The sequence below is a fragment of the Leptobacterium meishanense genome (assembly GCF_037645805.1).
In the GTDB taxonomy this organism is placed as follows: Bacteria; Bacteroidota; Bacteroidia; order Flavobacteriales; family Flavobacteriaceae; genus Leptobacterium_A; species Leptobacterium_A meishanense.
This window is the reverse complement of the sequence record NZ_JBBEXE010000002.1, coordinates 228534-285615: the sequence shown is the minus strand read 5'-3', so window position 1 is coordinate 285615 and position 57082 is coordinate 228534. Positions and strand designations below refer to the sequence as shown.

General features: G+C 36.1%; 62 protein-coding genes, 1 tRNA gene and 1 other RNA gene (2 of these 64 only partly in view). 35 read left to right on the top strand and 29 right to left on the bottom strand.

Features of this window, described 5'->3' with window-relative positions; all coding sequences use genetic code 11:
- Positions 1-387, top strand: partial view of a YqgE/AlgH family protein gene (locus tag WBG21_RS03495; protein ID WP_340074852.1) — the 3' portion only. The gene continues 174 nt to the left of window position 1, outside the view; 387 of the gene's 561 nt are visible here — the last part of the coding sequence; the start codon falls outside the window, past its left edge; it ends in the stop codon at positions 385-387.
- On the opposite strand, the gene WBG21_RS03490 is transcribed toward WBG21_RS03495, so the two are convergent.
- On the bottom strand, positions 384-1229 hold the full coding sequence (locus tag WBG21_RS03490) for an aminotransferase class IV (protein ID WP_340074850.1): 846 nt from the start codon (positions 1227-1229) through the stop codon (positions 384-386). The two genes, WBG21_RS03495 and WBG21_RS03490, sit on opposite strands and share 4 nt — an antisense overlap.
- 53 nt (positions 1230-1282) lie before the next feature.
- Positions 1283-1669, bottom strand: a complete 387-nt coding sequence (locus tag WBG21_RS03485; RefSeq protein WP_340074848.1) for an START-like domain-containing protein — start codon at positions 1667-1669, stop codon at positions 1283-1285.
- A 141-nt stretch (positions 1670-1810) separates the two neighbouring features.
- Here WBG21_RS03485 and WBG21_RS03480 point away from each other — a divergent pair.
- Positions 1811-1884: transfer RNA gene (locus WBG21_RS03480), tRNA-Met, on the top strand.
- 95 nt (positions 1885-1979) lie between these two features.
- On the opposite strand, the gene WBG21_RS03475 is transcribed toward WBG21_RS03480, so the two are convergent.
- From WBG21_RS03475 to sucC, 3 genes are all read right to left on the bottom strand, one after another.
- Positions 1980-2417 carry an Hsp20/alpha crystallin family protein gene (locus WBG21_RS03475; RefSeq protein WP_340074846.1) on the bottom strand — a complete coding sequence of 146 codons (438 nt, stop codon included), beginning with the start codon at positions 2415-2417 and terminating at the stop codon, positions 1980-1982.
- A gap of 200 nt (positions 2418-2617) precedes the next feature.
- Positions 2618-2758, bottom strand: coding sequence for a hypothetical protein (locus WBG21_RS03470; RefSeq protein ID WP_340074844.1), 141 nt, complete (start codon positions 2756-2758; stop codon positions 2618-2620).
- Between the two features lie 141 nt (positions 2759-2899).
- A complete protein-coding gene (sucC, locus tag WBG21_RS03465; RefSeq protein WP_340074842.1) occupies positions 2900-4093 on the bottom strand; it encodes an ADP-forming succinate--CoA ligase subunit beta in 1194 nt (397 codons plus the stop codon).
- 171 nt (positions 4094-4264) lie between these two features.
- Here sucC and lysA point away from each other — a divergent pair, with 171 nt between their 5' ends.
- Both lysA and WBG21_RS03455 read left to right on the top strand, forming a co-directional pair.
- Positions 4265-5500 carry a diaminopimelate decarboxylase gene (lysA, locus tag WBG21_RS03460; protein ID WP_340074840.1) on the top strand — a complete coding sequence of 412 codons (1236 nt, stop codon included), beginning with the start codon at positions 4265-4267 and terminating at the stop codon, positions 5498-5500.
- Positions 5501-5555: 55 nt separating this feature from the next.
- Positions 5556-6074, top strand: coding sequence for a thioredoxin family protein (locus WBG21_RS03455; protein ID WP_340074838.1), 519 nt, complete (start codon positions 5556-5558; stop codon positions 6072-6074).
- A 32-nt stretch (positions 6075-6106) separates the two neighbouring features.
- Here the strand turns inward: WBG21_RS03455 and WBG21_RS03450 are convergent, their stop codons facing one another.
- A complete protein-coding gene (locus WBG21_RS03450; protein ID WP_340074836.1) occupies positions 6107-6430 on the bottom strand; it encodes a hypothetical protein in 324 nt (107 codons plus the stop codon).
- Positions 6431-6522: 92 nt separating this feature from the next.
- Between WBG21_RS03450 and WBG21_RS03445 the strand changes: the two genes are divergently transcribed.
- Complete coding sequence (locus WBG21_RS03445) at positions 6523-6903, top strand: helix-turn-helix domain-containing protein (protein WP_340074834.1); 381 nt, start codon at positions 6523-6525, stop codon at positions 6901-6903.
- Here the strand turns inward: WBG21_RS03445 and WBG21_RS03440 are convergent.
- The 4 genes from WBG21_RS03440 to WBG21_RS03425 all read right to left on the bottom strand — a co-directional run bounded on the left by WBG21_RS03440 (position 6900) and on the right by WBG21_RS03425 (position 9180).
- Positions 6900-7109, bottom strand: a complete 210-nt coding sequence (locus WBG21_RS03440) for a hypothetical protein (RefSeq protein ID WP_340074832.1) — start codon at positions 7107-7109, stop codon at positions 6900-6902. The genes WBG21_RS03445 and WBG21_RS03440 overlap by 4 nt on opposite strands.
- A 31-nt stretch (positions 7110-7140) precedes the next feature.
- Positions 7141-7782 (bottom strand): hypothetical protein, encoded by a 642-nt coding sequence (locus WBG21_RS03435; RefSeq protein ID WP_340074830.1) that lies wholly within the window; start codon positions 7780-7782, stop codon positions 7141-7143.
- Entirely contained in the window at positions 7742-7891 is a 150-nt protein-coding gene (locus tag WBG21_RS03430) for a hypothetical protein (RefSeq protein ID WP_340074828.1), read from the bottom strand. The genes WBG21_RS03435 and WBG21_RS03430 overlap by 41 nt, the downstream gene beginning before the upstream one ends.
- A gap of 512 nt (positions 7892-8403) precedes the next feature.
- Positions 8404-9180, bottom strand: a complete 777-nt coding sequence (locus WBG21_RS03425; protein ID WP_340074826.1) for a S1/P1 nuclease — start codon at positions 9178-9180, stop codon at positions 8404-8406.
- A 158-nt stretch (positions 9181-9338) separates the two neighbouring features.
- On the opposite strand from WBG21_RS03425, the gene WBG21_RS03420 reads away from it, so the two are divergent.
- The 4 genes from WBG21_RS03420 to WBG21_RS03405 all read left to right on the top strand — a co-directional run bounded on the left by WBG21_RS03420 (position 9339) and on the right by WBG21_RS03405 (position 14420).
- Positions 9339-11228, top strand: coding sequence for a M61 family metallopeptidase (locus WBG21_RS03420; RefSeq protein ID WP_340074824.1), 1890 nt, complete (start codon positions 9339-9341; stop codon positions 11226-11228).
- 36 nt (positions 11229-11264) lie between these two features.
- A complete protein-coding gene (locus WBG21_RS03415) occupies positions 11265-12527 on the top strand; it encodes a DUF819 family protein (RefSeq protein WP_413789391.1) in 1263 nt (420 codons plus the stop codon).
- Positions 12528-12573: 46 nt separating this feature from the next.
- A complete protein-coding gene (locus WBG21_RS03410; protein WP_340074822.1) occupies positions 12574-13281 on the top strand; it encodes a DUF4369 domain-containing protein in 708 nt (235 codons plus the stop codon).
- A gap of 197 nt (positions 13282-13478) precedes the next feature.
- On the top strand, positions 13479-14420 hold the full coding sequence (locus WBG21_RS03405) for a gliding motility protein GldB-related protein (RefSeq protein ID WP_340074821.1): 942 nt from the start codon (positions 13479-13481) through the stop codon (positions 14418-14420).
- Between the two features lie 40 nt (positions 14421-14460).
- Here the strand turns inward: WBG21_RS03405 and rny are convergent, their stop codons facing one another.
- The 4 genes from rny to WBG21_RS03385 all read right to left on the bottom strand — a co-directional run bounded on the left by rny (position 14461) and on the right by WBG21_RS03385 (position 16835).
- Positions 14461-16026 carry a ribonuclease Y gene (rny, locus tag WBG21_RS03400; protein ID WP_340074819.1) on the bottom strand — a complete coding sequence of 522 codons (1566 nt, stop codon included), beginning with the start codon at positions 16024-16026 and terminating at the stop codon, positions 14461-14463.
- Between the two features lie 49 nt (positions 16027-16075).
- A non-coding RNA gene (ssrS, locus tag WBG21_RS03395) (6S RNA) lies at positions 16076-16183 on the bottom strand.
- A 54-nt stretch (positions 16184-16237) separates the two neighbouring features.
- Positions 16238-16531 (bottom strand): cell division protein ZapA, encoded by a 294-nt coding sequence (locus WBG21_RS03390; protein WP_340074817.1) that lies wholly within the window; start codon positions 16529-16531, stop codon positions 16238-16240.
- A gap of 13 nt (positions 16532-16544) precedes the next feature.
- Positions 16545-16835 (bottom strand): hypothetical protein, encoded by a 291-nt coding sequence (locus WBG21_RS03385; RefSeq protein WP_340074815.1) that lies wholly within the window; start codon positions 16833-16835, stop codon positions 16545-16547.
- 144 nt (positions 16836-16979) lie between these two features.
- Here WBG21_RS03385 and WBG21_RS03380 point away from each other — a divergent pair, with 144 nt between their 5' ends.
- From WBG21_RS03380 to WBG21_RS03370, 3 genes are all read left to right on the top strand, one after another.
- Positions 16980-18671, top strand: coding sequence for a M23 family metallopeptidase (locus WBG21_RS03380; RefSeq protein ID WP_340074813.1), 1692 nt, complete (start codon positions 16980-16982; stop codon positions 18669-18671).
- A 63-nt stretch (positions 18672-18734) separates the two neighbouring features.
- Complete coding sequence (locus WBG21_RS03375; RefSeq protein WP_340074811.1) at positions 18735-21149, top strand: TonB-dependent receptor; 2415 nt, start codon at positions 18735-18737, stop codon at positions 21147-21149.
- 1 nt (position 21150) lies between these two features.
- A complete protein-coding gene (locus WBG21_RS03370; protein ID WP_340074809.1) occupies positions 21151-21801 on the top strand; it encodes a hypothetical protein in 651 nt (216 codons plus the stop codon).
- On the opposite strand, the gene WBG21_RS03365 is transcribed toward WBG21_RS03370, so the two are convergent.
- Positions 21798-22946, bottom strand: a complete 1149-nt coding sequence (locus tag WBG21_RS03365) for a cysteine desulfurase family protein (RefSeq protein WP_340074807.1) — start codon at positions 22944-22946, stop codon at positions 21798-21800. The genes WBG21_RS03370 and WBG21_RS03365 overlap by 4 nt on opposite strands.
- Before the next feature lie 78 nt (positions 22947-23024).
- Between WBG21_RS03365 and WBG21_RS03360 the strand changes: the two genes are divergently transcribed.
- Positions 23025-23537: a hypothetical protein gene (locus WBG21_RS03360; protein ID WP_340074805.1), complete on the top strand. Its 513-nt coding sequence runs from the start codon at positions 23025-23027 to the stop codon at positions 23535-23537.
- On the opposite strand, the gene WBG21_RS03355 is transcribed toward WBG21_RS03360, so the two are convergent.
- Positions 23534-24085, bottom strand: coding sequence for a Smr/MutS family protein (locus tag WBG21_RS03355; RefSeq protein WP_340074803.1), 552 nt, complete (start codon positions 24083-24085; stop codon positions 23534-23536). The genes WBG21_RS03360 and WBG21_RS03355 overlap by 4 nt on opposite strands.
- A gap of 5 nt (positions 24086-24090) precedes the next feature.
- Positions 24091-24315 carry a hypothetical protein gene (locus WBG21_RS03350; RefSeq protein ID WP_340074801.1) on the bottom strand — a complete coding sequence of 75 codons (225 nt, stop codon included), beginning with the start codon at positions 24313-24315 and terminating at the stop codon, positions 24091-24093.
- A 98-nt stretch (positions 24316-24413) separates the two neighbouring features.
- Between WBG21_RS03350 and WBG21_RS03345 the strand changes: the two genes are divergently transcribed.
- Genes WBG21_RS03345 through WBG21_RS03330 form a run of 4 tightly spaced genes read left to right on the top strand, consistent with a single transcriptional unit; the run spans position 24414 to position 25712 of the window.
- Positions 24414-24683, top strand: a complete 270-nt coding sequence (locus WBG21_RS03345) for a DUF2752 domain-containing protein (RefSeq protein WP_340075109.1) — start codon at positions 24414-24416, stop codon at positions 24681-24683.
- A gap of 9 nt (positions 24684-24692) precedes the next feature.
- Positions 24693-25013 (top strand): CCC motif membrane protein, encoded by a 321-nt coding sequence (locus WBG21_RS03340; protein ID WP_340074799.1) that lies wholly within the window; start codon positions 24693-24695, stop codon positions 25011-25013.
- Positions 25014-25045: 32 nt separating this feature from the next.
- Positions 25046-25318: a CD225/dispanin family protein gene (locus WBG21_RS03335; RefSeq protein WP_340074797.1), complete on the top strand. Its 273-nt coding sequence runs from the start codon at positions 25046-25048 to the stop codon at positions 25316-25318.
- Positions 25311-25712, top strand: coding sequence for a DUF2752 domain-containing protein (locus WBG21_RS03330; protein WP_340074795.1), 402 nt, complete (start codon positions 25311-25313; stop codon positions 25710-25712). The genes WBG21_RS03335 and WBG21_RS03330 overlap by 8 nt, the downstream gene beginning before the upstream one ends.
- A 57-nt stretch (positions 25713-25769) precedes the next feature.
- Here WBG21_RS03330 and rocD read toward each other — a convergent pair whose 3' ends face one another.
- Entirely contained in the window at positions 25770-27050 is a 1281-nt protein-coding gene (gene rocD, locus WBG21_RS03325) for an ornithine--oxo-acid transaminase (protein ID WP_340074793.1), read from the bottom strand.
- Positions 27051-27212: 162 nt separating this feature from the next.
- Here rocD and rlmD point away from each other — a divergent pair, with 162 nt between their 5' ends.
- From rlmD to WBG21_RS03305, 4 genes are read left to right on the top strand one after another with little or no spacing between them, the layout of a single operon-like run.
- The gene (gene rlmD / locus WBG21_RS03320) at positions 27213-28625 is read left to right on the top strand and encodes a 23S rRNA (uracil(1939)-C(5))-methyltransferase RlmD (RefSeq protein WP_340074791.1); all 1413 of its coding nucleotides are present in this window, start codon (positions 27213-27215) and stop codon (positions 28623-28625) included.
- 2 nt (positions 28626-28627) lie between these two features.
- Entirely contained in the window at positions 28628-29140 is a 513-nt protein-coding gene (locus tag WBG21_RS03315; RefSeq protein ID WP_340074789.1) for a DUF6452 family protein, read from the top strand.
- A gap of 7 nt (positions 29141-29147) precedes the next feature.
- Positions 29148-29828: a DUF6048 family protein gene (locus WBG21_RS03310; RefSeq protein WP_340074787.1), complete on the top strand. Its 681-nt coding sequence runs from the start codon at positions 29148-29150 to the stop codon at positions 29826-29828.
- Positions 29829-29848: 20 nt separating this feature from the next.
- Positions 29849-30082 (top strand): hypothetical protein, encoded by a 234-nt coding sequence (locus tag WBG21_RS03305; protein ID WP_340074785.1) that lies wholly within the window; start codon positions 29849-29851, stop codon positions 30080-30082.
- A gap of 4 nt (positions 30083-30086) precedes the next feature.
- On the opposite strand, the gene WBG21_RS03300 is transcribed toward WBG21_RS03305, so the two are convergent.
- Positions 30087-31250, bottom strand: a complete 1164-nt coding sequence (locus WBG21_RS03300; RefSeq protein WP_340074783.1) for a THUMP domain-containing class I SAM-dependent RNA methyltransferase — start codon at positions 31248-31250, stop codon at positions 30087-30089.
- A gap of 57 nt (positions 31251-31307) precedes the next feature.
- Between WBG21_RS03300 and WBG21_RS03295 the strand changes: the two genes are divergently transcribed.
- Positions 31308-32039: a class I SAM-dependent methyltransferase gene (locus WBG21_RS03295; RefSeq protein ID WP_340074781.1), complete on the top strand. Its 732-nt coding sequence runs from the start codon at positions 31308-31310 to the stop codon at positions 32037-32039.
- Complete coding sequence (locus WBG21_RS03290; protein WP_340074779.1) at positions 32039-32707, top strand: ZIP family metal transporter; 669 nt, start codon at positions 32039-32041, stop codon at positions 32705-32707. The genes WBG21_RS03295 and WBG21_RS03290 overlap by 1 nt, the downstream gene beginning before the upstream one ends.
- Positions 32708-32778: 71 nt before the next feature.
- On the opposite strand, the gene WBG21_RS03285 is transcribed toward WBG21_RS03290, so the two are convergent.
- The gene (locus tag WBG21_RS03285; protein ID WP_340074777.1) at positions 32779-34158 is read right to left on the bottom strand and encodes a hypothetical protein; all 1380 of its coding nucleotides are present in this window, start codon (positions 34156-34158) and stop codon (positions 32779-32781) included.
- 73 nt (positions 34159-34231) lie between these two features.
- On the opposite strand from WBG21_RS03285, the gene thrS reads away from it, so the two are divergent.
- The 4 genes from thrS (at position 34232) to rplT (ending at position 37478) form a co-directional block, all read left to right on the top strand.
- Positions 34232-36178: a threonine--tRNA ligase gene (gene thrS / locus WBG21_RS03280; protein WP_340074775.1), complete on the top strand. Its 1947-nt coding sequence runs from the start codon at positions 34232-34234 to the stop codon at positions 36176-36178.
- Between the two features lie 102 nt (positions 36179-36280).
- Positions 36281-36775 (top strand): translation initiation factor IF-3, encoded by a 495-nt coding sequence (gene infC / locus WBG21_RS03275; protein WP_340075107.1) that lies wholly within the window; start codon positions 36281-36283, stop codon positions 36773-36775.
- A 58-nt stretch (positions 36776-36833) separates the two neighbouring features.
- On the top strand, positions 36834-37031 hold the full coding sequence (gene rpmI / locus WBG21_RS03270) for a 50S ribosomal protein L35 (protein WP_340074771.1): 198 nt from the start codon (positions 36834-36836) through the stop codon (positions 37029-37031).
- A gap of 102 nt (positions 37032-37133) precedes the next feature.
- On the top strand, positions 37134-37478 hold the full coding sequence (rplT, locus tag WBG21_RS03265) for a 50S ribosomal protein L20 (RefSeq protein ID WP_340074769.1): 345 nt from the start codon (positions 37134-37136) through the stop codon (positions 37476-37478).
- Between the two features lie 59 nt (positions 37479-37537).
- Here the strand turns inward: rplT and WBG21_RS03260 are convergent, their stop codons facing one another.
- Genes WBG21_RS03260 through guaA form a run of 4 tightly spaced genes read right to left on the bottom strand, consistent with a single transcriptional unit; the run spans position 37538 to position 41930 of the window.
- Positions 37538-38071: a DUF922 domain-containing protein gene (locus tag WBG21_RS03260; protein WP_340074767.1), complete on the bottom strand. Its 534-nt coding sequence runs from the start codon at positions 38069-38071 to the stop codon at positions 37538-37540.
- Entirely contained in the window at positions 38068-38472 is a 405-nt protein-coding gene (locus WBG21_RS03255) for an OsmC family protein (protein WP_340074765.1), read from the bottom strand. Before WBG21_RS03255 ends, WBG21_RS03260 begins: the two co-directional genes overlap by 4 nt.
- Entirely contained in the window at positions 38469-40385 is a 1917-nt protein-coding gene (locus WBG21_RS03250; RefSeq protein ID WP_340074763.1) for a LysM peptidoglycan-binding domain-containing protein, read from the bottom strand. Before WBG21_RS03250 ends, WBG21_RS03255 begins: the two co-directional genes overlap by 4 nt.
- Before the next feature lie 15 nt (positions 40386-40400).
- Positions 40401-41930, bottom strand: a complete 1530-nt coding sequence (gene guaA / locus WBG21_RS03245; protein WP_340074761.1) for a glutamine-hydrolyzing GMP synthase — start codon at positions 41928-41930, stop codon at positions 40401-40403.
- Between the two features lie 160 nt (positions 41931-42090).
- Between guaA and argS the strand changes: the two genes are divergently transcribed.
- On the top strand, positions 42091-43866 hold the full coding sequence (gene argS, locus WBG21_RS03240) for an arginine--tRNA ligase (protein ID WP_340074759.1): 1776 nt from the start codon (positions 42091-42093) through the stop codon (positions 43864-43866).
- Positions 43867-43875: 9 nt separating this feature from the next.
- Here argS and WBG21_RS03235 read toward each other — a convergent pair whose 3' ends face one another.
- The 3 genes from WBG21_RS03235 to WBG21_RS03225 are packed head-to-tail and all read right to left on the bottom strand — an operon-like array spanning position 43876 to position 47890.
- The gene (locus WBG21_RS03235; protein ID WP_340074757.1) at positions 43876-46419 is read right to left on the bottom strand and encodes a TonB-dependent receptor; all 2544 of its coding nucleotides are present in this window, start codon (positions 46417-46419) and stop codon (positions 43876-43878) included.
- Positions 46409-47317, bottom strand: a complete 909-nt coding sequence (locus tag WBG21_RS03230; protein WP_340074755.1) for a FecR family protein — start codon at positions 47315-47317, stop codon at positions 46409-46411. Before WBG21_RS03230 ends, WBG21_RS03235 begins: the two co-directional genes overlap by 11 nt.
- A 60-nt stretch (positions 47318-47377) precedes the next feature.
- Positions 47378-47890, bottom strand: a complete 513-nt coding sequence (locus tag WBG21_RS03225; protein WP_340074753.1) for an RNA polymerase sigma factor — start codon at positions 47888-47890, stop codon at positions 47378-47380.
- A gap of 122 nt (positions 47891-48012) precedes the next feature.
- On the opposite strand from WBG21_RS03225, the gene WBG21_RS03220 reads away from it, so the two are divergent.
- The 4 genes from WBG21_RS03220 to WBG21_RS03205 all read left to right on the top strand — a co-directional run bounded on the left by WBG21_RS03220 (position 48013) and on the right by WBG21_RS03205 (position 54324).
- Positions 48013-49782, top strand: coding sequence for a hypothetical protein (locus WBG21_RS03220; protein WP_340074751.1), 1770 nt, complete (start codon positions 48013-48015; stop codon positions 49780-49782).
- A 169-nt stretch (positions 49783-49951) separates the two neighbouring features.
- Complete coding sequence (gene ffh, locus WBG21_RS03215) at positions 49952-51280, top strand: signal recognition particle protein (RefSeq protein WP_340074749.1); 1329 nt, start codon at positions 49952-49954, stop codon at positions 51278-51280.
- A gap of 17 nt (positions 51281-51297) precedes the next feature.
- On the top strand, positions 51298-52182 hold the full coding sequence (locus WBG21_RS03210; RefSeq protein ID WP_340074747.1) for a bifunctional 5,10-methylenetetrahydrofolate dehydrogenase/5,10-methenyltetrahydrofolate cyclohydrolase: 885 nt from the start codon (positions 51298-51300) through the stop codon (positions 52180-52182).
- Between the two features lie 111 nt (positions 52183-52293).
- Positions 52294-54324 carry a M13 family metallopeptidase gene (locus WBG21_RS03205; RefSeq protein ID WP_340074745.1) on the top strand — a complete coding sequence of 677 codons (2031 nt, stop codon included), beginning with the start codon at positions 52294-52296 and terminating at the stop codon, positions 54322-54324.
- 168 nt (positions 54325-54492) lie between these two features.
- Here WBG21_RS03205 and WBG21_RS03200 read toward each other — a convergent pair whose 3' ends face one another.
- Positions 54493-54702: a YgaP family membrane protein gene (locus WBG21_RS03200; RefSeq protein ID WP_340074743.1), complete on the bottom strand. Its 210-nt coding sequence runs from the start codon at positions 54700-54702 to the stop codon at positions 54493-54495.
- 219 nt (positions 54703-54921) lie between these two features.
- The gene (locus WBG21_RS03195) at positions 54922-55347 is read right to left on the bottom strand and encodes a VOC family protein (RefSeq protein ID WP_340074741.1); all 426 of its coding nucleotides are present in this window, start codon (positions 55345-55347) and stop codon (positions 54922-54924) included.
- A 210-nt stretch (positions 55348-55557) separates the two neighbouring features.
- Here WBG21_RS03195 and WBG21_RS03190 point away from each other — a divergent pair, with 210 nt between their 5' ends.
- The 3 genes in view from WBG21_RS03190 to WBG21_RS03180 are tightly spaced (at most 8 nt apart) and all read left to right on the top strand, a layout consistent with a single transcriptional unit that may run on beyond the window.
- Entirely contained in the window at positions 55558-56322 is a 765-nt protein-coding gene (locus WBG21_RS03190; RefSeq protein ID WP_340074739.1) for an MlaE family ABC transporter permease, read from the top strand.
- Between the two features lie 8 nt (positions 56323-56330).
- The gene (locus tag WBG21_RS03185; RefSeq protein ID WP_340074737.1) at positions 56331-57059 is read left to right on the top strand and encodes an ABC transporter ATP-binding protein; all 729 of its coding nucleotides are present in this window, start codon (positions 56331-56333) and stop codon (positions 57057-57059) included.
- 7 nt (positions 57060-57066) lie between these two features.
- On the top strand, positions 57067-57082 hold the 5' end (the start) of the coding sequence (locus WBG21_RS03180) for an MlaD family protein (RefSeq protein WP_340074735.1). Its footprint extends 956 nt past the window's final position; only the first 16 of its 972 coding nucleotides appear in the window; its start codon is at positions 57067-57069; the stop codon falls past the right edge of the window.

Sequence of the window (57082 nt, the reverse complement as noted above, 5' to 3'; positions counted from 1 at the left end):
ATAGAGAAACCATATAACATATATAATGGGGGGCCCGTAGAACAAGACAATCTATACTTCATACATAGTGTACCTCACCTCATTAATAATAGTGTAGAGATATCCAATGGTGTTTATTGGGGTGGTGACTTCGAAAAAGTTACTGCATTAATCAACAAAGGAGCAATAAAAGAATCTGATATAAGGTTCTTTTTAGGTTATTCAGGATGGGAAGTTTCACAACTAGATGCCGAATTGGCCTCCAACTCGTGGATCGTTATAAAAAACAAATACAAAGACACTATTATTAAAAAATCGCATGATTCTTTTTGGAAAGAAAAAATGGTGGAATTGGGAGGTGATTATTTGTTATGGTCAAATGCCCCTGAAGACCCTTCAATGAACTAAGAAAACCTAGCTATTGCGTTTAACTTTCCTAACAACTCACCACCAACCTTCGACGCATAAAGCTTTTTTCGATATTTATATACCGATTGAATCCCTATAATTACATTAGTGATAAACAATTCGTCTGCCTTCTGAAGCTCAAAAGGTGATATCGAAACTTCTTCTATATCATAATCTTTTGTCTTATCAATAATCCGTAGTATTTGTTTCCTTAAAATACCATTTAAACAACCATCCGTTAAAGGGGGGGTTTTTATGATAGACCCCTTTACCAAAAAGATGTTTCCATTTACAGCTTCTACCACATTTTTTTGCTGATTTAATAATAAGCAGTTATCATAATTGTTTTCTTTTGCATAAATCCCTGCCAACACATGAATTAGCTTATTATTTGTTTTTAATGTACTCAATAAGCCTGGGTTTACCCAATGATCTTTAAAAAGTGCTACTTCATGTTTTGAGTCCAACTTTTCATAAAAGACATTACTAATCTCGTTAGCCTCAATAACACACGAAATTGTATTGATTTCAGGTGTATAGAACCCTCCATCATTTCTATAAACAGTAAGTCGAACCCGAGTTGCCGATTCTTGAAGTTTATTTGAATTAATTGTTTTCTGTATCTCATTTTCGAGATACTCCATAGTAAAATGCATAGGGATATCCATCCGCATGATCCTCATAGATGCCATCAACCGTAAATAATGGTCTTCCCAAAAAAACAATTTTCCATTTACAACCCGAATGGTCTCATACAAAGCATCTCCATACCTAAGCCCTCTATTTGCTACATTGAAATATTGTGCATCTTTTTCTAGTAACGTACCGTTAAAATTTATCATAAAAAAACCTTGATATAAAATCAAGGCAAATATAATTTATTTTGAAAGGATCCTTATGTAGACCCCAACACATGTTTTAAATCTGATATTTGGTTTTCCCATAACATTTTCGATTCATCGATCTCATCTTCATCTGCAAAATCAGTAACCATTAACGAAACATCTTTCGTAATCTCGTCAACAACGATCCGCATCTCAAAAAAAGTGTTTTCATCTTCCTGTTCCGACCATTTAAATTTAACCAGCTCCCCACTCTTTTTTCTTATAAGTTTTGCCTGTTCTTCACTATCATCCCAAATAAAAGTAAATAACTCTCCTCTTGAGTTTACATTATCAGCAAACCATTCGGAAAGCCCAGATGGAGTAGACAGGTATTGATACAGTAACTGTGGAGATGATTGAATGACGAACTCCAGTTCATACTTAACTTTATCTTGCATTCGATTTTTCTTTAACGGTTACCAATATAATTATTTCTATCGTAATACATGAAAGAAATCATTGAAAATATTTTACTCTATTGATTTGAGGTACAATAAATTTGTTTCTATATTTGCACGCACTTATTAAAAGTCATCTACGGCGAGGTAGCTCAGTCGGTTAGAGCGTCGGATTCATAACCCGGAGGTCACGGGTTCAACTCCCGTCCTCGCTACAAAAAACCACTCTTTATTTGAGTGGTTTTTTTTGTAAAAAGAGCAGTGCCTGTATTGACACTGCCCTCTTCAACATAACTAACCAAACTTCACATTATGAAATGTCAATCAACCGCTTTGCCTTAGGCAATGCTTCTTTCCGTTTCGGAAGGGTTACTTTTAAAACACCTTCTTCATAACCGGCATTAATTTTTTCTTCATCCACTGTTTCAGGAAGTGTGAAGGCCCGTTTAAATGAGGAGTAACTAAACTCTCTTCGGGTGTAACGTCCTTCTTCATCTTTTTCATCACTTTCTTTCTTGCTTTCAGATGAAATGGTAAGCACATTATCATCTACTTCAATGACAAAATCTTCTTTTTTCTTTCCGGGAGCAGCTAGCTCAAGTGAAAAATCAGTCTCCGTTTCTTTAATGTTCACCGCCGGCACATTTACTCCAAACTCTTGTGAGTTATCAAACCAAGCCGGTTTTAAAAATTCATCGATAATCGATGGAAACCATACATCCTTGTTGTTTCTTTTTACCAGGTTCATATTACAATATTTTAAAAGTTAAACTTGTTGTTTTTTGAGATCATATCATATACGACAAAACATGTTCCAATGTAAATAATGTGTCATTATGGCATTTTTAATATGTTAATCAATGTCAAAAAGTCAGTTTTAATATATGATAATACTTCTATTTTTGTATTCAGAAAAATAAATAATGATCTACAGAATAAGACAACGGTTTATAAAATCATTTCAGAAAAAACAGTTGTTATCATTGCATTAACCCACATGGCTTTTACATTTTTACCACTCTTCTTTTTTCCGGATATTTCTTTTTCAGAAGCACCTCTATCGTTGAGTATGATTGGCCAGTACATCATTAAAAACCTGATTATTGTATGTGCTTTAATATATATTTATCCCAGAAAAGGGTTAACATGAAAATGTACCTGCCCGAAACTAAAAAAGCCGAATCAATTAAAATTCAGCTTTTTTATATTACTTAGATATTATTACCTTCTTTATGCCAATACTTCTTTCACCTTATCAGCAGCTTCTTGGAATTGTACGGCTGAGTGTACTGCCAATCCTGAATTATCTATTAGTTCTTTAGCTATTTCTGCATTGGTCCCTTGTAAACGGACAATAATAGGTACTTTAATAGCATCTCCCATGTTTTTATAGGCATCTACAATACCCTGTGCTACACGGTCACAACGAACAATACCTCCAAAAATATTTACCAATATTGCTTTTACATTAGGGTCTTTTAAAATAATACGAAAAGCTGTTTCTACCCGTTTCGCATCCGCAGTTCCGCCTACATCAAGAAAATTAGCAGGAGCACCTCCGGCTTGTTTTATCAAGTCCATTGTTGCCATGGCAAGCCCGGCACCGTTTACCATGCACCCTACATTCCCATCAAGGTCGACATAATTCAACCCGACTGCCTTTGCTTCTACTTCTATGGGGTTCTCTTCACGAAGATCGCGCATCTCTGCATAATCTTTATGACGGAACAATGCATTGTCATCTATGGTAACTTTGGCATCTACTGCCATAATTTTATCGTCAGAAGTTTTTAATACCGGGTTTATTTCAAACAGAGAAGCGTCACTCTTCTCATAGGCTTGATAGAGTGAACTTACAAATTTTACCATTTCTTTAAAAGCATTTCCACTCAGCCCCAAATTGAAAGCAACCCTTCTTGCTTGGAAAGGCATTAATCCAACCGAAGGGTCTACTTCTTCCGTAAAAATCAAATGTGGTGTTTTCTCTGCAACTTCCTCAATGTCCATTCCTCCTTCAGTAGAATACATAATCATGTTCCTGCCTTTGCTCCTATCAAGCAATACAGACATATAAAATTCCGATGTCTCACTAGGCCCCGGATAATAAACATCTTCAGCAATCAAAACTTGATGTACCTTTTTCCCTTCTTTAGAAGTTTGAGGAGTTACCAAATTCATCCCAATAATGGCTTCTGCTATTTCTTCTACTTCCTTTAGGTTTTTAGCCAATTTCACTCCCCCACCTTTTCCTCTTCCTCCGGCATGTACCTGTGCTTTTATAACATGCCATCCGGTTCCTGTTTCTGCTGTTAATTGTTTAGCTGCCGAAACTGCTTCTTGTGCATTATGGGCTACTATTCCCCGTTGGATACGCACGCCAAAACCGGCTAATATTTCTTTACCTTGATATTCATGTAAATTCATAATGAAGTATTCGATGTTTTAGTGGCACAAAAGTAACAAACGTTGCCTTATAAACCCAAAAATTATTTTTGTTATAAATATAACTTTTTGTTGTTTTTGTAAAATATTATTTCATTTTTTTCTATGGGTATACTTTTTAATATAGTTTTGTCATCACAATTTATCGGATATATGAATACGAATGATTTACTACAAATAACTGAAAAGTATGGCAGCCCTGTTTATGTATATGATTCTGAAAAAATCAGCTCTCAATATAAACGGTTAACAACTGCTTTTAAAAAAGTTTCCCGGTTAAAAATAAACTACGCAGCAAAGGCCTTATCCAACCTCACTATCTTAAAGTTAATGAACAACTTGGGAACGGGACTCGATACAGTCTCTGTTCAAGAGGTAAAACTTGGTTTGCTGGCCGGTTTTAAACCAGAAGATATTATATACACCCCCAACGGTGTATCATTGGAAGAAATAGAGGAAGTAGCTGCCATGAACGTCCAAATCAATATCGATAACCTATCTATTCTCGAGCAATTTGGGGCAAAACACCCGAAAGTACCTGTATGTATCCGCATCAACCCACATGTAATGGCTGGTGGAAATGCTAATATCTCCGTAGGTCATATTGATTCTAAATTTGGCATTAGCATCCATCAAATGCCCCATATATTGCGTATTGTGGAGAACACCAATATGAAAATCAACGGCATTCACATGCACACAGGAAGCGATATTTTAGATATTGAAGTCTTCCTCTATGCGGCTGAAATCCTTTTTGATACCGCCAGAAAATTTAAAGATCTTGATTTTATCGATTTTGGAAGTGGGTTTAAAGTCCCATACAAAAAGGGAGACATCGAGACCAATATTGAAGAGCTGGGCAAAAAATTATCCAAACGTTTTAATGACTTTTGCCAAGAGTATGGCAAGCCATTGATTCTCGGTTTTGAACCCGGAAAGTTTTTGGTAAGTGAGGCTGGTTATTTTCTAACGAAAGTGAACGTCGTCAAACAAACTACTTCTACGGTTTTTGCAGGAGTTGATTCCGGGTTTAACCATTTTATAAGGCCTATGCTTTATGGTTCATATCATGATATTATAAATATTTCTAACCCTAAAGGTCGGGAACGCTTCTATTCAGTAGTAGGTTATATCTGTGAAACGGACACTTTTGCCAACAACCGTAGAATTACAGAAATCACCGAAGGAGATATCCTCTGTTTTAAAAATGCAGGAGCTTATTGTTATACTATGTCTAGCAACTACAACTCTCGTTACCGCCCTGCAGAAGTATTGTTTCATGAGGGAAAAGCATATCTGATCCGAAAAAGAGAAACATTTGACGACCTCATTAAAAACCAGGAGGGCACTAGCGTAGATTTTTCAGATAAAAAGTTAGTAAAAGCTTAAAAACAATATCTCTTTAGTGCTTTTCGTTATCTTTGATATGTTATAAATCATTCTCATGAAAACGCTTCGTGTATTTATATTGTTCATTGTGTTAATGGGGACCTCTGTTCATGCCCAGTCCGGAAGTATTGAATGGTTAACATGGACTGAGGCGGAAAAAAGGGCTACTTCTGATACAATCCCAAAAAAAATCTTCATTGATATTTATACAGATTGGTGCGGTTGGTGCAAACGGATGGATAAAGTCACCTTTAACAACCCTAAAGTAGCTGAATACATGAACAAAAACTTCTACATGGTGAAACTTCATGGAGAAGGAAAAGAAGCTATTGAATTTAGAGGGACTACTTTTGAATACATCCCTCAAGGGAGAAGAGGTTATCATGAACTGGCCGCTGTGTTAATGCAAGGCAGAATTGCCTATCCTACTACTATTTTTCTAGACGAAGATTACAATATGCTGTCCCCTTTGCCGGGATATTATGAGCCCGATGAATTTTTAAAGGTTGCCAAATATTTTGGGGATAATATATATAAGGAAAAAGAGTGGTCAGTATATGATGGTTCTAAATAGAACATATCAATTCCTTTATTTCCAATTTCATTTTATCCCCTATTTATAAGCTCTATAGTAGCCCGTTGCCATGCCTCGTCAAATTCTTCTTGCGTACAGGGCACATAGCATTCATTGGTAATGTAATGTTTATTGGGCAAATAATTTTTCGTGAGTGAAATGCCAAAACTACCATACTCTACATACATATTCTCTTTCTCATTAAGCAACTTTACATATAGCTTGTTAAAACATTTTAAATACAACGGGTATTCAATCATTTTTAATTTTTGTTCAATAAGCCGGTCAGTGTTTATATAATGTGTATGGGGGGCATCCGTGGTTTTCTTTTCCATAAGTAATGCTGTGTGTTCCATATTTTATTAGTTTTGTTATTAATAATAGCTAATTTAATATAAAAATACATAATTTTTTATGTATTTACAAAACAAAAATAAACTTTTTAAAGTTGGGAGTAAAAGAAATTATACATATCCTTAAAAAAGAAGGTATTACCGGTTATGAGATTGCTAAAGCAACTGGCCTTACAGAGGTAGGCGTGAACAAAATATTAGCCGGAAAAACCAAAAAGCCCCATACAAGTACTGTGGCTATACTAAGAAATTATATAGACCAGCACCTTAACACAAATAAGAAGAAAACATTAGATGATTTTTCTATTGAAGAAATTGTTGCCTACTTACATGAAAATGAAGAAAATAAAAAGTTCAATGAGAATACTGCTTATAAAATGTTCTTGAAAATTAGACTTCAGCGTGAGGTGATTGATGAACTGATAAAAATGAAAACTACTAGAGAAGATTTGTTAAAAAAGATGAATAAAAATTAACCATTTTGTGGTATAATATTAAAGTCTAACAACAGTAATTCAACTTGTAGGTCGCTTATCAATTTACTGTTCTTTTCAATTTCTTTCTCCATTTCTTCTTTTATTTCCTCTATTACTGTATTCTCAGAACTTTTAAGTTCTTTTTTTTCAATATAACCGGAATCAGATAACTTTTTTAATATTTTATTTTTTTTATAAGCGTCCATCTATTAAGTATTTATTCAGGCAAATTCCACATTAATTTACATTATCTAGTGTTTCATAAAAATCTTTTTCAAATGCGTCGGCATTATCTTTTACCGTTTCATCAGATACTTTGGCTTTGTCGTGAATCTCAGCATAGAGTGCCTTAACAGCGACTTTCTTATAATGTACTTGGCGTACCCTAAAAACAAAGGCAATTAAATTTTTTATCGTATAGCGGTTGGTAATAAAAATTTGAAAAAGAAATTTATTGAAGATGTATATGACATACGCAATAACGAGTGCACTTACAGAGAACATAGCATAGTACGCTGATTTTGGAAAGTCGCTATGCGTATTGAATACCCAAAGTAGAAAATAAATACCAACGGCGGCAAACAGCCCACCAACAATATTTACTATCCGTACCACACTTTTGTGCTCTTTAGCAATAAAATTTCCAATAAATAATAAAAAAGCAGCACAAGAAAACAGAGCAAAGTGATTTCCGAAAGAGTATAAGAACCTTCTAAAATTAGTAAATCCTATAAAACCCTCAGTAGAGTTTCTATTAAATATTATATGCCAAAAAGGGGCAGTAGCCCCTATAAAAGCTACCACCCCAAGTAGTATAACAAATAGTTTAGTTTTTACTTCAGTTATAGTTGTCTTTGTCTGTTGGGATTTCAACTTCATCCTTATCTATCGTTTGTAGCTCAAAATCTTCGTCCAAGCCTTCATTGGTACATGCCGGTGCAAAGAAAAGAGCTGTTAAAATTGCTATTAATACAAAATACTTTTTCATTTTAATGGATTTATAGTTTTTACTATTCGAAAAATAAGCTATGAACCACACTAAAAATGAACAAACACAATTATAATCTTTTCTATCTTATAAGAAAGAAAATACTGTAATTATGACCACTAATTTATATATTAATTTGGATTATAAAAATTTATTTGTAAATATTTCATACAATTCTATGTAAGCCTTTTTTGTAGTATGGATTTACCGTAAAAATACAAGCTATATCATTTCGAACCTCTTGCAGGACAAGAGTGAGACATCTAATTAAGCATGTAATAAGCTTTTTTTAAGTTTCTAATGAGATTTCTCCCGATAGCTATCGGGACGAAATATTTGATTATCAATAGTATAAAATTCTCGACTACGCTCGAATTGACAGAAAAATTTACTTTTCAGACAGCTTCCTTCAATATTGATTTTTAGCGCTGTACTACTACGAGAAAAATAATCTGAAATAATGAAGAGTAACGCCATCGACACTAAATCCCTTTGAAGAATAACAAGAAATATTAGTTAAAAACCTCGTTAAGCACTTTAGCAAGCCGTAACCCTCCTTTTTGAAGTTGGAGTTTTACTATATTGAAGTGATCGTACATATAGCGATAGCCTAATTTTTCTCCAACATTTGCCGATGGATAAACTTTTTTTGCAAGCTCCTGGGACTCATATACCCAGTCCATCAAACTACCTGCTTGTATCGCTTTTCGCTCTTTTTTGCTTAGCTGTGGCAAATTTGCTGCTAACTCTGTATAGCTCATACCGTAATGATCAATCATGTTACTGTCCCATACACGGTGTAAATTGCTCCCGCTGCCAAACCATCGCACCTGAATATCGTTTCCCCCCTTATCTTCAGTTCTTCCTACGTGAAGCGGTTGGTGAAGGTCTCCTATAAAATGAACTAGCAACTTTAAATAAAACGATTTATCCTCTAGAGAAGCAGTATCGCTTTTCAACACTTCTATACATTTTTCAATTCCCATAATAAGGTCTCCATATTCACTGGGCGCCTCCTCTCCATATTTTTTGTCAAAAGGAAAATTTACATAATGCCACGGGCTAAAACCTCTAAACCGTTCATCTGACTTTATATCGTCTGCATGGTTGGACACTAATGCCAATCCTTCTCCATCCAATAATTTTTTAATCTGTCGTTTTGCCTTTCCGGTCAGGTGAGCCTCTGCCACTTCTCCAACAACCCTATGGCCTGTTTTCCCCCAATAATAGGTATTTGCCGAAACTGTTGCCGTAATTATAAAAGCTATGAATGCAATTCTTTTTTTCATCAAAATTATTTTTTCCAAAACTAAACATATTAATATTATCACATTGTTAAAATTATAAATCACATATTTCTTACAGTCCAAAAAAAAATATAAATTATGTTAAACCTATACTTACATCTCTGAAATTATAGTTTCTTTGTAGCTTAAAAGTAGGTCTCATGAAAACAAGAAATCATATAAAAGCTGTCTATTTTGTGCTTCTAAGTGTTGTACTTTTAAGCTGTACCCCAAAAATTAACGATGCTGCCAATGCAGTGCCCATAGAAACAACTATCGATTTGGTAAATGTGGTAGATGATAAAGTAATGGTAACGATTGACCCGGGAAGGTTTACCTCGGAAACTGTTATGTTCTACATTCCAAAAACGGTGCCGGGCACCTACAGTACGGATAATTATGGGCAATATATTGAACAACTGACTGCACTTGATTATGATAATAATCCTATACAAATAGACCAAGTTGATGAAAACACATGGCGTACACAAAACGGTACTGCGTTAGATAAAATTACCTATTGGGTCAATGACACCTATGATTCGGAAACCGAGAAAGAGGCCCCTGTATTTTCTCCCGCAGGTACTAACATTGATGAAGGTGATAATTTCGTATTAAACCTTCATGGTTTTGTAGGTTATTTTGACGGGTTAAAAGGAAATAAGTATGAAATCACCATTCATTCACCTAAAAGTTTAGTAGGTTATACCACTTTAAACAAAACCACCAATGCTTCAACGAATACTGACTTTAATATAGATGTCTATACAGCGAACCGCTACTTTGAAGTTATTGATAATCCCATTTTATATGCCGTTCCAAATTCAGAAACCTTTCAGGTAAACGATATTGAAGTTACATTAAGCGTCTATTCGCCCACAAACCTATATAAAGCATCTGACATTAAAGATGATATGGAAAAAATGATACGGGCCCAAAAGGCTTTTTTAGGCCCTATCAATAGCACTAAGAAGTACAATATTTTACTTTACCTTACCACAATGGAGCCTACAGACGCTCAAGGGCTTGGGGCTTTAGAACATCATACCTCTACTACAGTAGTATTGCCTGAAGCCATGCCTAAGGAGGGTATGGTTGATGCCATGATCAATGTAGTAGCACATGAGTTTTTTCATATCGTGACTCCATTAACGATCCATTCTGAAGAAATCCACTACTTTGATTATAATAACCCAAAAATGTCGGAACACTTATGGATGTATGAAGGTGTTACCGAATATTTTGCCAAACTTTTTCAAATTCAACAAGGGTTGATTGATGAAGCTGCTTTCTACAAACATATGATGGACAAAATAGACCGTTCAAAAATATTCAACGATGCTTCATCATTTACAGAAATGAGCAAAAATGTATTAAAAGACCCTTATAAAGATGACTATGCCAATGTGTATGAAAAAGGTGCCCTCATAGGAATGTGCATTGATATTCTAGTACGTGAAGAAAGTAATGGGGAAAAAGGGATCCTTTGGCTAATGAAGCAATTGTCAAATAAATATGGCCGGGAAAAACCTTTTAAAGATGAAAATATTGTAGCCGAAATTATAAAACTAACATACCCCTCAATTGGTGATTTCTTTGCAAAACATGTAATAGGCGGAACCCCTATTCCTTACGAAACATACCTTGGTAAAGCAGGGCTTATGTTTGATGCTTCTCAAGAAGAAACTGGATACTTTCTACATGGCCAAAACCCTTTTATCAATGTCCATCAAGACACAGGGGAAATCTTTTTCAGGGACGATATCCCCTTAAATAGTTTCTTGGTTGAATTAGGGGTAAAAGGCAACGATATTATTAAATCCATAAATGGTATGGACTATTCTCTTGAGAATATACGTGATATGATAGGCACTTCCTTTGCATGGAACCCCGGAGATGAGATTAATATGGTTGTTTTAAGGGATGGTGAAGAAGTTTCGTTGAAAGGGACCGTATCCAAACCTACCGTAAATGTAAATACGCTAATTCCTGCTCCAGATGCTACAGAAGAACAGCTTGCGTTGCGAAATGCCTGGATGAAGGGGATATAGTTTGTATATTTTTGTATTTTGCTCCAAAATATAATTATGGATACGCCTTTCTTTTCCAATGACACTATTGTGTTCGGGTTACTTATGCTCGCTTTAGGGTTCATTTTTTATACAGCCTCTATAAAAACAGGCTTTTGGGTAAAATTTTACAAAATAGTACCGGTACTTTTAATGTGTTATCTGGTACCTGCTATTTTTAATTCGCTTGGCCTGATTTCTGACCAACTTTCTAAAACCTATTATATTGCCAGTAGGTATTTGTTACCAGCTGCTTTGGTACTGATGACCTTGAGCATGGATTTAAAGGCAATTTTTAATCTTGGCCCTAAAGCACTCATCATGTTTTTTACAGGGACAATCGGTATTATCATAGGAGGGCCTGTAGCTATATTGCTTGTTTCCTTAGTATCCCCTGAAACTGTAGGCGGAGCTGATTTTGATGCTATCTGGCGAGGTTTGGCAACCATTGCCGGAAGTTGGATTGGTGGTGGGGCCAATCAGGCAGCTATGCTGGAAATTTTTCAATACAATCCTGAAAAATATGGGGGGATGGTCCTTGTCGATATCGTAGTTGCTAATATTTGGATGGCCATCATTCTTCTTGGGATTGGAAAAAATAAAAAAATTGACGCCTGGCTAAAAGCAGACAACTCTGCCATTGAAGAATTAAAAGAAAAAGTAGCTGCATTTACTGAGAAAATATCGCGTAACCCCTCACTCACAGACCTTATGATTATTTTATCATTAGCATTTACGTCGGTAGGTATCGCGCATTGGGGTGCTGATGGAATTTCTACTTTCCTCTCCAATACTTTTGAAGCTGTCAGTGACAAAAAAAGTGCCTTATCATCATTTGGTTCTCAGTTCTTCTGGATGATTACCATTGCTACACTTATAGGTATCATCTTATCATATACTAAAGCTAAAAACTATGAGGGCGCGGGTGCCGGAAAGGTAGGGAGTGTCTTTATCTATATTCTGGTAGCTACCATTGGTATGAAAATGGATTTAGGTCTTATTTTTGAAAACCCGGGGCTTATCGCTATCGGATTGGTATGGATGACTATCCACGCTGTATTGATGATCGTGGTTGCCAAGGTTATTAAGGCCCCTTATTTCTTTCTAGCTGTTGGGAGCCAGGCAAATGTAGGTGGTGCCGCATCTGCTCCTGTTGTAGCAGCTGCCTTTCATCCTTCATTGACTACTGTAGGGGTTCTTTTAGCTGTTTTTGGATATGCTATTGGTACTTATGGTGCCATGTTTTGTGCCTACTTAATGGAAATTGCATCAAAAGTTTAATTTTTAGATAGAAATCTGCATATTTGCGCTGTTCAATATATATACTATGAAAAAAAGTTTCATTCTTGTCCTGTTAATTATTGGTACAATAGTTTCTTGTACTAAGAAAGAAGACACAATGATCGTCACCGGTCATATAAAGGGGTTAAAAAAGGGCACATTGTACCTTCAACGTGTGGTAGACACCTTATTGGTCAGTATAGATTCTTTATCTGTGGATGGGAACAGCAACTTTCTTTTTGAGACACCATTAGAAAGTCCGGAAGTTTTTTATTTGTACTTGGAGAAGAATGACGGAAATGCATTGAATGACCGGATTGAGTTTTTTGGAGAAACCGGTACTATCAATATTGAAACGTCCTTGGAGTTCTTTGAATTGAATGCAAAAATTACTGGATCGGAAACCCATAAAAAACTGGAAGAGTACCGGAATATGATCTCTAAATTTAGAAACCGGAACTTAGAGCTCATAAAAGATCGCTTTGAAGCACTAAAAGATGGTGATTCTTTTAAGGCAGATTCATTACAGCGCATTGCCGATAACAACTTAAAGAGAGGATATTTATATACGCTAAACTTTGCCTTAAACAACAAAGATTCTTATGTAGCGCCTTTTATTGCATTATCAGAAGCTTTTGATGCACGGGTAAAATATTTGGATACTATAAACAATTCGCTTACTCCTGAAGTTGCCAATTCCAAATATGGAAAAGCGTTAAAAACATTCATTGAAAATATAAAACTGGACAAATAAGGTTATACTTTCTATAACTATAATGTCTTTTCACCACAAAAACACGATCTATTTACCCCAAAAATAACTTATACGACATATTCATAACATTACCTTTAATTAATTTGACCTGTTAATTAAATATAAAAAGTCATGAGTGCTCATTATTTTTTTAAAAGATCGTTACTAATATTTTTATCTATTCCATTAATCATTGGGTGCAAAAAAACAAAAGTGATTTTCCTGAAAGTGTCAGCTTGGAAGGAATATATGTATATGATGATATAGATAATTTTCTAACAGCTTATCATTTACTTAAACCTGATTCAGATACAATAGCTGTTCTTAAAAAAAATTATTTTGACAAAGCTACAATAGGGCTTACAGAGTTTGTACAGAAATTTGATTTAACCCCTGAAAAATTAACCAAATCAATTCAGAAGCACCCTATGTATTATCAATCGTTAGTAAATATAAAAGAACGATTAGTCAATCAGGAAGCTAATAATAATGCGATGTATTCAAAACTTCAGGATCTTTATTCCATAGATAGCTTACCTAAGATATATTATATGATAGGAGGAATTCGAGCTGGAGGAAATGGTGGTGATGGTTATTATACACTCGTAGGAGCTGAAATATTTGCTAAAAAAGACAATACTGATATGTCAGAATTCAGTAAAGGGGCACGGCTTTTTGATATAAATACCATACCTAACATTGTTGGTCATGAATCTATTCATGTCATTCAAGAATCTATCCATGGTACTGAAAAATACATTTCCATGTATATGAATCCTGAAGAAGGGACTATCTTGGCTTTTTCTATAAGAGAAGGGTTTGCTGATTTTGCAGCACACTTAATTTCTGGCAAACTTATTAATCAAAAAACGTATGCTTATGGTAATGCTCATGAAGAAGAATTATGGAACTTGTATAAAACCCAAATGCACAGTACTGATCTCGGTGACTGGTTTTTTATAAATCCTAAAGACCATCCCGAATGGCCCAAAGATTTAGGATACTGGATGGGGTATAAAATAGCAGAAGCGTATTACAGTAATGCAGATGATAAGAAAAAAGCATTTGCATCCATGATGAATGAGACAGATCCTGTTAAATTTTTAAAGGATAGTAAATATGAGGAAAAGTTCAAATAATAATGCTAACTAAAAGGGGCTTTATTAAGCTCCTTTTTTGCTATTTAGCAATATTAACCGCTCGTGTTTCTCGTATTACAGTAACCTTCACCTGCCCAGGATAAGTCATATCCGTTTGTATTTTTTGTGAAATTTCAAAAGACAATGCTGCGGCCTTCTCATCACTTACTTTTTCACTTTCTACAATAACACGAAGCTCCCTTCCTGCCTGAATAGCATAGGCTTTTTGTACCCCGGTAAAACCAAAAGCAATGTCTTCCATGTCTTTTAGACGTTGAATATACGAATCCAATACTTGTCTTCTTGCCCCGGGACGTGCACCACTTATAGCATCACATACTTGTACTATGGGCGCAAGCAATGTTTTCATTTCAATTTCGTCATGGTGTGCACCTATGGCGTTGCATACTTCTGGTTTTTCTCCATATTTTTCTGCCCACTCCATCCCTAATATAGCATGAGGGGTTTCTGTTTCTGTATCGGGAACTTTTCCAATATCATGTAACAACCCGGCCCGTTTGGCAAGCTTTGGGTTTAAGCCTAGTTCTGCTGCCATAATAGCACAAAGCTTTGCTACTTCACGGGAATGCTGAAGTAAGTTTTGCCCATATGAAGACCGGTATTTCATTCTCCCCACAGTTCGTATCAGTTCCGGGTGCAGTCCATGAATCCCTAAGTCAATCACAGTACGTTTACCTACTTCTACAATTTCTTCTTCTATCTGCTTGGTAGTCTTTTTTACTATTTCTTCAATCCTGGCAGGGTGAATTCGCCCATCAGTTACCAGCTTGTGCAAAGACAATCTTGCCACTTCCCTTCGAACCGAATCGAAACAAGAGAGAATAATAGCTTCAGGGGTGTCATCTACAATTATTTCTACACCTGTAGCAGCTTCCAAAGCTCTAATGTTCCTCCCCTCTCTTCCAATGATCCTTCCTTTAACATCATCTGATTCTATATTGAAAACAGAAATACAATTCTCGACAGCTTCTTCAGTGCCTATCCTTTGGATTGTATTTATAATTACTTTTTTAGCTTCTTGCTGCGCAGTCATCTTTGCTTCCTCAAGTGTATTCTGAATATATGCCATCGCATCGCTTTTAGCGTTCTGCTTTAAAGATTCTATTAATTGTTCTTTGGCATCTTCCGCAGAAAGCCCTGAAATAACTTCTAGTTGTTCCACCTGGCTTTTATGCAGTTTTTCCAATTCAGCTTTTTTCTTGTCCAGATAGTTCATCCGATGTTCATAATCTTTTGTTTTCCCCTCAAGTTCTTGATTTAATTTTTTATTTTTTGTGAGCTCTTCTGTTACCTGTGATTCCTTATCGCGAGTCCGTTTCTCTGCTTCCGCTATTTTTTTATCTTTAGCAATAATTACCTTTTCGTGTTCTGACTTAAGCTCTAAGAACTTTTCTTTAGCTTGAAATATTTTGTCTTTTTTTATACTTTCTGCTTCTATATTTGCATCTTTCACAATAGATGCCGCCTCTTTCTTGGCATTTGCTATCGCTTTTGATGCATTTCCTTTTTCCAGAAATTTAGCAATTATAAACCCTATAAGCAATCCTGTTGCTCCTGTAATAATTATTAATGTGGTTGTATCCATTTGTGTTTTGTTTATATAAAAAAAGCCTACATTGGGCTGAGTTTTGTACAAACTCCTAAAGACAAGTTTAGGGCTACCAAGCTGATCAAGGATCCGTGACAAAGACGGCATGCTTTTACAACTTAAACTCACCCTTTTTAATTGAATAGCGTTGAGTTTGTCAAAAAAATTAAACCAATGTAGGCAGTAACTTTATGTTATTTAAAAGAACTTATGTGTTTAACCTTGTTTGTATAAGTTGATCGAGTGCCGCTAAACGGTTTTCTACTTCAACAAACGTGGTCTCTTTATCAATACTTTTCTGTTCAACCTGAGAAGCGAATTGCAATGCACACATGGCCAATACATCTTGTTTGTCCCTTACTGCATAATTTTCTTCAAATTGCTTTATCAGTGCTTCTATTTTTTTAGCTGCTTTTCGCAATCCTTCTTCTTGGCTTGGCTTTATAGTTAGCGGATATACCCTATCAGCTATTGATATTTTAATTTTGAGTGTATCCTCCATTATTTTCTGAACATCATTCGGAAAGTTGAGCTATGCAGTAGTCAATCTCCCGAATTAACGTATTTATCTTGAGTTTAGCCTCAGTTTTCGTTTCATTACTGCCAAGCATTGAATTTGCAAGCTTAAGCGCATTGTGTTTTTCTTCCCACTCTGCTATTGTCTTCTCTTGATTGGTTATGGTTCTCTGCGAGATGGCCAGTTCTTCCGTTAGTTTAAGGTTTGTTTTTTCTAAAACTTCAAGTTTATGAAGCAATTTACTAACCTTATTTTCAAGTGAGTCAACTACTTGAGTGATGTCGCTCATATAGCGTAAAATTCAATACTTATATACACAAAGGTAACATACCTCTTGATACTTCGCAATTATTTTGCGACAAAAATCATTCTTCATAAAAAGAATTTCTCCAGTTTGTCTTGTTTATTTATTTTAGCAAAAGAATGATAGCATATGCGGTTTTTGGTTGTTTTATGGTTGTTTTTTTACGGTATTTCCTGGTCTCAAGGTAAATATCCTCAAGATTTATTCGATACTCCTTTAGATATCCCAGTATTACTTTCGGGTACATTTGGTGAATTACGCCCAAATCATTTCCATTCAGGCATCGATATTAAAACTCAACAAAGAGAGGGGCTTTCTGTAAAAGCAATAGCGAATGGTTATATTTCCAGGATAAAAGTATCACCATGGGGGTTTGGAAAGGCTGTTTATATTACACATGAAAATGGCACTTATACCTCAGTTTATGCACATCTCCAAAAGTTTTCTCCAGAAATAGAATCCTATATTAAAGCGTTGCAATACAAGAAACAATCATACGAAGTAGAGGTTTATCCTAATCCCGAAGCATTCTCATTAGAAAAAGGGGTTTTAATTGGGTATAGTGGGAATACCGGTGGCAGCCAGGGGCCACATCTGCATTTTGAAATACGGGACGCTGCTCAAAAACCTTTAAACCCGCTTTTGTTTGGAATATCGGTAGATGATTCTACGGTCCCTATTGTATCAGAAGTATATGGTTACACTTTAAATGAGTCAGCTCAAATTAATCAATCCAATAAAAAAGTTTTACTAAACCTTAATAAACAACCTGATGGTTCTTTTCTAGCTGACAAGATTTATGCAGAAGGAAAAATCGGCTTTGGTATAAATACGTATGACCGGCAAGACCTAACTATTAATAAAAATGGTGTTTATGCCATAAAAATGACTGTCAACGGAACAACTTATTTCAGTTATGATTTTGAAACATTTTCTTTTAATGAAACGCGTTATATCAATACACTGATAGATTATTCTCATTATAAAACATATAAAGATAGAGTTCAAAAGTTATTTGCAAACCCTCCCAACCCATTGAGTATTTATGATCAATCTATTGATGATGGGATAATTACTGTTAGTGATGGTTTTATTTATAATGTAGAAATAGAAGTTCTAGATTTTCATGGAAACCAACAATTAATTAAAATTCCGGTAGAAGGCAAAAAACAAACCATTGTAGAAAAAGAAAATATATTAATTACTGACCATTTTTTAAGAGCAGCTATTGATAATAGTTATGATTTGGATAAAGCTTCCGTATTTTTCCCTGCGAATACTTTTTATGAAAATTTCTATATCAATATTCATCATACCGATAGTATTCTAACAATCCACGACCCTACTGTGCCGGCACATAAAAATTTTACGGTCACTTTTGATATTTCCGACTATCTTGACGAGGAAAAGCAGCAATTGTTTATTGCAAGATTAGATGAAGAAGAGGGGCTTGTATATGAAGGGAATTCCAGAAGAGGCAATACCATCAGTGCCAAAACCCGAAATTTAGGACAGTTTATAGTTACAAAAGACACTATACCGCCCGTTGTCCTTGCTGAAAACTTTAAAAAAAATCAATGGCTAAACAATTACCGTTACCTGACATTAACTATTGAGGATGAGCAAAGTGGGATTAATGACTATACAGCAACTATTGATGATAAATGGGTTTTAATGGAATATGAACCAAAGAACAATACATTAACCTATGATTTTAATGATGCTGAATTAAAAGGCAACAAACATCTTTTAAAGGTTGTTGTTGTGGATAATGTTGGAAATAGTACTACATTTAACCATACTTTTTTTAAAAAGGATTAAACGCTATTAATTTTGACTTTTAAAAAATTTATTCCTCTAATTTTTCTTGGCCTTATCTTCCAAATGGCATTTTCACAATCTGCCACTATACGAGGGGTCATTTTAGATGAAGGAAATGCCCCGTTACCAAATGTAAGTGTTTCATTTGAAAACAAAGGGACCGTATCCAATGAAAATGGGTTTTACAGTCTTGTTGTACCTGCTGAAAAAACTGTTAAAATCTCATTTACCCACCTTTCCCACAAAGATGTAACCTTGACAGTTACCTTGAAAAATGGAGAAGATTATGAATTTAACCCTATACTCAAGGTCGATGTTTCACAAATAGCTGAAGTTACTATCAGTGCAAATGGAAAAAAGACAGTACAAGGAATAACTAATATTTCTCCTGAAGAAATACGATTAATCCCGGGGGCTAATCCAGGAGTAGAAAACATACTAAAGTCTTTGCCGGGGGTTAATTCAAATAATGAGCTTAGTACCCAATATAGTGTCAGGGGTGGTAATTATGATGAGAATTTAGTTTATGTGAATGAAATAGAAATCTATCGTCCCTTTCTAATTCGGTCCGGACAGCAGGAAGGTTTTAGTTTTGTTAATACAGATTTGGTTCAAAATGTAGACTTTTCGGCTGGTGGGTTTCAAGCAAAGTACGGGGATAAGCTCTCATCAGTATTAGACATTACTTATAAAGTTCCTGTAGTTTTTGGCGCGAGCATTGACCTAAGCCTACTTGGAGGAAGTGCTTCTGTACAAACTATTTCTCCAAACGGCAAACTATCTACAATAACAGGTCTCCGATACAGGGATAATAGCCTCTTGGTAAACAGTAAGCAAACAAATGCTAACTTTAACCCTGCTTTTGGTGATATTCAAACTTATATTACATATAAATTCTCTAGTAAGTTCCATCTAAATTTTCTAGGCAATTTTTCTATTAATGATTATAACTTTCAACCTCTAACAAGACAAACTAACTTTGGTACTATTGATGAGCCTAAGGCTTTATTTGTTTTTTATGAAGGACAAGAAAAGGATCAATATCTTACTACAGTTGGCGCCTTCAAAGCTAATTACTTCCTGAACGATTATCTGTCATTTAAACTTATAGGCTCTGCTTTTCATACCATCGAAGAAGAACATTTTGATATCCTGGCACAGTATAACATAGGGACAGTAAACACGAATATTGGTGATGAAAATTTAGGGGATATCGAATTTACGGAGGGTATTGGCTCACAGTTTAAACATGCCCGAAATGATTTAGATGCGCTGATTTTTAATTTACAGCATAAAGGTAGCTATCGAAAAAACGAACAGCTTATTGAATGGGGCATAAAATATACCCATGAAGATATAAGAGACCGCCTAAGAGAATTTGAGGTCATTGATTCTGCAGGGTTCTCTATTCGCCCTCCATTTTCGGAATTTGATAATAACCAACCTTATGAGCCTTTTGATGCGCCTATTGAATCATTCCAAAGCATCCGTGCAACAAACTTTGTTAAAACAGATCGGTTTTCAGGTTTTATACAATGGAGTAAACGTTCATTCTGGAAAGAAAATGAAGTTTGGTTGAATTTGGGTGTAAGAGCGCAAAACTGGACAATACGTGGGCAAAATATCAATAAAAACTCTCAAACTGTAATTAGTCCGAGAGGCCAATTTGCTATTAAGCCTGATTGGGAAACAGATATGGTTTTTAGAATATCGGGAGGAGTTTATCATCAACCGCCTTTTTATAGAGAACTAAGGGATGCTACAGGTACTGTCCGCCCCAATGTAAAGGCACAACAATCTATACATTTTGTTGTTGGGAATGATTTTAGCTTTAGTTTATGGAACAGGCCTTTTAAACTTGTATCAGAAGCCTATTACAAAACCTTATCAGATGTAAACCCATATACTTTAGAAAATGTTCGTATACGATATCGTGCAAGAAATAATGCAGAAGCATATGCTTATGGATTGGATCTTCGACTTAACGGTGAATTCGTGCCAGGAACAGAGTCATGGGTAAGCATAGGAGTCATGAAAACAGAAGAAAACATTAATGACAGAGGATATATTGCCCGCCCTACCGACCAACGCTTAAAGTTTGCCATACTTTTTCAGGACTATGTACCGAGAATACCTGACCTTAAAATGTACCTTAATCTGGTCTACAACACAGGCTTAATTGCGGGGTCTCCGGGGTTTTCAGATCCGTATGATTTTCAAAATAGGTTGCGCGATTACCGAAGGGCTGATCTAGGAATTTCATATGTACTCACAGATACGCAAAAACAGTACGGCAAAGGGCATTGGCTTCACAAATTCAAAGATTTGAATATCGGCTTTGAAATATTTAATCTTTTTGACAGTAGAAACTCAATAACCAGTACCTTTGTAAGAGATGTTTCTTCAGGAAGGCAATTTGGTATTCCTGATTTCTCAACAGAAAGGGTATTTAATGTTAAAATAGGCATGCGCTTTTAAAATGAAAAAGAAAATAGGGTATCTCTTTTTATTTATAGCTTTTAAAGTTCTAGGACAAAAAACAATTTATGAAAACGTACATTTTGAGGAGCTGAGCAAACCTCATGAAACATTAGCTATTATGCCATTTCTAGCCACATTACAGCTAGATGATGAATATGAGGTAAGCGAAGATGAACTTCAAGATTTAGAAAGAAAAGAAGGTTATGCTGTGCAAAATGCCTTGGAAAATTACTTCCTGCAGCGAAAAAATAAAAAAAAGCTTTCTGTTACATTTCAAGATATTAAAAACACAAATGCTATACTGGCTAAAAATGGTATTTCTATTGACAATATTGACATTCACACCACGCAAGAATTATGCGATATTTTAAAAGTGGATGGGATTATAAGTGGTAACTTAACACTTAGTGCACTTATCTCGAAAGGAGTTCCTGAAATTGATTTCATATCACTTATCATGGGGAAATCCGATTATGGGCGCATCGGTATTAAAATAAGTGATGGGGCTACCGGAAAATTATTGTGGAAATATGAAAAGACTATTAGCCGAAAATCTGGTAAAGATACAGATGAGATTATTGAATCTATGATGAAAAATGCCGCCAGAAAATTCCCTTATGATAAGGAACGTAAAAAGAAAAGGGATTAATCTTTAGAAAAATCTTCTAATATCTTCACCACATAATCTATTTCATCTTTTGTATTAAACTTAGAAAAAGAGAAGCGTAATGAAGGTCTTTTTAATTCATCTTGCGGCAAAATAGCCCTTAGTACATGAGACCCTTCATTTGCACCTGATTGACAAGCACTTCCCGTAGAACAGGCAATCCCATTAATATCTAAATGAAATAATAATATCTGTGCTTTATCTTCACCTATCGGTAAACAAACGTTTACCAATGTGTACGTACTCTTCATTTCATCAGCGCAGTTACCATTAAATTTGGCTTCAGGGAACACTTTTTTAATTTTATCAATGAAGTAATGCTTTAACCCCTTTACATAAGTGCGCTCTTCATCTAAACTTTTATATGCTAAAAGGAAAGCTTCTTCTAAACCTACAATATTATGGCACGATTCCGTTCCCGCTCTAAAACCACGTTCCTGTCCCCCACCAAAAATGAACGGCTTTAACGCTGAATCCTTTCGTATATAAGCAAACCCAATACCTTTTGGGCCATGGAACTTATGTGCCGCAGCTGTTAAAAAATCTACTTTTGTTGACTGAACATCCCATTCCCAATGCCCAATAGATTGAACGGTATCAGAATGAAACAAGGCATCGTGTTCCTTACAAAGTTCGGCAACTGTATCAATATCAATCATATTGCCAATCTCATTGTTTACATGCATTAAGCTCACCAGTTTCTTGCTGTCATCTCCTTTCAATAAGCCTTCAAGAGACATAATACTAGGTGTACCACATGTTTCCAAATCGACATACTTGACTTCAATACCATATTCTTTCTGGAGCTGTTCAACTGTATGTAATACTGCATGATGTTCTATGGTAGAAGTAATAATTGTTTCCACACCAAGATCCCTAACTGCACTTCGCAATATCATATTGTCTGCCTCTGTCCCTCCTGAAGTAAATATAATTTCTGAAGGTTTCGCATTTATCTGACCTGCAATCGTTTTACGGGCCTTTTCAATTAGCGTCTTGGAAGAACGTCCAAAACTATGTGTTGAAGACGGGTTACCATAGAAATCCTTCAACGATTCTTGCATTTTAGCAATCACCTCGTCTCTCAATTGCGTAGTAGCTGCGTTATCAAAGTATACCTTTTTCATCGGTGCCAAAAATAATGCAAATAAAATTATATTTATAATATTCACTATAAATCTCTATTATATATTACTTTTGTCTCAATGAAAACAATGGTTTTGAAAAAAATACTGTTCTCCGTTTTAAGCATGCTCTTCATCTGGAGTTGTGATGATGGTGACCTGCAAATAGATTCTATTGATTTTGACAATGTAACAGTACAATCATGCCCAGACAGCACTACGTTGTTTTTTAAAATTAATGCTGACCAAGCACTTATTTTAGAACTGCCGGATGGCCTAGTTAAAAATCAGGCAACAGTTCCTGAAGGAGTAATACGGGGCATCCCCAATGTGGTACAATTGTCTTATAGGATCTTCTCTGAAAATGTAACACAGGATTACTTTTGTGAAGACATCCCCCCTGTAACACCTATTGTAGAAACAGAAATACAAGCAACCGGCGGCACTTTAAGACTTGTAACCATTGCAGTGACTGAAAATGATGTTACCACATATGAACATACCCTGACCATTGAAGATCTTATTTTGGTAAATGATAATGGAGAAAGTATTATTGCCACGAACTTTGAGTTTGGTACGGTAACCACAAACTAAATATTCTGATAAATCCTGACTTTCGTCGCTCCAAAACCATATTTTTTAAAATCGGCATCATAGAATTCTACGTTGTCATAACGCCCAAAAAGTGTTATTAATTCCATTTTTAGAACACCTTCCCCTACCCCATGGATAAAAACAACCTTGGGTATCCGTTTTTTAATGGCAAAATCCAATTGCCGTTTGGCTGTTTCTATTTGTATCGTTAACATATCATGACTGGTCATACCTTTTGTATTGGGAACGAGTTGATGTATATGCAAATCTACTTCCATCGGAGGTAAAGAACGGTGCTTCTTTGGTTTCCCAAAAACCTTTTTCTTTTCTGATTGTTCTTTTAAAGCCACTTGTTCTATAACTTCATGGAATGTAACCTGAAGCGCTTCTATTTGTTCTATTTTAATCACATCGCTCTTAGCAATCTTTAGTTCAAGGCCCTCTTCTGTATCAATCGTTAACTCCTTCCCGTTAATTTCCATTATTTTTCCTCTAATGGCTTCATCAATAACCTCCACGAGGTCACCTATGTGGTACAAATTGCTCATTAATACTATTCGTTTTTTAGATCATCATGGTGATTATCCCTAGGATTGTCTTTTACCCATGCTGTAGTAGTTTTGTACAACCCAAACATTAACAACACAAAGCCTGTTACGGTAAGATATACATAAAAACCTTCTGTTTGTTTATTCCCATAATAAAGCAATACCGATCCTATTACAATAGCTAAAAAATAATATATTTTGTTATTCGTTTTATTGGGCAATGCATCCATTATTAAAATAATTATTTTATATTCGTGCAGTTACAAATGTATGTGAATTGGGCTTAACCATCAATTATATACCACTACTTGCTCATATAGAAGACTATATGCTTCCGTGCCTTAATAAAACACTTTTTGGTATTGAATGCCCGGGATGTGGGTTACAACGATCAGTAGCTTTATTGCTTGACGGAAAGTTTGAAGCGGCTTTTCACATGTATCCTGCGATATACTCTCTTATACTACTTTCTATATTTTTGCTTATTAATATATTTATTACATTCAAATACCAACGGATTATAAAAATTACCCTTATTACAATAAATGTCCTTATTGTAATAATCAGTTATATCATTAAAATGTCTAATCTAACATAAAATTACGTTATGGAAAAACAAAAACTACCAAATTCAACACTCATTTTAGTTTTCGGGATTGTCTCAATTGTTACTTGTTGTTGTTATGGTGTAATAGGCCTTATATTTGGTATTATTGCGCTTGTACTTGGCAATAAAGCTTTGAAATTATATAAAGAGAACCCGGAAGCCTATGAAGGGTTCAACAATGTAAAAACAGGGCGTATCCTGGCCATTATAGGTATCGTATTAAATGTTATCTATTTAGGTTATGTTATATTTATGTTCTCAACTATAGGATATAGTGGGATTATGGAACAATATCAGAATGCATTTGATCAATTTAATTAAATAATTTTATTAACTAACTCAACTTTATACATATGGAAACGAAACCACAAAGACCGGCTAACTATTTAGTATTAGCTATTATATCAACTGTCTTATGCTGTATGCCTGCAGGGGTTGTCAGTATTGTGTATGCATCAAAAGTAAACTCTGCCTATGCAGAAGGTGATTATGATAGTGCCGAGAAAGCCTCTAGAAATGCCAAAACATGGGCATTTGTATCTATTGGTGTAGCTTTATTGTTCTGGATAATCTATATTGCTATTTTCGGTTTTGCCTTTATAGGTGCTGCAATGGGCGATGTATAAGAAACAGCTTCTATACATACTATTAGGGGTGGCTGCTATAGTAGTGCTGCCCCTTTATTATTATTTTAACCCAAGTAGCTATGATTTTTTTCCTAAATGCCCTATCTATAGCGTAACGGGCTTTCATTGCCCGGGATGTGGTAGCCAGCGTGCTTTATACGATTTTGCGCATGGGAATATTTTAGAGGGAATTAGCCATAACCTGCTTATCCTTATTTTTGGAATCGTACTCCTTTACAATATGGTGATAAACATCATAGGCATTGTGAAAGGAAAAGAGACCGAAAGCTTGTTACACCACCCCAGAACACCCATGGTTATCTTTTGGTGCATCCTTGCTTTTTGGGTTTTCCGGAATGTAGCCCTATTCCCTTTCAATATGCTTGCACCTTAAAAACTTTATTATATCGCTTCAGTTTGAGCGTTTCCCTACTGAGAAGGCTTTTTCTGTTTATCTTTCAAACCTTTTCAAGGTGTCGGTAATAATCGACACGCAATCTAACAGCTCTTCTCTTGTCATTACCAACGGTGGTGCAAACCGGATAATATTTCCGTGGGTTGGTTTTGCCAATAACCCATTTTCTTTTAATGCAACACAAATATCCCAAGCTGTGCTGCTATCCGGGCTATCATTAATCACAATTGCATTTAAGAGCCCTCGTCCCCTAACAAGTTTTACAATTTTAGAGCTTTCAATGTACTTGTTCATTTCACTTCTGAACAGCTCCCCCAGTTCCCGTGCATTTTGTGCCAGTTGCTCTTCTTCAACTACTTCCAATGCAGCGATGGCCACTGCCGCCGCTACCGGATTACCTCCAAAAGTACTGCCGTGTTGCCCCGGCTTTATAACCCCCATTACCGCGTCATCTGCTAAAACAGCACTTACCGGATAGGCACCTCCACTGAGTGCCTTTCCCAAGATTAATATGTCCGGGCGTTGATAGGACGGTTGTTGTTCACAATGACCTTCACATGTGCAGTTTCCACAAACAGCCAATAGTGACCCTGTACGCGCAATTCCTGTCTGGATTTCATCTGCCATAAACAACACATTATACTCGTTACAAAGCTTTTTTGCCTGGGCAATATAGTCCTCTGAAGGAGTATATACGCCTGCTTCCCCTTGAATGGGCTCAACCAAAAAACCTGCTATATTCTTATGTGTTTTCAATACTTTTTCCAACGCTGCTACATCATCATAGGGGATTTTTATAAACCCAGGCGTGTAAGGGCCAAAGTTCCGTTGCGCACCTTCATCGTTAGAAAATGAGATAATAGTCGTTGTGCGCCCATGAAAATTATTCTCGCACACTACAATTTGTGCTTCCTGCTCTACAATCCCTTTACATTCATAAGCCCATTTTCTACATAGCTTAATGGCTGTTTCCACTGCCTCAGCCCCTGTGTTCATCGGCAATACCTTGTCAAACTTAAAATAATTGGTGATGTATTGCTCATATTTCCCTAGCATATCATTGTAAAATGCCCGGGAAGTAAGGGTTAATTCTTGTGCTTGCCGGGTCATCGCACCCACAATTTTAGGATGGCAGTGCCCTTGGTTTACGGCAGAATAGGCCGATAAAAAATCATAATACTTTTTTCCTTCTACATCCCAAACATACACGCCTTCTCCTTTACTTAATACTACCGGAAGCGGGTGGTAATTATGGGCCCCGTATTTATCCTCTAATGCGATAGCTTTTTGTGAACTTATTTTTTCTAAAACTGCCATAATAGAACTACTTTAATGTTGAAACATCCTTTATTCCTTCTTCTTCGGTTTTTTGGCGAAAGGAGAGAAATCATCCATCGAAGTGTGTGCAAATTACTAAATATCCTGTTATTTTTTGAGGTAATTGTCATTAAAATCTTCTTGATTCCCCTATTTTTGCGCATGCCTAGAAAAAAAGAAAAACCTTTCTTTGAGAGCATCGAAATCATAGATGCCGGTGCTAAAGGAAAAAGTGTTGCCAAAGCTCCTGACGGACGGGTGATCTTTTTGAATAATGCTGTACCGGGAGATGTGGTGGATATTCAGGTTACTAAAAAAAGAAGAGGGTACTTTGAAGGGAAAGCAGTAGCATTTCATCAACTGTCTGATAAACGGACCGACCCTGTTTGTGAACATTTTGGCGTATGTGGTGGTTGTAAATGGCAGTATATGGACTACCAACACCAATTGTATTACAAACAAAAAGAGGTAGCTAATAATTTGATCCGGTTGGGAAAAATTAAAATCCCTGAAATAATGCCTATTATCGGTTCAAAAAAGACCTACTTCTACAGGAATAAAATGGAGTTTTCATTTTCTGATAACCGTTGGCTCACACCCGAAGAAATCAAAACCTCTTTAGAAATTAACAACCGGAATGCCTTAGGTTTTCATATTCCGGGAGCTTGGGATAAAATACTGGATGTTCGCAAATGCCACCTCCAAGAAGACCCTTCAAATGCAATTCGATTAGCCATTAAACAATTTGCAGTTGACAACAATTTGTCTTTTTATAATGTACGGAAACAAGCTGGACTTTTAAGAACGTTGATGATACGAACAGCTTCTACCGGAGAGCTTATGGTACTTATCCAGTTTTATGAAAATGCTAAAAAGGAAAGAGAACTACTGTTGGATTATTTGGTGAAAAGTTTTCCGGAAATAACTTCACTTCAATACGTCATCAACCAAAAACCCAACGATACTATTTATGACCAAGAAGTGATTTGCTATGCCGGTCGTGATCATATTTTCGAAGAAATGGAAGGGCTGCGGTTCAAAATAAATGCAAAATCATTTTACCAAACTAATTCGGAACAAGCCTATGAACTCTATAAAGTTGCCCGGGATTTTGCTGGTTTAACCGGAAAAGAATTGGTATATGATCTCTACACCGGTACAGGGACCATTGCACAATTTGTAGCAAAGAATGCTAAAAAGGTAATTGGTGTAGAAGCTGTTCCCGAAGCCATTGAAGATGCAAAGGTCAATGCCCAATTAAACCAAATAGAGAATACAACATTCTTCGTTGGAGACATGAAAAGCGTCTTTAATGATTTGTTCATTGAAGAAAACGGCACTCCGGATATTATTATTACAGACCCTCCCAGAGATGGGATGCATAAAGAGGTGGTCAAACAGTTATTAAAAATTGCCCCTCATAAAATTGTGTATGTGAGCTGCAATAGTGCTACTCAAGCCCGGGATTTAGCCATCATGAATGAACACTATAAAGTAACCAAAGTACAACCGGTTGATATGTTTCCGCAAACACACCATGTAGAAAATGTTGTACTTTTGGAACGAAGATTATAAACATGAAAAACGATATTACAAAAATCATTTACACGATTTCGCTGCTCTGGATTATTTTGGGTTGCGAACGGGATGATATTTGCCCGGGAGAAGTGCCGGATACCCCGCAACTTATTATCCGTTTTTATGACAATGCCAATCCCGAGGAAGTAAAAAGTGTTACTTCACTCCGCGTTTTAGCAGCGGGTGTAGATGTGCCGGTTCCAAATGCGGATAGGGTAACGACCGATTCAATAGCACTTCCATTGCGTTCTTTTGAAAATGAAACTGCTTTTACATTTATTCTCAATTCTGAGGACGATGCTAATGGTGCGGAAATAGGAAATAGTGACCGTATCGCTTTTAACTATACAACAAAAGAAGTCTTTATTTCCAGAGCTTGTGGTTTTGTTGCTAATTATGAAAACCTTACCTCTGATCTAACTACAGATACAAACAACTGGATACAGTCTGTTGAAATTATTAATGATACCATAGCGAATGAAAATACAGCCCATGTTAAAATATTTCATTAGTATTAGTATGCTTTTCGTTTTCCTGAATATGTACAGTCAGGAAGAAACTCCCAAAGACAGTATTTTGTACAAACAAAAGTATGGGCTTAGGTTAGGGGTTGATCTTAGCAAACCTATACGGGCAGGTTTTGATGAGGATTATAAAGGGTTGGAATTGGTCGGGGATTACCGTATTACCAAACGGTTTTTTGTTGCTGGAGAGATCGGGAGAGAAGAAAAAACAACGGATGAAGACCTTTTTAATTTCACTACCAAAGGGACTTATATAAAGGCCGGTTTTGATTATAATGCTTATGAAAATTGGTATGGTATGCAAAATTCTATTCATATAGGGTTGCGCTATGCCATCAGTTCTTTTTCACAAACACTCAATAGCTTTAATATTAATAACAGGGACCATTTTTTTAACGAAGGGGACTTAATAGGTGATAACCCTGACCTTTTACGAGAGTTTGACGGGTTAAACGCACAATGGATAGAAGCCGTTTTTGGGATTAAAGCAGAGCTTTTTAATAATTTATATCTTGGGGCAAGCATCCGGTTGAATTATTTAGTGAATGATAAAGCCCCTGAGTTTTTTCCAAATCTCTGGATTCCGGGGTTTAATAAGAAGAATGATTCCAGCCGATTTGGTATTGGTTATAATTATACGTTAACATACTTTATCCCACTATACAAAAAGAAATAACTAACTCTTAAAAATTAGCTGTGAAGTTAAAACATAAAGCATTGGCATTCAATTTTCTTGGATTTGCTATCTTATTTATCATTGCACGATTGCTTCTGGGATATTTTCTTCCCATAAACCGCATATTTTTAGCCGTAACCTCCGCTATTATTGCTAATATTCTGGCGCCTAAGTTTGGTGTTGTCAACACAGAGGGAAGAGAAAAAATGTTGATGAAATGGATTTTTATAAAAAACATGAAGGAAATAAAATAATCTGTTAGTTATCACTCATATATTTTCCTTTCTTACTTCCTTCATAAATTTCATACTTCACTAATTTAGATTCCAAGGAGCCGTTAAAAAGCCTTATTTTTCTGGAGGGGCGTAACCCAACATATTTTAATGCTTCCATATTGGAAGTAATAAACCACGCATCCGTTTCCGGATACCCTTGTTTAAGGGTGTCTCCAATCGACTTATAAAATTGTTCCATTTCAATGCTCAATCGTTTTCCGTAAGGGGGGTTAAAAACCATGTGCAATTTACCGGATACATCTTTCTTGGTTGCGAAGAAGTTTTTCTGCTCAACAGTCATATAATCACTCAGGTTTGCTGCTTTTATATTTTCTTTTGCTTTCCATACCGCTGACGGAGCTTTGTCATATCCTGTGATTTTGTGATGAAACTCTCGTGTTTTGTTCAAAGAACTTTCCATGATCTTTTCAAACAAATCACTATCAAAATCACGCCACTTTTCAAAAGCAAACTCTTTTCGGTTAATATTGCATGGAATATTGCAGGCAATCATGGCAGCTTCTACCAGTAATGTGCCACTCCCGCACATCGGATCTATGAAATCACATTGTCCGTCCCATCCAGTTAAAAGAAGCATACCTGCGGCCAACACTTCATTGATAGGGGCTATGTTCGTGTCTGTCCGATAGCCTCGTTGATGGAGCGAAGCCCCTGAACTATCTAATGAGACAGTACATAAATCTTTTTGTATATGAATGTGGATTTGAATATCGGGATGCTTCACATCAACATTAGGCCGTTTTCCTGTGTTGTCCCTAAACTTGTCTACAATGGCATCTTTAGCTTTTAAGGCTACATATTTAGAATGTTTGAACTGCTCCGAGTGAACTGTAGTAGCAATAGCAAATGTAGTATCAACATCCATATAATCATTCCAGTGCATTTTATAGATCCGGCTATAAAATTCATGTTCATTTCGCACTTTAAAGTTATGGATGGGTTTTAAAATTTTTAAAGCTGTCCGAAGGCATATATTGGCTTTGTACATGAACCCCTTATCGCCTTCAAAAGATACACTTCTAATGCCTTTTTCTACATTAATGGCTCCCAGTTTATTCAATTCACCAACCAAAACATCCTCTAACCCAAACAATGTTTTGGCTACCATTTTATAGTTATTTGCCATCTGATTCGCTTATAAAAAGGCAAAAATACGTTAATTTAGCCCCTTTCATACAAAAGCATGCAAAAAGCACAAAAAAACTGGTATTCTGACTGGTTCAACACAAAGTTCTACCATATCCTTTATCAGGATAGAGATCATAAAGAAGCACAGCTTTTTATGGATAATCTTACCTACTATTTAAACCTTCCTGAAGGTGCTTCAATTTTGGACTTAGCGTGTGGAAAGGGGCGGCATGCAATTTATTTGAATTCACTAGGATATGATGTAACCGGAACCGATATCTCTGAGAACAGCATCACCTATGCCAAGCAATTTGAAAATGAGCAGTTACATTTTGAGGTGCACGATATGTCAAAGGCATACCATAAAAAATTTGATGCTGTTTTCAACTTGTTTACCAGTTTTGGGTATTTTGAGGATGAAAATGATAATTTAAATACCTTAAAAGCTATAAAATCTAATTTGAACGAAACCGGATTTGCCGTTATCGATTTCATGAATACTTCGTATATTTTGGATAATTTGGTGCCTGAAGAGATAAAAAAAATAAAAGGGATCGATTTTCATATAAAAAGATACGCAGACGCCACTCATATCTTTAAAGAGATCCATTTTAAATTTGAAAGTAAAGATTACCACTATACAGAATGTGTAAGAGCCCTTAAATTAGAGGATTTTGAAAGCTATTTTGAAATAGCAAATATTGATCTTTTGGATATTTTTGGAGATTATAAGCTTCAAAGGTTTGACCTAAAGAATTCAGAACGGTTAATCATGATTTTTAAATAATGGAAAATTACCTGTTCCCCATAGCCGCTGTTTTTGTTGGTTACTTTTTTGTATTAATACTTACACCCAAACAACGCACTATAAAACTATTGCTTGCTTTTAGTGGAGCTTTCCTTTTGTCCATTACTATTTTTCACTTGCTACCGGATGTGTATTACCAAGAAAATTCACAACATATTGGGTTGTTCATCATGATTGGGATCTTGCTCCAAATATTTTTGGAATTTTTCTCTAAAGGTGTGGAGCATGGACATGTCCATATTCACAAAGGGCAGCGTAATTTTCCACTAATCGTATTTATCAGTTTATGTATCCATGCTGTTATAGAAGGAGCTCCCATCAATGAGCACCCTACATTGCTCTATGGCATCATCATCCATAAAATCCCCATTGCTATTATCTTAAGTACATTTTGTCTCAACCTTAAAATGAACACGCTTCATACTTCTTTACTACTAATTTTATTTGCTGTCATGACCCCATTGGGAAGTCTTCTCGCTAACATTCAGGGGTTAAAAATGTACAGTGGCTATTTGTCAGCCCTGGTTATTGGGATCTTTCTCCATATTGCTACTACAATACTTTTTGAAAGTTCGGAAGGACATAAATTCAATATTAATAAACTGGCAGCTATTCTATTAGGTATCATTACCGCTTACCTATTATAACAATATTTTTGAGAATGGGTGCAAAAAAACCATAGAGGCATTCTGAAAAATTTTGTTCAATTTTCAATAAATTATTCCGGATAATACCAAAAAGGGACTTTGACTATGGTCCTATGGTACACACTATCCCGAAAATGATCTTTTCGCAATACTTCCAAAAGATGTTTTCCTTTAGATACACCTTCCATATCCAAGAAAGTCTCAAAACCTTTCTGTTTTTTCTTGTTTTGAGTGATCACAAACTCAGGCTTAAAACGTATCGTGTCTATTTTTAAAATATACATATCTTCTATGGTTTTCAGATATGTTCCCAATAGTTTCCTTCGGGTTCGGTCATCTATGGTCCCTGATGAAAAAATGGTAGAATAAATCCCCTTTTTATCTTCTTCAGGTTTTAGTTCCTCATTAAAAAAGAAAACATCTTCTTCTATGGATTTTCCATATTCTATGAAGACATTCAAATACCTGTTATTAATTATTTTAGAAGGAATAGATACCCTATCAACATATTTGGTACTCTCATCTATTAAATCGTCATAATTACTTGCATTAGCCGTATAAATTGAAGAGCGTTCTTCCTCATTTATATAATTTGAAGTACTGTAACTAGTACCTGCCAATAAACCAATTATGGTATATAATGGTATGATAAGTATACTTAGACGACGTCCAAATTTAGTATCCAGAAAATTATAAACCATAGGCCTATACAAAAAAGAAAGGGTAAGGTATTTAAACACCCAATATACCGGGTAATAAAAAAAGGTTGTCCATTTTTTCTTTTTCAGCCATCCTTGTGTTATAAAATCAATAAACGTAATGACACTTCCTATAGCAATAAAAACAAGTAGTGGTACTCCTATCCATGATCGGTAATTGAAATCTTGCCCATTCCCATCGCCCAGCCATTCAGCTATTAGCACAAAGGCAGATATGATGACTATCAATCCTAATAAATAAAAAATCAATAAAAAGGTAATTGCAAAAATAATGCTACAATATTTTTCAAGTGTTGCTACATAATTGTCAAAAGACCCTATTCTTTTTTTTAGATGTCTAGTAAATTTAGAACTGTAATTTAATTGTTCATAATCAATATCGCCAGACACATATCGCAGCCCTATAGCCCCTATCCAAAGCCCTCTCAAGATCACATGCGCTATAAGATTAGCCGTAACTATGTACCAAGACATAAACAATCCTTGCCAAAAAAACACTGCATACACACTGCCTGCCATACCAACTTCAAGCGATTTTACTTGAATAGGCTCTTTAGCCATAAACAATCCGTAAATGGCAAAACCGGAAATAATGAGTTCTAGTTGCCAACTCTCTTGCTGTAAAATATCAAGCCATTTCTTAAACTTCTGGCCCTGAGCATCACTGTCCATTATAAAAAAATTGGTGTCTAACAAATATACCTTAATTTTTACATTCATAAATAGTCCCATGAAAATAGTATTCCTGTTGTTTGCGTGATGACAACCTATTATCTTTGCGACGTTATAACATCAGTATACAAGCATGATAAAAATTACTTTGCCGGACGGCAGTATTAAGGAGTTTGAAAAATACATAACCCCATTTGAGGTTGCCAAGAGTATTAGCGAAGGCCTTGCAAGAAATGTTATCTCTGCCAACTTTAATGATACAAAAGTAGAGATAAGTTCCCCCTTAATTGAAGATGGTTCCCTTACGCTTTATACATGGAATGACGATGCCGGCAAAGAAGCCTTCTGGCACTCCTCTTCACATATCTTAGCACAAGCTTTGGAAGAAATGTATCCAGGTATAAAACTCACCATTGGCCCTGCTATTGAACATGGATTCTACTATGACGTTGATTTTGGTGAACATACCATCTCTGAAAAAGATTTTCCTGAAATAGAGAAAAAAATGTTGGAGATTGCCAGAGGTAAATACGATTATAAAATGCGCTCCGTAAGCAAAGCAGATGCATTGGATTTTTACAAAAAGCAAGACAATGAATATAAAGTAGAGCTCATTGAAAATCTTGAAGATGGCACCATTACATTTTGCGACCACGCTACTTTTACTGATCTCTGTAGAGGTGGGCATATTCCAAATACAGGCATCATCAAAGCCGTTAAACTATTAAGTGTTGCAGGGGCGTATTGGAGAGGTAACGAAAACAATACACAATTGACCAGGGTTTATGGTATTTCCTTTCCAAAACAAAAAGAGTTAACAGAATATCTGAACCTACTTGAGGAAGCAAAAAAACGTGACCACAGAAAGCTAGGAAAAGAACTAGAACTATTCACTTTTTCTAAAAAAGTGGGGCAAGGATTGCCTTTATGGTTACCTAAGGGAGCTGCATTGCGTGAGCGATTGGAACAATTTTTAAAAAATGCCCAGAAAAAAGCAGGCTATGAACAAGTAGTATCTCCTCATATAGGACAAAAAGAGTTATACGTTACTTCCGGGCATTATGCCAAGTATGGAGAAGACAGTTTTCAACCTATAAAAACACCTCATGAAAATGAGGAGTTTCTTTTAAAACCTATGAACTGCCCACACCACTGCGAAATATACAATTCCCGTCCATGGAGCTATAAAGAACTTCCAAAAAGGTATGCTGAATTTGGCACTGTTTACAGATATGAGCAAAGTGGCGAATTACACGGGCTTACAAGAGTTCGGGGATTTACCCAAGACGACGCCCATATCTTCTGTACTCCTGACCAATTGGATGAGGAATTTAAAAATGTGATTGATTTAGTACTCCACGTTTTTGGGTCATTAGGGTTTGAGGATTTTGTGACCCAAGTATCACTACGCGATCCTGATAATCCTGATAAATATATTGGAAGTGACGAAAATTGGAGAAAAGCAGAGAATGCTATCATTAATGCTACAAAAGAAAAAGGATTGAATTATGTTATTGAAACCGGAGAAGCAGCTTTTTATGGCCCTAAACTTGATTTTATGGTAAAAGACGCACTCGGAAGAAAATGGCAACTAGGTACTATTCAGGTTGATTACAATTTGCCTGAACGATTTGACCTTTCGTATAAAGGCAATGACAATGAGCTACATCGCCCGGTAATGATCCATAGAGCACCCTTTGGAAGTATGGAACGTTTTGTAGCTATCTTATTGGAGCATACCAGTGGAAATTTCCCTTTATGGCTCACACCCGATCAAGCCATCATACTCTCTGTCAGTGAGAAATATGAAAAATATGCTGAAAAAGTTTTAAATTTACTGGAAAATCACGAAATTCGCGGCCTCGTTGACAATAGAAACGAAACCGTAGGGAAAAAAATCCGAGAGGCTGAATTAAAGAAAATACCTTACATGATTATTGTTGGAGAAAATGAAGCTGAAAATGATACAATAGCTATAAGAAAGCATGGAGGTGAAGATTTGGGCACTATTTCTGTTGAAGAATTTGCAGCAATTGTTAATGATGAAATAAAAAAAACAAGTAAGTCTTTTAAAAATTAATGTTTAACGCTGTGTAAGCAGCATAAAAATAAGTAAACCATAGCAATAAGAAGAAGTAATTATCGGCGACAACAAAGAAGAGAGATTAAAAACCCTCATAACATCAACAAGGAAATACGTGCTTCTGAAGTACGATTGGTTGGTGATAATATAGATATAGGTGTATATTCAATACACAAAGCATTGGAAAAAGCCAATGAATTAGAATTAGATCTCGTTGAAATATCTCCGAATGCTTCTCCTCCCGTTTGTAAAATAATGGACTATAAAAAGTTCCTTTATGAACAAAAAAAGCGGGAAAAGGCATTGAAAGCAAAGGCTTCTAAAGTTGTTATAAAAGAGATTCGCTTTGGCCCACAAACCGATGACCATGATTATGAGTTTAAAAAGAAACATGCCGAACGTTTTTTAAAAGACGGAGCCAAGTTAAAGGCCTATGTGTTTTTTAAAGGCCGTTCCATTGTATACAAAGACCAAGGAGAGATCTTGTTATTGCGATTGGCTTCTGAATTAGAAGAACTAGGAAAAGTAGAACAAATGCCAAAGCTAGAAGGTAAGCGGATGACCATGTTCATAGCACCTAAAAAGCCAAAATAAAAAATCCTGAGTAATTTTTCAGGAATAGATTAAGTGAAATAATTAAAACTAGGAAGAAATGCCTAAAATGAAAACAAAATCCAGCGCAAAGAAGCGGTTTAAGCTTACCGGCTCTGGAAAAATTAAAAGAAAACACGCTTTTAAAAGTCATATCTTGACAAAAAAATCAAAAAAGCGTAAGCTGGCGTTGACACACTCAACACTAGTCCACGAAAGTGATGAAAATAACGTAAAACAACAGCTACGTTTAAAATAAGCTGTTCAAAGTTGGTTCAATAAATTATTGTATAACCCTGGAGTCAGGCTATTGAAGATTCTGAAATTAATACAGAACGCCTGCTACAAAAAAATAAAAATTATGCCAAGATCTGTAAATTCAGTTGCCAAAAGGGCACGAAGAAAAAAAGTGTTAAAACAAGCCAAAGGCTATTTCGGAAGACGTAAAAATGTTTGGACGGTTGCTAAAAATGCAGTTGACAAAGCAATGCAGTATGCCTACAGAGACCGTAGAAACAAGAAACGTTCTTTCAGGGCTTTATGGATTGCACGTATCAATGCCGGTGCAAGAATGCATGGTATGTCATATTCTCAATTCATGGGAAAAGTAAAAGCTAATAACATTACACTTAACCGAAAGGTTTTAGCTGACTTAGCAATGAACCATCCTGAAGCGTTCAAAGCAATCGTAAACAAAGTTAAGTAGCCTGTTTAACCGAATATTATTTCACTTAAAAAGCTGCCTAAAATATTTTAGGCAGCTTTTTATTTATATGCATCCAATTTGTCTAATTGATCTTTAATTTTTTCTTGCCATTCCTTTTGATCTTCGGCATTCATAGAAAAATCAGATTCACTATCATATAACTCTTGCATCTTCTTTAGTTCTTTATTTATTTGGTTGTATATAGCTTTTATTTCCCGCTTTACATTTTCAGTAAATAACATTTCACTTAAGTGTTTCCGAAATTTCCGGGCATGCAGTTCTGTAATATCAAAATGCAATTGCTCATGGGCTAAAACAACTGCATCTACTCTATCAGGATTATACCATGAGTGATCAGGATAAAAAGAAGCTACCACTTTATAATCGACAACAATATCATTTTCACTTCTTATGGTAGCTGACAAATCATATGAAATCCCTGATGCTGTCATAGCCACTACACTTGTATTGTAACGAGGTGTTCCTTTGAAATCTTTCCATGTAAGCCGGTACGCTTCACTCCATACGATTTCCTCTTCGGGAGGAGCAAAAAAACTAAATGCTACTAGTAGTATGAGAGAGAAATACTTCATACACCCCAATTGAATTGTATGTCCATCACTATATCAGGATGTAAACTATAAAACACCGGACAGGTATTTGCTGTGTGCTCCAATATTTTTTGGTTCTTCTCAGAAGTAAAAACAGGAATATCAAACACTACTAGTATCTTCGATATCCTTCTGGGATCTGAAGCCATTATTTTGGTTACAGATGCTATAGCTCCTGTCAAATCTATATCTATATTCTGGGCTTTAATCCCCATAACAGTAAACATACAACTAGCTAATGCAGTGGCTACGGTGTCTGTTGGTGAAAAAGCCTCCCCTTTTCCGTTGTTATCAATAGGAGCATCTGTGATAAATTCGTCACCGGAACGTATATGCGTGCAACGCGTTCTTAAATTACCTTCGTAGGTTACTTTTGAGGTCATTGTTCAATCAACTTTAATTCTAAGTTTTCGTAATACGCTATATAAGAAGCGGTATTGTAGTAGCCTCCGGAAAAGTACCGGTTGTAATTAAATTTATTTTCTACATATACTGTCTCACTTATCTTTTCCGGCCATTTGTGAACATCTTGCTCATAGGCCAATCGCAATAAAATATCCATGGTCAAGTCAAACCCCCTGATAGCATAACGTGTGGGAATTACATGGTACGCTTCTTCATATGCTTTTAAAAAAGGATCTGTCGCAGGTGCTTTTTTATCTACTGTAGGGAAATGGAACTTTAGATTAGACAAGTACACATTTGATATATTATCACTATCAAATGCACTGTTTTTATTCGTAGTGAACAGCATAATATTACATTCTTCCGTCAAAGCAGAATTGAGTACCGATGTAATGTTGGCCAACAAGGAAATGCTTTGCGTTTCTACCACTACCCAGTTGTTGTTTTCTGCAGACAGTAGTGGTTGAATATCTTCTATTTTAATAAACTGATCATCCGTAGGGTCTAAGTAAACTGCTGAAGGAAACCTGTTCAATAATCGCTCTTTTGTAGGTTGGTTGTTTTTATCGGCAATGATGATAAGGTTACTGTCCCCTATTCGTGATTCCATATAGTTCACCATTCTTTCATATAAGACCTCTTCATTAGGGATGGTTAACAAAACATTCTCATTCATGGCCACATTCTTACTAGAAACCGGTGCAAAAACAGGGATATTTACCGTTTTTGATACAGTATTGAATGGTTTAGGGTAAAAAGGCCCTATAATGGCATCGACATTCCTGAAATTACCAAGAGCTAACAACCTTGATACTTTAACCTCACTTGCTTCACTATCATATACTTTGACATTTACTGATATTCCCAGTTTCTTTATAGAATCGAAAGCCATTAATGCCCCTGTATAAAAATCCAATGAATAGTTTAACAGCTTGTTATCCCTAAACGTTTCTTTAAGTTTATCAACAGAGTCCAGTTCAACTTTATTCAACCGGAAAGGCAATATAAAAGCGAGGTTAGGCCTATATTGAGGGTTTATACTGTCTATAAGCGAAAATCGTTCTATAACAAGTGAGTTTTTTATATCAAACCCAGCTGCTTTCTCTTTGGGGAGTTTCAAAATCATCCCTGCCTTAAGACCATTTTTCAGTTCGGGGTTTAAGGAATCTAACACTTCTTCGGAAATATTTAATTTCCGCGTTAGTGAAAACATCGTTTGTTTAGGTTTTACCTGATAAAAAACATATTCATCTGAAGACACAATGCTCAATTGTTTCTCTATTTTAGGTAAATGTAGCGTATCTCCTATTTTCAAGGTATCACCCATTTTAGGATTCATCTTTTGCAATTCGGCAATGGTAATTCCATAACTGTTTGCCAAACCCCACTTGGTTTCTTTGGGCAATACAATATGTATAAGGGTGCTATCGATAATTATAGGATGGTTTTCTTCTACTACACTAGTATTTTTCTGAAATTCAGGTATCCGTATATAGGTTCCTTTTTTTAGCTCTTGGCTATAAAGTTCCCTATTGTATTTTTTGATAGCATCAATAGATACATCATATTTCTTAGAGATGCTGAACAAGGTTTCTTTTCGCTTTACTTTATGTTCCTTAAAGCCAACTGGTTCGGGAGTTGCAGATATAATATTGGTCGGCACATTATTAACTGCCGGAGTTGTTTTTGGAATGATCAGAATCGTATTGGGTCTGACTCCATTTTCTATTTCAGGGTTCAGCTTCAATATATCAGCAGGGGCAATTTTATAATACGCTGCAATACTTTCTAAAGTTTCTCCAGACTTTACTGCATGTGTCTTGAACTGTTGTGCATACAATCCAGAAATACTCATCATTATGCAAGCGATCACTGTTAAAAGTCGGTTCATATGTTTAAGCTTTGGTTATTCCCATTCAATGGTTGCGGGCGGTTTTGAGCTAATATCATATACTACTCTATTAACGCCCTTCACTTTATTTATTATATCATTTGAGACTTTTTGTAAAAAGTTATAGGGCAAATGCACCCAATCAGCCGTCATTCCATCTGTGCTTTCAACAGCTCTCAGGGCTACACATTTTTCATATGTGCGCTCATCGCCCATTACACCTACTGAGTTTACAGGTAACAATATCGCGCCTGCCTGCCATACTTTATCGTACAACCCATTGTTCCTTAATCCATCAATGAAAATGGCATCTACTTCTTGCAATATGCGTACTTTTTCAGCAGTGATATCACCCAAAATCCGGATGGCCAATCCGGGCCCTGGAAAGGGGTGCCTTCCTAAAAGTTCCCCATCAATCCCTAAAGAAGCTCCTACCCTTCGTACCTCATCTTTAAACAACATCCGGAGTGGTTCTACAATTTTCAGTTTCATAAAATCGGGCAATCCACCCACATTATGATGGCTTTTGATGGTAGCTGAAGGACCTTTTACGGAAACTGATTCTATCACATCAGGATAAATCGTTCCTTGTCCCAGCCACTTCACATTCTCTATATGATGTGCCTCATCATCAAAAACTTCAATAAACATACGGCCTATGGCCTTCCGTTTCATTTCTGGGTCATCAATCCCTGCTAATGCATCCAAAAAGCGTGCCGAAGCATCTACGCCTTTTACATTGAGCCCCATTCCCTCATATTGTTTTAGCACATTCCCAAACTCATTTTTACGAAGCAGCCCATTATTCACAAATATGCAATGCAATTGGCCACCAATAGCCTTATGTAATAAAACAGCCGCTACAGTAGAATCAACGCCTCCTGACAGCCCTAAAACTACTTTATCATTGCCAACTTGAGCTTTTAAATCAGCAACGGTCATGTCTACAAAATTATCCGGTGTCCACGTTTGTTTAACTCCTGCTATGTGTACCAAAAAGTTCTCCAGTAACTGTTTCCCATCTGTAGTATGATATACTTCCGGGTGAAATTGGATTGCATACGTGGTTTCTCCTTCTATTTTATAAGCTGCATTAATCACATCAACAGTACTTGCCAAACGAACCGCATTTTTAGGAAGTTCTTTGATCGTATCGCTATGGCTCATCCATACTTGGCTCCCTTCTGAAATGTTCTTGAAAAAGGGTTCTTTGCTTTCAATAAAAGATAAGTTAGCCCGCCCGTATTCGCGAGTATTAGATGGTGTTACATTTCCTCCATTAAAATGGGCTAAATATTGTGCTCCGTAACACACCCCCAGCAATGGTATTCTCCCTTTTATCTCCGAAAGATCGGGATGAGGGGCATCTTCTCCCCTCACAGAAAAGGGAGATCCTGATAAGATAACTGCTTTAAAACCTGAAATGTCTTCAGGGAAGTGGTTATACGGATAAATTTCACAGAAAATGTTCAGCTCGCGAACCCTTCGGGCAATCAGTTGTGTATATTGTGAGCCAAAGTCAAGGATAAGGACATTGTGTTGCATGTGCAAAAATAGCATTTAATGGTAAAAAATGATAGGTCATTTTTTAAATATTTTATTAAAGCTTTTTTTAATATAGCACCCTTACTAGAAAACATCACATACATAAATGCTATCTAAAAGAATAGCTATCTTTGCACCTGCTTACTTGAAAAGAAAATTCATGAACATTCAAGATATTTTATCACAAAAAGTTAAAGAAGCTGTTCAAGTACTATTTGGTGTAGCTATTGAAACGACTGAGTTTCAAGCTACTCGAAAAGATTTTGAAGGTGACATTACATTAGTAATCTTCCCTATGCTGAAAATCATCAAAGGAAACCCTCAACAAATTGGGCAAGCTATTGGTGAGTATTTAGTAATACAAGTAGAAGAAGTTACACGGTTCAATGTAGTAAAAGGGTTCTTGAACTTGGTGATTGCTGATCGTTTTTATTTGAATTTTTTCAGTGGTATTCGAAAAAATAAAGCTTATGGCCTACATAAGCCGTCTGACAATAAAGCGGTAATGGTAGAATATTCTTCTCCCAATACTAACAAACCATTGCACTTAGGCCATATTCGAAACAACTTATTAGGCTATTCGGTAGCAGAAATATTAAAAGCCAGTGGGAAAAAAGTATACAAAACACAAATCATAAACGATAGAGGTATCCATATCTGTAAATCCATGTTGGCATGGAAAAAATTCGGGAATGGAGCAACGCCTGAATCTACTGGATTAAAAGGCGACAAACTAGTAGGTAATTATTATGTAGCCTTTGATAAGGCCTACAAAGCAGAGGTTGAACAATTGGTTGCTGGTGGTAAAGACAAAAAACAGGCCGAAAAAGAAGCGCCTATTTTGGTAGAAGCCCAAAACATGCTCCGAAAATGGGAAACCGGGGATAAAGAAACTGTGCGTTTATGGAAAATGATGAACCAATGGGTATATAATGGTTTTGAGGTGACCTATAAAAATTTAGGTGTTGATTTTGATTCCTATTATTATGAGAGTGACACCTATCTTTTAGGAAAAGATGTTGTTACGAAAGGGCTGGAAAAAGGCATTTTCTATAAAAAGGAAGACGGTAGTGTGTGGATAGACCTTACAGAAGATGGGTTGGATGAAAAGATAGTTTTGCGAGCAGATGGAACAGCGGTTTATATGACACAGGATATCGGAACAGCCATACAGCGTGTAAAAGACCATCCGGATGTGGGGGGCATGGTGTACACCGTAGGCAATGAACAAGATTATCATTTTAAGGTTTTGTTCCTCATTCTTAAAAAATTAGGTTTTGAATGGGCTAAAAACCTTTACCATCTTAGCTATGGAATGGTAGACCTGCCATCAGGGAAGATGAAGAGCCGTGAGGGAACCGTAGTAGATGCAGATGATTTGATTGATGAAATGACGGCAACTGCTAAAACAATCTCCACTGAACTAGGAAAACTCGATGGTTATTCAGAGGCTGATAAAGAAAAATTGCATAAAATTATTGGCTTAGGCGCCTTAAAGTATTATATCCTGAAAGTAGACCCTAAAAAACGTATCCTTTTTGATCCTAAAGAATCGGTTGATTTTCAAGGGAATACAGGGCCTTTTATTCAATATACGTACGCGAGGATACAGTCTATTATACGAAAAGCGGATTTTGATTACGCTGGTGATATTTTACAAATTGAGTTGGATGAAAAAGAAAAGTTGCTTATAAAACAGCTGCGACTTCTCCCTGAAGTTATTCAACATGCTGCGGAAAACTATAGCCCTGCTGTTATTGCTAATTACACCTATGATTTAGTAAAGGAGTTCAATTCTTTCTATCAAAATGTATCTATTCTGGGTGCTGAAGACGAAACGCAGAAAAAATTTAGGATACAGCTTTCTAAAAAAGTGGGAGAAACCATCAAAACTACGTTCCAGTTATTAGGGATTGATGTTCCGGAACGTATGTAAATAAAAATACTAAAATTTTATCCTAAAGCTTATATTGGGTGTTATTCCCAATGATTGACTTTCTAATTGTTGTACTATAGGGCCTTCTGCAATCCTATAATATGTATTCAATGTATTCTTTTTATTCAACACATTAAGTACAGAAGCTCCTAACGTAGCCGATACTTTATTTCCTAATGGAAAATTATAGATCGCAGATACATCTGCCCTTAAAAAGTCATCTAAATTTTCAGCATTTGGGCTCTCATAATTGATTGAAACAGGAACTATATCTTCATTAATAGGGTCATTTCCTAAAGGTTGGGTAAACGGTTTACCGCTTCGCCAATTAACCCCTACTGCTAGCTTAAGTCTATTTACCCTATACGTTCCCGCAAACGTGACTGAATGACGAATATCAGCATTGTTTGGAAATATGGAAGGGGAGAGTCCTGCAAATGTATAGTCATTTTTGGCCAATGAATAGGTCAACCAAGTACTATACCAGTTTGTTTTTTTATTGATTAAAAATTCCAACCCTTTAATATGGTATTCACCAATAGTGTTCACAAATTGATTTTGGTCTTGAAACCCTTGGCTTTGCGTAGTGATCCCGTCTACCTTTTTATAATAAGCTTCTAAGCTTACTAACCATCCTTGATGGTTGTAATCAAAACCTACCGAGCCTTGCATACTGGTAATGATAGGCAATTCTTCTTCATTGGTCAATAACCAACGTCGATTATCTATTCCCAAAAAATCTTCTTGTAAATCAATGACTTGTGATATAAATTGGCTTTTAACCTCTCCTTGAACCTTAACTGAAATAGTCTCAGTCAATTTTTGATTTACATTTAATCGAGGTTCTACGATGAATTTCCCAAATTTCTCAGCATAATTAAGCCGTCCTCCAATTCTCGCATAGGTGCGATCATTGGAATAGGTAATTTCATTAAATAAAGCATGGTTCCTTAAAACATCTTTGGTTATTTGAATGAAGGTCGGGTTGTTAACGTCTACAGCACTAGTGGCCCCCACTTCATAATATTGATAACCGGTTTGAATAGCTATATTATTATTGACATACTCTGACGTTAGTTTAACCCCTGACTCCATAACTTCATTTTCTTGGATAAGTCGCTGGGCATTGTCCACATCAAAATTAACAGCATCAATATTATAGCGGGTGTAGTATCCCGAGAGTTCAGTAGATAGCCTTCGCGACCATTTTCGTTTCCAATTCCCCCCAATACCAAGGTTGGTTTGATTCAAACTACTGGTCTCACTAGAATTGGTATTCAACCCAAACTCTTCATAGGAAAGTTCATTATTGATATTGATAAAACTCAATCGTACCTCATCATCATCAGAAGGGTCAAATAATAATTTTGCCGTATAATCATAGAAAAGAAATTTCTCATCGCCTATCAAATCTCTTTCAACAGTATTTCCATTCTCAATGACTTCAGTATCCTGAAAAGAACGCTGAAAAAATTCTTCAAAAGTGGGCGTGGTAATGTAATCTGTAAAAGAACGCCTCGCAGAAGCTTGAAAAGACCATCCTTCTCCCAATGGAATCATCGCATAAAAATCACCTCCTAACAAATTAAAACCTGCTCCCCCGGAAAACTTCTCTGCTACTTGGTTTCGGGTCTGCATATTAATCGTACTCGATACACCATCATTATACATAGCACTGGTGCCGTTTTTTATCACGTCTACATCTTCAGTAAGATATGGGTTAAAAACAGAAATAAGGCCAAAAAAATGGCCTGTATGGTACATTTTGATCCCGTCCCACAAAATCAAGTTCTGGTCATGTGTCCCTCCCCGAATATTGATATTGGAAATGGTCTCATCTACACTTTCAATTCCGGGAAGTGCCTGTATGGTTTGCAAAACATCCGGTTCTGAAAGCCCCGGAAGAATTCCAAAATCCAAGGGTGTCAATGTAATACTCCCATCTATTTTTTGATTGACCCCACGCGTCAAGTAATTGACAATGACTACTTCGTCCAATTGCTGGGTTTTCGGTAACATATATACTGCTGAACAGTTCCCTTGCTGTACAAACCTTCGCACAGAGATTTCAACAGGCTCATATCCTAAATATTTAATGATCAAAATAGCATCTATAGGTATGTTCTTGAAGGTGAACCCCCCTTTATCATCAGATATGGCACTTTGTATGCCATTAAGAATTTGAATACTAGCTCCTGTTAAAACAGTATTTGTTTTTATATCCCGGACAGTACCGCAAATTGTTTCTACACTGTTTATAGACTTGGTAATAGCAATAAAGCGTTCGTCTACCTTATCAAAATCTAGAAAAGTAGCCTTTTTCAGAGATGCTAATGCAGCATCTAATGTTGTGAATTCTTTTAGGGGAATAATATAAACACCTTCTATGGTGGCATCTTGATAGGAAAATTTCACATCAAAAATTGTTTCAATCTTTGACAATACTATTGATAAAGGCTCTTCCCTTTCTTCATTCGTTTGAGAAATTGCAGAGAAAGAAGTCAAAAAAACAAACAACAACAAAGTTGTTTTGAATAGAACCCTATTCTGCATACAACACTACATTTTTTGGATCTTTAATTATATATTTTAACTGTAGCGGCATGCAAACTGACTTCAATGCCATTTCTAAATTATCATGAGTAAACCCTCCTGTAAAAAAGCTTTTTTGATCAACTCCCTGAGTATTGATTGTAATATTATATTGGCGTTCCATTTCATCTAGCACATAACGAAATGGTACACTTTTAAATATGCTTTCATTATGTATCCATGAAGGGCTTTTCAATACTATACTTTTTTTTCTAACAGATGCTCCATTGTATATCTTAAAACTTTCTCCTTGTGTAAGCATTGTCTTTTTTTCTCCATAAAATACCTTTACTGTTCCTTCAAAACAGACTACCTCAAAAAAACTATCCCTATCCGTTACTGTAAACTGCGTACCTACCACGGTAACTTTTCCTTTATCGGTTAATACGTCAAAGGTACTCCCTTTGGTTACTTTAAAAAAGGCTTCACCCTCTAAAGTGATGCTCCTTTTATCATCCCATGAGTTTTTATTGTAATATGCTTTTGACTTTGCATTCAGTGTTACTTCCGAATTATCTGGAAGCAAAAAAGTGGTATGTTCTGCATAACCTGTAGTAACAGTAATATCTCTGAGTATTAAAAAATAATAGGCTCCGAGTAAAACAGCAAAAACCGCAGCTATTTGCAGCCATTTTTTAAAAGGGTTCAGCCGGATAACTTTTGGTTGTGAAACCTCTGTTGTACGTTGCTTAACTAATTCATAGACTTCTTCAAGGTCATAATCAGGGGCATGTAACTTATCGGTATGCGAAATAATCTTAGCATAAGAAGCATACTCAGGAGATTTTTCAAAAGCTGTCAACTCTTTTTCACTAAGCTGTCCGGAAAGCCATTTCGCTAAATAATTTTCTGTCTTCATTATTTGAGACCCTTTACATTAATATAACATGCTTATGTTAATTTACCCTACCCTTTCTACTTAAATTTTTTCGATTTCTTTTCGTAGCGATTGCAATGCGCCATGTATCCTTTTTTCAACCGCTTTCACAGAAATTCCTATCATATCGGCTATTTCACTATATTTTTTACCATCAACCCTATTCAACAAAAATGCCTCTCGTTGTGCCTCCGTTAATTTATTAATCGCATTTTGTAACTTTTCATGGAACTGCTTCTCTTCCAATACAAATTCAGGGTTTTCATTAGAATGCAGTGTATGGTTGCTTTTTTGATAATTTAATACTACTTTTTGATGTGCTATATCATTCAAAAAAAGATTATTGGCTACTGTATATAAAAAAGATTTGGCCTTCTTCGGAGATACTTTTTTACAGTTTTGCCATAGCTTCACAAAAGCATCCTGTACAATATCATCTGCCTTAGCTTCATTGCCACATTTATAAAAAATAAAATTCCTGATAGTTGTTGCATTTTTTATAAAAACTGCTTGAAAGGTTTTTTCGTTACAAACATGATCGTTTATTTGCTTCATAAAAATAGGTTAAGGGCGCCGCAAGCAAATATATTTAAAATTATATAGTTCTCTACTAGGGTTTTTTTAGTTTAAATTGTTTTATTATATAACAACCTAATTTTTAGCCAATTTTTTAATTAATGAGAAATATATTTTTATTCCTATCATTTTTTCTATCACTCATGTTTATTTCATGTCAGGATGAAATACGTATAGAAAAAATAGACATAGATAAAGACGACATCATTCCTGCTAACTCTACCACAGCTATCCTAATTGAACAACTAACGAGCAAAGATGGTTCTTTTGACAATATTATTGACGGTGCCAGTTGTATAAGTGTTTCTCTTCCTGTGACTGTTAACGCCAATGGGTTGGAGGTAATTGTTGATTCTGAAGAAGGTTTTGATGTCATAGAAGCTATTTTTGATGAGTTTAATGACGATGAAGACAATCTGGACATTACCTTTCCGATTACTATCATATTAACAGATTATTCAGAAGTTGTTATTGAAACCCAAAGCCAACTAGACACTTTTGTTGATCAATGTATAGAAGGAGGGGATGATGATGATATAGAGTGTGCCGATTTTATATACCCTATCACCATTTTTACATTTGACACCAATAGTCAAAATACAGGAACCATTGTCCTTGAAAATGACAAACAATTACATATCTTCATTAGAAATCTTGAAGAAAATGAAATAATAAGCCTGCAATTCCCAGTTACTATAAAATTCTTTGATGAATCTGAAGCAATTGTTAATAACAATGACGAACTGAAAAATGCTTTAGAAAGTGCAAAAAACACTTGTGATGAAGATGATGATAACAACTTTAACGATGATGACTTTACTAAGGACGCCATAGATGCTCTTTTAATAGAATGTGCTTGGGACCTTAAGGATATAAAAAGAAATGGGATCAACTTAGATAACCAGTACGAAGAGTTTCTGCTAACATTTTCAGATGGCGGAACTGTAACTGCTAAAAACTTAGTAGGTGATACTTTTAATGGCACATGGGAAACTTCTATCACTAATGATGGTGTGCTTTTAAACCTCATCTTTAATACCCTAGATGATTTAACATTAGAGTGGTTAGTTAATAGCCCTAGTGCAGATAAAATAGAATTATTTACTACACAAGGTGGGGATGAAATCATTTTAAGACAAAACTGTGATATACTAGCCGACAGTTATACAAGAGATGATTTATTGGCTGTGCTTACTACTGAATGTTTTTGGGTAATTTCAAAAGCACTAATTGGTGGTATCAATTATGAAGACAAATATATTGGAGTTCCATTATCATTTGAAAATGGAGGCTCTGCCAAACTTCGTGAAAAAGGAGAACTTATTAATGGAACTTGGTCCGTTAGCGAAGGAGCAGCTCCAGATCAACTTTTTATCTTTTTTATTACCGCATCTCCACCTGAGTTTAATGGTGGTGGATGGCTTCCTACCAGAGTGGAAAATGATAAGATAATATTAACCAAGTTTGGTGACGAATTGATTCTAAAACGCTTCTGCGAAAATGATCCGGATGCAGACCTGATTGACATAAGAACTAATATGGGCAATGGTGTATGGGAGTTGACACAATACATAGATAAAGGTGTAGATGAAACAAATATGTTTAGCGGGCTTCAGTTTGATTTTGATTATTTTGGAAAAACAGGAGGCTTTGCTGCTGCAATTGGTCAAGGACTTTCATTTGGTTCCTGGCTCACATTAAGAGATGATGATAATCAATTAAAATTCTATCTCAACTCAGAATTAGGAGCACCATACAATGAGTTAAATAAAAGATGGGATATTATAGAAACGGATGCTAACAGAATTGAACTGAGAGACTTTGCAGATGATGGTTCTGTAGAAGCTATACTTGTTCTTGAAAAAATATAACAATATAGTGTTTTAGGTTATCGGTAAAGGTTTTTAAATCTGCCGACTCAAAAGGCTGCTTCTTATAGAAAAGCAGTCTTTTCTTTTTAGTATACCACTTCCATAAAAATTAATTCTCAAATAGCCTGTAAATCATTAAATTTGCACTTCTTCAAAACCAGAAGTTAGTATGTTCGATAATTTAAGTGAAAAACTAGACAAAGCCCTACATGTACTCAAAGGACATGGACAAATCACGGAAATAAATGTTGCTGAAACCCTCAAAGAAGTACGTAGGGCTTTATTAGATGCTGATGTCAATTATAAAACTGCTAAAGAGTTTACCAGCACTGTAAAAGAAAAAGCCCTCGGCCAAAATGTATTGACCACATTGCAACCGGGACAGTTAATGGTGAAGCTTGTAAAAGATGAGCTTACAGAACTCATGGGAGGCGATGCCGCCGGAATCAATTTGTCCGGAACCCCATCCATCATCCTCATGTCAGGGCTACAAGGTTCCGGTAAAACCACTTTTTCAGGAAAATTAGCTAACTACCTTAAAAACAAAAAAACAAAAAACCCACTCCTTGTTGCTTGTGATGTGTACCGCCCTGCAGCTATCAACCAATTGCATGTTGTCGGAGAACAAATAGGCGTTGAAGTCTATTCAGAAGAAGGCAATCAGAATCCGGTAGCCATTGCTAAAAGTGCCGTAGCACACGCCAAAAAAAACGGCCATAATGTAGTCATTATAGATACTGCCGGGCGCCTCGCGGTAGATGAGGAAATGATGACAGAAATTGCCAATATTCACAAAGCCGTTAAGCCGCAAGAGACATTGTTTGTGGTAGATTCCATGACAGGGCAAGATGCTGTCAATACCGCGAAAGCATTTAATGATGTCTTGAATTTTGATGGTGTAATCCTCACCAAACTTGATGGGGATACAAGAGGTGGTGCAGCCCTCTCTATCAAATCTGTAGTCAATAAACCTATTAAATTTATTGGTACCGGTGAAAAAATGGATGCCATCGATGTGTTCTACCCTTCTCGAATGGCTGACCGGATCCTAGGTATGGGAGATGTTGTTTCGCTCGTAGAACGTGCACAAGAACAATTTGATGAAGAAGAAGCCCGCAAACTGCACAAAAAAATTGCAAAAAATCAATTTGGGTTTGACGATTTCCTGAATCAAATTCAACAGATAAAAAAAATGGGAAATATGAAAGACCTCGTCGGAATGATCCCCGGAGCTGCAAAGGCCATGAAAGGGGTTGATATTGACGATGATTCTTTCAAACACATTGAAGCCATTATCCATTCCATGACTTTAAAAGAACGCACACAACCCACTGTTATAAATGGTAGTAGAAAAGCACGGATTGCCAAAGGAAGCGGTACAAGTGTGCAGCAAGTCAACCAATTATTGAAACAGTTCAACCAAATGAGCAAAATGATGAAGATGATGCAAGGGGGCGGAGGCAAAAAAATGATGCAGATGATGAACCGAATGCGATAAAACTAAAAAACACCATAATGACTATTCTGGACGGAAGGAAAATATCCAATCAAATAAAAGAAGAAATTGCAACGGAAGTTGCTGAAATGAAGGCGCGTGGAGAAAAAGTACCTCACCTAGCCGCTATTTTGGTAGGCAATGACGGTGCAAGCCTTACCTATGTGGGCAGTAAAGTAAAAGCCTGTGAACGTGTTGGTTTTGAATCAACACTCGTCAAAATGCCCAATACCACCTCAGAAATAGAACTCCTCCGAAAAATTGACGAACTCAATAAAAATAAAGATATAGATGGGTTCATTGTACAATTACCATTACCTCCACAAATAGATACCCAAAAAGTAATTATGGCAGTTGACCCTGATAAAGATGTGGACGGATTTCACCCCACAAACTTCGGGAAAATGGCATTAGACATGAGTACTTTTATCCCTGCCACTCCTTTCGGGATTTTGGAATTATTGGAACGATACCAAGTAGAAACACAAGGAAAACATACCGTGGTTATAGGCAGAAGCCATATTGTGGGCAGACCCATGAGTATTCTAATGGGGCGAAAAGGATTTCCTGGAAATTCTACCGTTACACTTACCCACAGCCACACCAAAAACATTACCCAAATCACCTCACAAGCTGATATCATTATTTCCGCATTGGGAGTTCCCAATTTTTTAAAAGCAGAAATGGTCAAAGACGATGCCGTCATCATCGACGTAGGGATTACCCGTGTTCCTGATGAATCCGCACTAAAAGGTTACAAAATAGTAGGTGATGTTGACTTTGAAAACGTGTGTAAAAAAGCAAGTTACATTACCCCGGTTCCTGGAGGTGTAGGCCCTATGACCATTGCCATGCTTCTAAAAAATACCTTGTTAGCCAGAGAACAACACAGATCAGTTGAATGAATACAATCTCAAAATGTTAAAAAAAGCAAGTTTTTTACTTCTTTTTTGTAACTTTTTAGCTTTCACAGCTACATAATAGTGTCATAAATTAAACAGTAATAACAACAAATTATGAAACAAATTAAATTAGTAAGCCTTCTTTCTTTGGTCATCGCCTTCCTATGGTCTTGCCAAAAAGAAGAAAAAACAGCATTAACTTCCGGAGTTATGTTAGAAAACATGAATACTTCTGTAAATCCGGGAGATGATTTTACCAAATATGTTAACGGGACATGGATGGAAAAAACAGCAATTCCTGCTGATAAATCAAGATATGGAGCCTTTGATATTCTTAGGGACAACTCTGAGGAAAATGTCAAAAAAATTATCGAAGAATCTGCCGCAGGTACTTTTGAAAAAGGCTCCAATGAACAAAAGGTAGGGGATCTATATAAGTCCTATACCAATATGGACAAAAGAAATGAAATAGGCACAGCCCCTTTAGTGGAAGAATTAGCTAAAATTGAAACCATAACCAATTATGATGATTTAGCTACGTATTTTGCTTATGCCAATAAGGTAGGATACGCTGTGCCACTAAGCATCTTTGTATACCAAGACTTTAAAGACCCTACTATTTATACTGTATATGCATGGCAAGGAGGTATAGGCCTTCCTGAAAGAGAGTACTACCTAGCCCAAGATGCCCGATCAAAAGAAATACGTGAAAAATACGTAGCCCATGTAGCAAAAATGTTCGATTTAGCCGGATTGAAAAATGGGCAAAAAGCTTCCGAAACCATTATGGCGTTGGAAACTACCATTGCTGAACAACATATGAAAAAGGAGGATACCCGAAACATCCAGAAACTGTACAATATGTTTAGTGTATCAGCGCTTCCTGAGATAATGCCTGACTTTAACTGGGGGAATTTTATGAAAGAAGCCGGACTGGAAAAACAAGATAAACTAGGGATAGGAATGCTCGATTACACTAAAGCATTAAATGATATCATTAAGGCTACTCCTATTGCTACATGGAAAACATACCTACAATGGGGTCTAATCAATGGTACAGCTTCAAGGCTTACGGAAGCCATGGATAAGCAAAATTTTGAATTCTATAGTAAAGAATTGCGAGGTGTAGAGGAACAACGTCCCCTGTGGCGAAGAGGTGTTGCTACGGTAAACAGCGTATTGGGAGAAGTCGTGGGAAAAGTATATGTAGAACACTATTTTCCACCGGAAGCAAAAGAGCGTATGGAAGGATTGGTGGGCAACCTACTTAAAGCATATGAGGAAAGCATTAAAGAATTGGACTGGATGAGTGATTCTACCAAAGTGCAAGCTTTGGATAAATTAAGCAAGTTTACACCAAAAATTGGTTATCCAAACAAATGGAAAGATTATTCTAAACTGGATATTGATGCAGAAGACTTGTTTGGCAATCTTAAACGATCCAGTATCGTAGAGTATAATCGACAAATAGACCGTTTGGGAGGTCCTATTGATAAAGAGCTATGGGGAATGACTCCACAGACGGTAAATGCATACTACAATCCAACATTAAATGAAATTGTATTTCCTGCAGCCATTTTGCAACCACCTTTCTTTGACATGAATGCTGATGACGCAATTAACTATGGAGCCATTGGTGCTGTGATTGGCCATGAAATAGGACATGGTTTTGACGACCAAGGCAGTACATTTGATGGAGATGGTATGCTGAGAAATTGGTGGACAGATGCTGATAAAGAAGAATTTAAAAAACGTACAGGTGCATTAGTAGAACAATACAATCAGTTTGAAGTTCTGGATAGTGTTTATGTAAATGGTGCCTTCACACTTGGAGAAAATATTGGTGACCTTGGCGGATTGAGTATTGGTTTAAAGGCATATAAAATGTCTTTAGAAGGTGAAGAAGGGCCCGTTATGGATGGGTTTACAGCGGAACAACGTGTTTTCATTGGTTATGGCCAAGCATTTTTAGGAAAGTATAGAGATGAAGCATTAAGAGTGCAAGTGAAGACCGACCCACACTCACCTGGATATTTTAGGGTAAATGGTGCTGTTAGAAATGTACCTGAATTTTATACAGCTTTTGATGTGAAACCGGAAAACAAACTCTACCTATCTCCTGAGGAGCGGGTAAAGATTTGGTAATAAAAGAAACTGTCTGAAAAATCATGAAAGCTCCAAATATGTCATATTGAGCGTCCCGATAGCTATCGGGACGAAATATTTAATTATCGACAATTATAGAATTCTCGACTGCGCTCGAATTGACAAAAAAAATCACTTTTCAGACAGTTTTATTTTTTTATTTGTTCCTTACTTCTCCTTTACAGAGCAGGTGCTTATGCCAAAGGGTGCATAAAGCGGGCAAAAGCTCACAAAACTAGTTAGTAGAAATACGCCTGCTACCACTAGTAGAACGATTCCCAAAGTTCCTGTAATTACATGTGTAAAGTAAAGTGCCACTATTATGGCTGCAACAATGAAACGGATTATCCTATCCGCATTTCCCATATTTTTTTTCATGATTTATTTGATTTAGTTATACAAAAGATTCCACTATTATAACCACACTTGCTATAATCGTAATACATAAAAGACAGACCAATATTAATTTTAGTGTGTTTTTTCTCATTTGAAATGCTATCTAACAAATATCCATCATTATAATGAGTTATTGTGTAACATAAGTGGCACAAAACAAGTTCCTTAACCTTCTTTCAAAAGAACATAAAGTTAAAATGATTATTTAGCAAATAACTGATCAATATCTTTAAACGCCTTAAATTCAAGTGCATTCCCAGAAGGATCCTTAAAAAACATTGTAGCTTGCTCCCCAACCTGGCCTTCAAAACGTATATACGGTTCTATAATAAATGTAACCCCTTTCTTCTTTAAATCTTCTGCAAATACATGGAATACTTCCCATGGCAGCACTACTCCATAATGCGGTACCGGAACATGTTTCCCATCAACAGGGTTATGATGTGTTTTCGAAGTTGCATCCACAGGTTTATAATGAATCACCAATTGATGCCCAAAAAAGTTAAAATCAACCCAATGTTCACTGCTGCGACCCTCTTCACAACCAATGATTTCTTTATAAAATGTTCTGCATTCCGCTATATCATGAACCGGAATAGCAATATGAAAAGGATTTACAGATGTCATTTTTTATATATTTAATAACAATAAAAATATAAAAAAAGCAAATCAATCAATCCCTCCCTCTAAAGTTTTCTACTTTTTTATTTTAATGCAAAATTAGAAGGTTCTTACCGGTATCTTTTATGATATTGATCATTTTATCTACTGTATTGTTCTTTTATATTCAAAAATATTAATACCTTAACGTAAGATTGTGCTTTCATAAGTTGATTTATGAATAAAAAAATTAAAGCATTTTTTGTTGAAGTTGGAGCGTTGTCCTTCTTTGCCGGCCGTTTCATGAGAGAGGCCGTAAAACCTCCATACGAGTTTGCCGAACTACTCCGGCAAAGTTACCAGATAGGAAACCGATCGCTTACATTAGTAGGTTTGACCGGTTTTATTATTGGACTGGTACTAACATTGCAAACACGCCCAACACTCATAGAATTTGGAGCTGTTTCTTGGATGCCCAATATGGTTGGTATCGCTATTGTAAGAGAAGTAGGTCCTGTGATTACAGCATTGATATGTGCCGGGCGTGTAGCCTCGGGGATTGGTGCAGAACTGGGCTCAATGAAGGTTACCGAGCAAATAGATGCTATGGAAGTATCCGGAACGAATCCTTTTAAATATCTTGTAGTGACCCGGATCATGGCAACTACATTGATGCTCCCTATCCTTGTTGCTTTTGGTGATGTTTTTGCTTTATATGGTTCCTATCTTATAGAAAGCACCAAAGGAGATGTATCATTTCAACTCTATTTCAATAAAGTATTTAGCGCATTGGAGTATGGTGATATAATTCCGGCCATCGTTAAATCTTTCTTTTTTGGATTTGCCATTGGTTTGGTAGGCTGTTTTAAGGGATATTATTGCAAAAAAGGCACTGCTGGTGTGGGCATTGCGGCAAACACTGCTGTAGTGCTAGCATCCATACTTATATTTATCATAGATTTCATTGCTGTATTTGTAGCGGATATTTTTTATGATTTGTAATCAGGAATATGAAACAAAAGGTTGTAATTAACATAAAAGGACTAATAAAACATTTTGGTGACAACCATGTACTCAGAGGTTTTGATATGCAGCTACACGAAGGAGAAAATTTAGTCGTAATGGGCAAATCAGGCTCGGGGAAATCAGTAATGATCAAATGTTTGGTCGGTCTACTGCAACCCGATGCAGGAAGTATTGAAATTATGGGAAGAAATATTGTAGGGCTAAATCAGGAAGAATTGGATTCCCTACGTACAGAAATTGGGTTCCTTTTTCAAGGAAGTGCTTTATATGATTCTATGACGGTACGTGAAAACCTTAAATTTCCAATGAGAAGATCTATTCAGAAAGGTACCGATTCAGATGCATTAGTGATGGAAGCTTTAGAAAATGTCGGTTTGGTACATGCCGTAGATTTAATGCCGGCTGAACTTTCAGGTGGTATGAAAAGGCGGGTAGCTTTAGCACGGGCACTTATTCTAAAACCTAAAATTATTTTATATGATGAGCCTACCAGTGGGCTTGATCCTATAACAGCCAAGGAAATTATTCTGTTAATGATGCGGATTCAAAAAAAATACAATACTTCATCACTCATTATTACCCATGATGTAGATTGTGCCAGGGTTATTTCGAACCGGATGATTCTCTTGGTTGACGGAATTAATTATGCCGAAGGTACTTTTAAAGAACTATCTTCGTCAAGCGATGAAAAAGTAAAAGCGTTTTTTAAATAAAAGATACATGAATAAATCTGCCT

Coding starts and splice junctions, on each gene's coding strand:
- WBG21_RS03490 (WP_340074850.1), bottom strand. CDS start 1,229: ATGATAAATTTTAACGGTACGTTACTAGAAAAAGATGCACAATATTTC.
- WBG21_RS03430 (WP_340074828.1), bottom strand. CDS start 7,891: ATGAAAAAGTATTTTGTATTAATAGCAATTTTAACAGCTCTTTTCTTT.
- rlmD (WP_340074791.1), top strand. CDS start 27,213: ATGCCTAGAAAAAAAGAAAAACCTTTCTTTGAGAGCATCGAAATCATA.
- WBG21_RS03315 (WP_340074789.1), top strand. CDS start 28,628: ATGAAAAACGATATTACAAAAATCATTTACACGATTTCGCTGCTCTGG.
- WBG21_RS03330 (WP_340074795.1), top strand. CDS start 25,311: ATGTATAAGAAACAGCTTCTATACATACTATTAGGGGTGGCTGCTATA.
- WBG21_RS03230 (WP_340074755.1), bottom strand. CDS start 47,317: ATGAAGACAGAAAATTATTTAGCGAAATGGCTTTCCGGACAGCTTAGT.
- WBG21_RS03310 (WP_340074787.1), top strand. CDS start 29,148: ATGCTTTTCGTTTTCCTGAATATGTACAGTCAGGAAGAAACTCCCAAA.
- rpmI (WP_340074771.1), top strand. CDS start 36,834: ATGCCTAAAATGAAAACAAAATCCAGCGCAAAGAAGCGGTTTAAGCTT.
- WBG21_RS03440 (WP_340074832.1), bottom strand. CDS start 7,109: ATGGACGCTTATAAAAAAAATAAAATATTAAAAAAGTTATCTGATTCC.
- rocD (WP_340074793.1), bottom strand. CDS start 27,050: ATGGCAGTTTTAGAAAAAATAAGTTCACAAAAAGCTATCGCATTAGAG.
- WBG21_RS03290 (WP_340074779.1), top strand. CDS start 32,039: ATGGAAAATTACCTGTTCCCCATAGCCGCTGTTTTTGTTGGTTACTTT.
- WBG21_RS03485 (WP_340074848.1), bottom strand. CDS start 1,669: ATGCAAGATAAAGTTAAGTATGAACTGGAGTTCGTCATTCAATCATCT.
- WBG21_RS03255 (WP_340074765.1), bottom strand. CDS start 38,472: ATGACCTCAAAAGTAACCTACGAAGGTAATTTAAGAACGCGTTGCACG.
- thrS (WP_340074775.1), top strand. CDS start 34,232: ATGATAAAAATTACTTTGCCGGACGGCAGTATTAAGGAGTTTGAAAAA.
- WBG21_RS03370 (WP_340074809.1), top strand. CDS start 21,151: ATGAAAAAGAAAATAGGGTATCTCTTTTTATTTATAGCTTTTAAAGTT.
- WBG21_RS03340 (WP_340074799.1), top strand. CDS start 24,693: ATGGAAAAACAAAAACTACCAAATTCAACACTCATTTTAGTTTTCGGG.
- sucC (WP_340074842.1), bottom strand. CDS start 4,093: ATGAATTTACATGAATATCAAGGTAAAGAAATATTAGCCGGTTTTGGC.
- WBG21_RS03380 (WP_340074813.1), top strand. CDS start 16,980: ATGCGGTTTTTGGTTGTTTTATGGTTGTTTTTTTACGGTATTTCCTGG.
- WBG21_RS03335 (WP_340074797.1), top strand. CDS start 25,046: ATGGAAACGAAACCACAAAGACCGGCTAACTATTTAGTATTAGCTATT.
- WBG21_RS03390 (WP_340074817.1), bottom strand. CDS start 16,531: ATGGAGGATACACTCAAAATTAAAATATCAATAGCTGATAGGGTATAT.
- WBG21_RS03425 (WP_340074826.1), bottom strand. CDS start 9,180: ATGAAAAAAAGAATTGCATTCATAGCTTTTATAATTACGGCAACAGTT.
- WBG21_RS03260 (WP_340074767.1), bottom strand. CDS start 38,071: ATGAAGTATTTCTCTCTCATACTACTAGTAGCATTTAGTTTTTTTGCT.
- WBG21_RS03410 (WP_340074822.1), top strand. CDS start 12,574: ATGAAAAAAAGTTTCATTCTTGTCCTGTTAATTATTGGTACAATAGTT.
- WBG21_RS03285 (WP_340074777.1), bottom strand. CDS start 34,158: ATGGGACTATTTATGAATGTAAAAATTAAGGTATATTTGTTAGACACC.
- WBG21_RS03345 (WP_340075109.1), top strand. CDS start 24,414: ATGCTTCCGTGCCTTAATAAAACACTTTTTGGTATTGAATGCCCGGGA.
- rplT (WP_340074769.1), top strand. CDS start 37,134: ATGCCAAGATCTGTAAATTCAGTTGCCAAAAGGGCACGAAGAAAAAAA.
- rny (WP_340074819.1), bottom strand. CDS start 16,026: ATGGATACAACCACATTAATAATTATTACAGGAGCAACAGGATTGCTT.
- guaA (WP_340074761.1), bottom strand. CDS start 41,930: ATGCAACACAATGTCCTTATCCTTGACTTTGGCTCACAATATACACAA.
- WBG21_RS03225 (WP_340074753.1), bottom strand. CDS start 47,890: ATGAAGCAAATAAACGATCATGTTTGTAACGAAAAAACCTTTCAAGCA.
- WBG21_RS03195 (WP_340074741.1), bottom strand. CDS start 55,347: ATGACATCTGTAAATCCTTTTCATATTGCTATTCCGGTTCATGATATA.
- lysA (WP_340074840.1), top strand. CDS start 4,265: ATGAATACGAATGATTTACTACAAATAACTGAAAAGTATGGCAGCCCT.
- ffh (WP_340074749.1), top strand. CDS start 49,952: ATGTTCGATAATTTAAGTGAAAAACTAGACAAAGCCCTACATGTACTC.
- WBG21_RS03355 (WP_340074803.1), bottom strand. CDS start 24,085: ATGAGCAATTTGTACCACATAGGTGACCTCGTGGAGGTTATTGATGAA.
- WBG21_RS03475 (WP_340074846.1), bottom strand. CDS start 2,417: ATGAACCTGGTAAAAAGAAACAACAAGGATGTATGGTTTCCATCGATT.
- WBG21_RS03300 (WP_340074783.1), bottom strand. CDS start 31,250: ATGGCAAATAACTATAAAATGGTAGCCAAAACATTGTTTGGGTTAGAG.
- WBG21_RS03450 (WP_340074836.1), bottom strand. CDS start 6,430: ATGGAACACACAGCATTACTTATGGAAAAGAAAACCACGGATGCCCCC.
- WBG21_RS03210 (WP_340074747.1), top strand. CDS start 51,298: ATGACTATTCTGGACGGAAGGAAAATATCCAATCAAATAAAAGAAGAA.
- argS (WP_340074759.1), top strand. CDS start 42,091: ATGAACATTCAAGATATTTTATCACAAAAAGTTAAAGAAGCTGTTCAA.
- WBG21_RS03350 (WP_340074801.1), bottom strand. CDS start 24,315: ATGGATGCATTGCCCAATAAAACGAATAACAAAATATATTATTTTTTA.
- WBG21_RS03205 (WP_340074745.1), top strand. CDS start 52,294: ATGAAACAAATTAAATTAGTAAGCCTTCTTTCTTTGGTCATCGCCTTC.
- WBG21_RS03235 (WP_340074757.1), bottom strand. CDS start 46,419: ATGCAGAATAGGGTTCTATTCAAAACAACTTTGTTGTTGTTTGTTTTT.
- WBG21_RS03200 (WP_340074743.1), bottom strand. CDS start 54,702: ATGAAAAAAAATATGGGAAATGCGGATAGGATAATCCGTTTCATTGTT.
- WBG21_RS03385 (WP_340074815.1), bottom strand. CDS start 16,835: ATGAGCGACATCACTCAAGTAGTTGACTCACTTGAAAATAAGGTTAGT.
- WBG21_RS03360 (WP_340074805.1), top strand. CDS start 23,025: ATGAAAACAATGGTTTTGAAAAAAATACTGTTCTCCGTTTTAAGCATG.
- WBG21_RS03420 (WP_340074824.1), top strand. CDS start 9,339: ATGAAAACAAGAAATCATATAAAAGCTGTCTATTTTGTGCTTCTAAGT.
- WBG21_RS03365 (WP_340074807.1), bottom strand. CDS start 22,946: ATGAAAAAGGTATACTTTGATAACGCAGCTACTACGCAATTGAGAGAC.
- WBG21_RS03455 (WP_340074838.1), top strand. CDS start 5,556: ATGAAAACGCTTCGTGTATTTATATTGTTCATTGTGTTAATGGGGACC.
- WBG21_RS03435 (WP_340074830.1), bottom strand. CDS start 7,782: ATGAAGTTGAAATCCCAACAGACAAAGACAACTATAACTGAAGTAAAA.
- WBG21_RS03220 (WP_340074751.1), top strand. CDS start 48,013: ATGAGAAATATATTTTTATTCCTATCATTTTTTCTATCACTCATGTTT.
- WBG21_RS03295 (WP_340074781.1), top strand. CDS start 31,308: ATGCAAAAAGCACAAAAAAACTGGTATTCTGACTGGTTCAACACAAAG.
- WBG21_RS03185 (WP_340074737.1), top strand. CDS start 56,331: ATGAAACAAAAGGTTGTAATTAACATAAAAGGACTAATAAAACATTTT.
- WBG21_RS03415 (WP_413789391.1), top strand. CDS start 11,265: ATGGATACGCCTTTCTTTTCCAATGACACTATTGTGTTCGGGTTACTT.
- WBG21_RS03470 (WP_340074844.1), bottom strand. CDS start 2,758: ATGATGTACTGGCCAATCATACTCAACGATAGAGGTGCTTCTGAAAAA.
- WBG21_RS03250 (WP_340074763.1), bottom strand. CDS start 40,385: ATGAACCGACTTTTAACAGTGATCGCTTGCATAATGATGAGTATTTCT.
- WBG21_RS03190 (WP_340074739.1), top strand. CDS start 55,558: ATGAATAAAAAAATTAAAGCATTTTTTGTTGAAGTTGGAGCGTTGTCC.
- WBG21_RS03375 (WP_340074811.1), top strand. CDS start 18,735: ATGGCATTTTCACAATCTGCCACTATACGAGGGGTCATTTTAGATGAA.